At 45.6% G+C, this 56,712-nt stretch carries 63 protein-coding genes and 2 tRNA genes (1 of these 65 only partly in view); 9 read left to right on the forward strand and 56 right to left on the reverse strand.

Going from position 1 to position 56,712, the window contains the following annotated elements; translation table 11 throughout:
• A protein-coding gene (gene yqiS / locus KNP93_RS06450; protein WP_131973178.1) for a phosphate butyryltransferase crosses the window boundary here: on the reverse strand, nt 1-570 show its 5' portion. Its footprint begins 351 nt before the window's first position; 570 of the gene's 921 nt are visible here — the first part of the coding sequence; its start codon is at nt 568-570; the stop codon falls past the left edge of the window.
• A gap of 145 nt (nt 571-715) precedes the next feature.
• Entirely contained in the window at nt 716-2,371 is a 1,656-nt protein-coding gene (locus tag KNP93_RS06455; RefSeq protein WP_131503123.1) for a sigma 54-interacting transcriptional regulator, read from the reverse strand.
• Between the two features lie 121 nt (nt 2,372-2,492).
• Here KNP93_RS06455 and KNP93_RS06460 point away from each other — a divergent pair, with 121 nt between their 5' ends.
• Entirely contained in the window at nt 2,493-2,747 is a 255-nt protein-coding gene (locus KNP93_RS06460) for a DUF2627 family protein (RefSeq protein WP_131503124.1), read from the forward strand.
• Between the two features lie 726 nt (nt 2,748-3,473).
• Here KNP93_RS06460 and spo0A read toward each other — a convergent pair.
• The 15 genes from spo0A to aroQ all read right to left on the reverse strand — a co-directional run bounded on the left by spo0A (nt 3,474) and on the right by aroQ (nt 17,279).
• Nucleotides 3,474-4,187 (reverse strand): sporulation transcription factor Spo0A, encoded by a 714-nt coding sequence (gene spo0A / locus KNP93_RS06465; RefSeq protein ID WP_131503126.1) that lies wholly within the window; start codon nt 4,185-4,187, stop codon nt 3,474-3,476.
• A gap of 3 nt (nt 4,188-4,190) precedes the next feature.
• Nucleotides 4,191-5,897, reverse strand: a complete 1,707-nt coding sequence (recN, locus tag KNP93_RS06470; RefSeq protein ID WP_214853993.1) for a DNA repair protein RecN — start codon at nt 5,895-5,897, stop codon at nt 4,191-4,193.
• Nucleotides 5,898-5,909: 12 nt separating this feature from the next.
• Nucleotides 5,910-6,359: a transcriptional regulator AhrC/ArgR gene (ahrC, locus tag KNP93_RS06475; protein ID WP_131503128.1), complete on the reverse strand. Its 450-nt coding sequence runs from the start codon at nt 6,357-6,359 to the stop codon at nt 5,910-5,912.
• Between the two features lie 142 nt (nt 6,360-6,501).
• A complete protein-coding gene (locus KNP93_RS06480) occupies nt 6,502-7,308 on the reverse strand; it encodes a TlyA family RNA methyltransferase (protein WP_214853996.1) in 807 nt (268 codons plus the stop codon).
• A gap of 6 nt (nt 7,309-7,314) precedes the next feature.
• Nucleotides 7,315-9,201, reverse strand: a complete 1,887-nt coding sequence (gene dxs / locus KNP93_RS06485; RefSeq protein WP_131503130.1) for a 1-deoxy-D-xylulose-5-phosphate synthase — start codon at nt 9,199-9,201, stop codon at nt 7,315-7,317.
• A 120-nt stretch (nt 9,202-9,321) separates the two neighbouring features.
• Nucleotides 9,322-10,191, reverse strand: coding sequence for a polyprenyl synthetase family protein (locus KNP93_RS06490; protein WP_131973181.1), 870 nt, complete (start codon nt 10,189-10,191; stop codon nt 9,322-9,324).
• Nucleotides 10,188-10,409: an exodeoxyribonuclease VII small subunit gene (gene xseB / locus KNP93_RS06495; protein ID WP_214853999.1), complete on the reverse strand. Its 222-nt coding sequence runs from the start codon at nt 10,407-10,409 to the stop codon at nt 10,188-10,190. The genes KNP93_RS06490 and xseB overlap by 4 nt, the downstream gene beginning before the upstream one ends.
• Entirely contained in the window at nt 10,387-11,730 is a 1,344-nt protein-coding gene (xseA, locus tag KNP93_RS06500; protein ID WP_131503132.1) for an exodeoxyribonuclease VII large subunit, read from the reverse strand. The genes xseB and xseA overlap by 23 nt, the downstream gene beginning before the upstream one ends.
• Nucleotides 11,727-12,560 (reverse strand): bifunctional methylenetetrahydrofolate dehydrogenase/methenyltetrahydrofolate cyclohydrolase FolD, encoded by an 834-nt coding sequence (gene folD, locus KNP93_RS06505; RefSeq protein ID WP_131503133.1) that lies wholly within the window; start codon nt 12,558-12,560, stop codon nt 11,727-11,729. The genes xseA and folD overlap by 4 nt, the downstream gene beginning before the upstream one ends.
• A gap of 65 nt (nt 12,561-12,625) precedes the next feature.
• Complete coding sequence (nusB, locus tag KNP93_RS06510; protein WP_131503134.1) at nt 12,626-13,051, reverse strand: transcription antitermination factor NusB; 426 nt, start codon at nt 13,049-13,051, stop codon at nt 12,626-12,628.
• A gap of 119 nt (nt 13,052-13,170) precedes the next feature.
• Complete coding sequence (accC, locus tag KNP93_RS06515) at nt 13,171-14,523, reverse strand: acetyl-CoA carboxylase biotin carboxylase subunit (protein WP_131503135.1); 1,353 nt, start codon at nt 14,521-14,523, stop codon at nt 13,171-13,173.
• 14 nt (nt 14,524-14,537) lie between these two features.
• Entirely contained in the window at nt 14,538-14,993 is a 456-nt protein-coding gene (gene accB, locus KNP93_RS06520) for an acetyl-CoA carboxylase biotin carboxyl carrier protein (protein ID WP_131503136.1), read from the reverse strand.
• Between the two features lie 179 nt (nt 14,994-15,172).
• Complete coding sequence (efp, locus tag KNP93_RS06525) at nt 15,173-15,739, reverse strand: elongation factor P (RefSeq protein WP_012369804.1); 567 nt, start codon at nt 15,737-15,739, stop codon at nt 15,173-15,175.
• Between the two features lie 34 nt (nt 15,740-15,773).
• Nucleotides 15,774-16,838, reverse strand: coding sequence for a M24 family metallopeptidase (locus KNP93_RS06530; protein WP_214854002.1), 1,065 nt, complete (start codon nt 16,836-16,838; stop codon nt 15,774-15,776).
• An 18-nt stretch (nt 16,839-16,856) separates the two neighbouring features.
• Nucleotides 16,857-17,279 carry a type II 3-dehydroquinate dehydratase gene (gene aroQ, locus KNP93_RS06535; RefSeq protein ID WP_131503138.1) on the reverse strand — a complete coding sequence of 141 codons (423 nt, stop codon included), beginning with the start codon at nt 17,277-17,279 and terminating at the stop codon, nt 16,857-16,859.
• 157 nt (nt 17,280-17,436) lie between these two features.
• On the opposite strand from aroQ, the gene KNP93_RS06540 reads away from it, so the two are divergent.
• Both KNP93_RS06540 and KNP93_RS06545 read left to right on the forward strand, forming a co-directional pair.
• Nucleotides 17,437-18,369, forward strand: a complete 933-nt coding sequence (locus KNP93_RS06540) for a DUF1385 domain-containing protein (protein WP_214854005.1) — start codon at nt 17,437-17,439, stop codon at nt 18,367-18,369.
• Nucleotides 18,370-18,389: 20 nt separating this feature from the next.
• Nucleotides 18,390-18,791: an SA1362 family protein gene (locus KNP93_RS06545; RefSeq protein WP_114596354.1), complete on the forward strand. Its 402-nt coding sequence runs from the start codon at nt 18,390-18,392 to the stop codon at nt 18,789-18,791.
• Between the two features lie 52 nt (nt 18,792-18,843).
• Here the strand turns inward: KNP93_RS06545 and hpt are convergent, their stop codons facing one another.
• The 3 genes from hpt to KNP93_RS06560 all read right to left on the reverse strand — a co-directional run bounded on the left by hpt (nt 18,844) and on the right by KNP93_RS06560 (nt 20,794).
• Nucleotides 18,844-19,371, reverse strand: a complete 528-nt coding sequence (gene hpt, locus KNP93_RS06550; protein ID WP_131503186.1) for a hypoxanthine phosphoribosyltransferase — start codon at nt 19,369-19,371, stop codon at nt 18,844-18,846.
• Between the two features lie 145 nt (nt 19,372-19,516).
• Nucleotides 19,517-19,939, reverse strand: coding sequence for a transcriptional regulator MntR (gene mntR / locus KNP93_RS06555; RefSeq protein WP_034770295.1), 423 nt, complete (start codon nt 19,937-19,939; stop codon nt 19,517-19,519).
• A gap of 24 nt (nt 19,940-19,963) precedes the next feature.
• Nucleotides 19,964-20,794 (reverse strand): lipoate--protein ligase family protein, encoded by an 831-nt coding sequence (locus tag KNP93_RS06560; protein WP_131503140.1) that lies wholly within the window; start codon nt 20,792-20,794, stop codon nt 19,964-19,966.
• A gap of 139 nt (nt 20,795-20,933) precedes the next feature.
• Here KNP93_RS06560 and KNP93_RS06565 point away from each other — a divergent pair, with 139 nt between their 5' ends.
• Nucleotides 20,934-21,314: a rhodanese-like domain-containing protein gene (locus KNP93_RS06565; protein WP_114596356.1), complete on the forward strand. Its 381-nt coding sequence runs from the start codon at nt 20,934-20,936 to the stop codon at nt 21,312-21,314.
• Nucleotides 21,315-21,373: 59 nt separating this feature from the next.
• Here the strand turns inward: KNP93_RS06565 and gcvPB are convergent, their stop codons facing one another.
• From gcvPB to KNP93_RS06630, 13 genes are all read right to left on the reverse strand, one after another.
• Nucleotides 21,374-22,852, reverse strand: coding sequence for an aminomethyl-transferring glycine dehydrogenase subunit GcvPB (gene gcvPB / locus KNP93_RS06570; RefSeq protein WP_131503141.1), 1,479 nt, complete (start codon nt 22,850-22,852; stop codon nt 21,374-21,376).
• On the reverse strand, nt 22,845-24,191 hold the full coding sequence (gene gcvPA / locus KNP93_RS06575) for an aminomethyl-transferring glycine dehydrogenase subunit GcvPA (protein ID WP_131503142.1): 1,347 nt from the start codon (nt 24,189-24,191) through the stop codon (nt 22,845-22,847). Before gcvPA ends, gcvPB begins: the two co-directional genes overlap by 8 nt.
• A 14-nt stretch (nt 24,192-24,205) precedes the next feature.
• Nucleotides 24,206-25,288: a glycine cleavage system aminomethyltransferase GcvT gene (gene gcvT / locus KNP93_RS06580; RefSeq protein WP_214854020.1), complete on the reverse strand. Its 1,083-nt coding sequence runs from the start codon at nt 25,286-25,288 to the stop codon at nt 24,206-24,208.
• A 182-nt stretch (nt 25,289-25,470) separates the two neighbouring features.
• Nucleotides 25,471-25,785: a hypothetical protein gene (locus KNP93_RS06585; RefSeq protein WP_114596360.1), complete on the reverse strand. Its 315-nt coding sequence runs from the start codon at nt 25,783-25,785 to the stop codon at nt 25,471-25,473.
• Nucleotides 25,782-26,264: a shikimate kinase gene (locus KNP93_RS06590; protein WP_188005252.1), complete on the reverse strand. Its 483-nt coding sequence runs from the start codon at nt 26,262-26,264 to the stop codon at nt 25,782-25,784. Before KNP93_RS06590 ends, KNP93_RS06585 begins: the two co-directional genes overlap by 4 nt.
• Nucleotides 26,257-26,466 (reverse strand): hypothetical protein, encoded by a 210-nt coding sequence (locus tag KNP93_RS06595; protein WP_251138681.1) that lies wholly within the window; start codon nt 26,464-26,466, stop codon nt 26,257-26,259. Before KNP93_RS06595 ends, KNP93_RS06590 begins: the two co-directional genes overlap by 8 nt.
• 59 nt (nt 26,467-26,525) lie before the next feature.
• Nucleotides 26,526-26,876 (reverse strand): hypothetical protein, encoded by a 351-nt coding sequence (locus tag KNP93_RS06600; protein WP_251138682.1) that lies wholly within the window; start codon nt 26,874-26,876, stop codon nt 26,526-26,528.
• A complete protein-coding gene (locus tag KNP93_RS06605) occupies nt 26,869-27,180 on the reverse strand; it encodes a PulJ/GspJ family protein (RefSeq protein WP_131503146.1) in 312 nt (103 codons plus the stop codon). Before KNP93_RS06605 ends, KNP93_RS06600 begins: the two co-directional genes overlap by 8 nt.
• Nucleotides 27,181-27,185: 5 nt before the next feature.
• On the reverse strand, nt 27,186-27,653 hold the full coding sequence (locus tag KNP93_RS06610; protein ID WP_214854024.1) for a prepilin-type N-terminal cleavage/methylation domain-containing protein: 468 nt from the start codon (nt 27,651-27,653) through the stop codon (nt 27,186-27,188).
• Complete coding sequence (locus KNP93_RS06615) at nt 27,616-27,933, reverse strand: competence type IV pilus major pilin ComGC (RefSeq protein WP_131503148.1); 318 nt, start codon at nt 27,931-27,933, stop codon at nt 27,616-27,618. Before KNP93_RS06615 ends, KNP93_RS06610 begins: the two co-directional genes overlap by 38 nt.
• 20 nt (nt 27,934-27,953) lie before the next feature.
• Nucleotides 27,954-28,880, reverse strand: coding sequence for a type II secretion system F family protein (locus KNP93_RS06620; protein WP_214854269.1), 927 nt, complete (start codon nt 28,878-28,880; stop codon nt 27,954-27,956).
• 29 nt (nt 28,881-28,909) lie between these two features.
• Nucleotides 28,910-29,752 carry an ATPase, T2SS/T4P/T4SS family gene (locus KNP93_RS06625; protein WP_131503150.1) on the reverse strand — a complete coding sequence of 281 codons (843 nt, stop codon included), beginning with the start codon at nt 29,750-29,752 and terminating at the stop codon, nt 28,910-28,912.
• Between the two features lie 59 nt (nt 29,753-29,811).
• Nucleotides 29,812-30,198 carry a Spx/MgsR family RNA polymerase-binding regulatory protein gene (locus KNP93_RS06630; protein ID WP_012369783.1) on the reverse strand — a complete coding sequence of 129 codons (387 nt, stop codon included), beginning with the start codon at nt 30,196-30,198 and terminating at the stop codon, nt 29,812-29,814.
• A 225-nt stretch (nt 30,199-30,423) separates the two neighbouring features.
• On the opposite strand from KNP93_RS06630, the gene KNP93_RS06635 reads away from it, so the two are divergent.
• The gene (locus KNP93_RS06635; RefSeq protein WP_012369782.1) at nt 30,424-30,687 is read left to right on the forward strand and encodes a DUF2626 family protein; all 264 of its coding nucleotides are present in this window, start codon (nt 30,424-30,426) and stop codon (nt 30,685-30,687) included.
• A gap of 52 nt (nt 30,688-30,739) precedes the next feature.
• Here the strand turns inward: KNP93_RS06635 and KNP93_RS06640 are convergent, their stop codons facing one another.
• Nucleotides 30,740-31,357 carry an MBL fold metallo-hydrolase gene (locus tag KNP93_RS06640; RefSeq protein WP_188005250.1) on the reverse strand — a complete coding sequence of 206 codons (618 nt, stop codon included), beginning with the start codon at nt 31,355-31,357 and terminating at the stop codon, nt 30,740-30,742.
• A 166-nt stretch (nt 31,358-31,523) separates the two neighbouring features.
• On the opposite strand from KNP93_RS06640, the gene KNP93_RS06645 reads away from it, so the two are divergent.
• Nucleotides 31,524-31,703, forward strand: coding sequence for a DUF2759 domain-containing protein (locus KNP93_RS06645; protein WP_012369780.1), 180 nt, complete (start codon nt 31,524-31,526; stop codon nt 31,701-31,703).
• A gap of 108 nt (nt 31,704-31,811) precedes the next feature.
• On the opposite strand, the gene KNP93_RS06650 is transcribed toward KNP93_RS06645, so the two are convergent.
• The 22 genes from KNP93_RS06650 to KNP93_RS06755 all read right to left on the reverse strand — a co-directional run bounded on the left by KNP93_RS06650 (nt 31,812) and on the right by KNP93_RS06755 (nt 54,031).
• Nucleotides 31,812-33,737, reverse strand: coding sequence for an LTA synthase family protein (locus KNP93_RS06650; protein ID WP_214854038.1), 1,926 nt, complete (start codon nt 33,735-33,737; stop codon nt 31,812-31,814).
• Between the two features lie 222 nt (nt 33,738-33,959).
• On the reverse strand, nt 33,960-34,916 hold the full coding sequence (locus KNP93_RS06655) for an ROK family glucokinase (RefSeq protein WP_131503154.1): 957 nt from the start codon (nt 34,914-34,916) through the stop codon (nt 33,960-33,962).
• A 77-nt stretch (nt 34,917-34,993) separates the two neighbouring features.
• Nucleotides 34,994-35,191: a YqgQ family protein gene (locus tag KNP93_RS06660; protein ID WP_131503155.1), complete on the reverse strand. Its 198-nt coding sequence runs from the start codon at nt 35,189-35,191 to the stop codon at nt 34,994-34,996.
• Nucleotides 35,175-36,212, reverse strand: coding sequence for a M42 family metallopeptidase (locus tag KNP93_RS06665; RefSeq protein ID WP_214854041.1), 1,038 nt, complete (start codon nt 36,210-36,212; stop codon nt 35,175-35,177). The genes KNP93_RS06660 and KNP93_RS06665 overlap by 17 nt, the downstream gene beginning before the upstream one ends.
• Before the next feature lie 199 nt (nt 36,213-36,411).
• On the reverse strand, nt 36,412-36,921 hold the full coding sequence (locus tag KNP93_RS06670; RefSeq protein ID WP_114596370.1) for a GNAT family N-acetyltransferase: 510 nt from the start codon (nt 36,919-36,921) through the stop codon (nt 36,412-36,414).
• 192 nt (nt 36,922-37,113) lie between these two features.
• Complete coding sequence (locus tag KNP93_RS06675; protein ID WP_131503157.1) at nt 37,114-38,067, reverse strand: L-lactate dehydrogenase; 954 nt, start codon at nt 38,065-38,067, stop codon at nt 37,114-37,116.
• Between the two features lie 167 nt (nt 38,068-38,234).
• Nucleotides 38,235-39,014 carry a DUF92 domain-containing protein gene (locus KNP93_RS06680; RefSeq protein ID WP_131973190.1) on the reverse strand — a complete coding sequence of 260 codons (780 nt, stop codon included), beginning with the start codon at nt 39,012-39,014 and terminating at the stop codon, nt 38,235-38,237.
• On the reverse strand, nt 39,005-39,553 hold the full coding sequence (locus KNP93_RS06685; protein WP_214854044.1) for a 5-formyltetrahydrofolate cyclo-ligase: 549 nt from the start codon (nt 39,551-39,553) through the stop codon (nt 39,005-39,007). Before KNP93_RS06685 ends, KNP93_RS06680 begins: the two co-directional genes overlap by 10 nt.
• Before the next feature lie 61 nt (nt 39,554-39,614).
• Nucleotides 39,615-39,764, reverse strand: a complete 150-nt coding sequence (gene rpmG, locus KNP93_RS06690) for a 50S ribosomal protein L33 (protein ID WP_012369771.1) — start codon at nt 39,762-39,764, stop codon at nt 39,615-39,617.
• 104 nt (nt 39,765-39,868) lie between these two features.
• Nucleotides 39,869-42,052: a 1,4-alpha-glucan branching protein domain-containing protein gene (locus KNP93_RS06695; RefSeq protein WP_131973192.1), complete on the reverse strand. Its 2,184-nt coding sequence runs from the start codon at nt 42,050-42,052 to the stop codon at nt 39,869-39,871.
• Nucleotides 42,053-42,091: 39 nt separating this feature from the next.
• Complete coding sequence (locus KNP93_RS06700) at nt 42,092-42,829, reverse strand: DUF4912 domain-containing protein (RefSeq protein ID WP_131973193.1); 738 nt, start codon at nt 42,827-42,829, stop codon at nt 42,092-42,094.
• 107 nt (nt 42,830-42,936) lie between these two features.
• Nucleotides 42,937-43,599, reverse strand: coding sequence for a phosphate signaling complex protein PhoU (phoU, locus tag KNP93_RS06705; RefSeq protein ID WP_114596376.1), 663 nt, complete (start codon nt 43,597-43,599; stop codon nt 42,937-42,939).
• Between the two features lie 17 nt (nt 43,600-43,616).
• Nucleotides 43,617-44,393, reverse strand: coding sequence for a phosphate ABC transporter ATP-binding protein PstB (pstB, locus tag KNP93_RS06710; RefSeq protein ID WP_051524104.1), 777 nt, complete (start codon nt 44,391-44,393; stop codon nt 43,617-43,619).
• A 100-nt stretch (nt 44,394-44,493) separates the two neighbouring features.
• Nucleotides 44,494-45,402: a phosphate ABC transporter permease PstA gene (gene pstA, locus KNP93_RS06715; protein ID WP_131503162.1), complete on the reverse strand. Its 909-nt coding sequence runs from the start codon at nt 45,400-45,402 to the stop codon at nt 44,494-44,496.
• A 1-nt stretch (nt 45,403) separates the two neighbouring features.
• Nucleotides 45,404-46,345 carry a phosphate ABC transporter permease subunit PstC gene (gene pstC, locus KNP93_RS06720; protein WP_131503163.1) on the reverse strand — a complete coding sequence of 314 codons (942 nt, stop codon included), beginning with the start codon at nt 46,343-46,345 and terminating at the stop codon, nt 45,404-45,406.
• A 95-nt stretch (nt 46,346-46,440) separates the two neighbouring features.
• Complete coding sequence (locus KNP93_RS06725) at nt 46,441-47,385, reverse strand: PstS family phosphate ABC transporter substrate-binding protein (protein ID WP_131503164.1); 945 nt, start codon at nt 47,383-47,385, stop codon at nt 46,441-46,443.
• 225 nt (nt 47,386-47,610) lie between these two features.
• Nucleotides 47,611-49,683 (reverse strand): peptidoglycan D,D-transpeptidase FtsI family protein, encoded by a 2,073-nt coding sequence (locus KNP93_RS06730; RefSeq protein ID WP_131503165.1) that lies wholly within the window; start codon nt 49,681-49,683, stop codon nt 47,611-47,613.
• 137 nt (nt 49,684-49,820) lie between these two features.
• On the reverse strand, nt 49,821-50,429 hold the full coding sequence (locus KNP93_RS06735) for a superoxide dismutase (protein WP_131973194.1): 609 nt from the start codon (nt 50,427-50,429) through the stop codon (nt 49,821-49,823).
• A 93-nt stretch (nt 50,430-50,522) separates the two neighbouring features.
• A complete protein-coding gene (locus tag KNP93_RS06740; protein ID WP_131503167.1) occupies nt 50,523-51,983 on the reverse strand; it encodes an alpha-amylase in 1,461 nt (486 codons plus the stop codon).
• Between the two features lie 129 nt (nt 51,984-52,112).
• Nucleotides 52,113-52,186: transfer RNA gene (locus tag KNP93_RS06745), tRNA-Ile, on the reverse strand.
• 11 nt (nt 52,187-52,197) lie between these two features.
• Nucleotides 52,198-52,271 (reverse strand) — tRNA-Met (locus KNP93_RS06750).
• Between the two features lie 119 nt (nt 52,272-52,390).
• Complete coding sequence (locus KNP93_RS06755; RefSeq protein ID WP_131503168.1) at nt 52,391-54,031, reverse strand: Na/Pi cotransporter family protein; 1,641 nt, start codon at nt 54,029-54,031, stop codon at nt 52,391-52,393.
• 340 nt (nt 54,032-54,371) lie between these two features.
• Between KNP93_RS06755 and KNP93_RS06760 the strand changes: the two genes are divergently transcribed.
• The 3 genes from KNP93_RS06760 (at nt 54,372) to KNP93_RS06770 (ending at nt 56,695) form a co-directional block, all read left to right on the forward strand.
• A complete protein-coding gene (locus KNP93_RS06760; RefSeq protein ID WP_251138683.1) occupies nt 54,372-54,725 on the forward strand; it encodes an autophagy-related protein 27 in 354 nt (117 codons plus the stop codon).
• 191 nt (nt 54,726-54,916) lie between these two features.
• On the forward strand, nt 54,917-56,026 hold the full coding sequence (gene ispG, locus KNP93_RS06765) for a flavodoxin-dependent (E)-4-hydroxy-3-methylbut-2-enyl-diphosphate synthase (RefSeq protein ID WP_214854048.1): 1,110 nt from the start codon (nt 54,917-54,919) through the stop codon (nt 56,024-56,026).
• Nucleotides 56,027-56,125: 99 nt separating this feature from the next.
• Nucleotides 56,126-56,695: a 5' nucleotidase, NT5C type gene (locus tag KNP93_RS06770; protein ID WP_131503170.1), complete on the forward strand. Its 570-nt coding sequence runs from the start codon at nt 56,126-56,128 to the stop codon at nt 56,693-56,695.
• Nucleotides 56,696-56,712 lie beyond the last annotated feature (17 nt).

The following is a 56,712-nucleotide window of genomic DNA, read 5'->3' on the forward strand; positions in this document are numbered from 1 at the left end:
ATCAATCGTTGCCGGCATCGTCGGATTAACGACTTCGACAGCCGCTAACACCGCCACTTTCGGCAAGGAGTATCCGACTGCCCGAAGTGCGGTCACTCCGTTTTCAATGATGTGGACTTTATCTTCCAGTGTCGGTGCGATATGAATCGCAGCATCGGTCAATCCGATGGCTGTCTCCCGTCCCGGTACTTCAAACAACGCAACATGGGACAACACATTTCCTGACCGTAAACCCGTTTCCTTATTTAAGACGGCTTTCATGAACGTTGCCGTCGGAACGAGTCCTTTCATCAAGACATCCGCATCCCCTTTGCGGACGGCATAAGCGGCACGCTCGGCTGCTTCTTGTGCCGTGGCCGTATGCGTGATGACGAATTGCGCCTCACTCAGCTGCCGATCATGGATCATTTTTTGAATACGTGTCGCATCCCCAAACAAATGAAAACGGGCTAAATCGTTCTCAATTGCCAACGCCACGGCATCCATTACTTCTTCATCATCTGCTGATGCAATCGCAACGACTGCATCTTCAAGATCTGCTGCCTGCTGAACCATCTGTTCAAACCTCAAGTCATTTCCCCCCTTACCTGTCATTCTCTTTATTTAACAGCAATTTTCATGCCAATTTTAAAACGACGATATACCAACATTCACTCCTTTATTTTTGCATGGAATTGCATTTATTTGCAATATGTTGCATGCAATAAACTGCAAATCAACACCGGATATTAAACCGCTCCACTTTGTAATAAAGAGCTCGTAAAGAGATGCCTAATTGTTTAGCCGCTTCAGTCTTGTTTCCATTTACAACATCAAGCGCCTCCCGAATCAATTGTTCTTCCACGTGCGACATCTCATCCGACAGGTGTTTGATTTCTTTTTTCGGACGTTCCGATCGTTTAGGTGGCGTCGAAACTACCAGTTGCAAATGACCTTTTCGTAAGACCTGCTCCGTTTTATCCGTAAAAATCAGTGCACGTCCGATGACATTTTCGAGTTCACGGACGTTTCCTTTCCACGTCTGTTTTCGAATGGCATCCAAAGCGTCTTCGGAAACCCGTTCGACGGATCGTCCGTAACTTTGATTTAATTTACGCAACAGATGTGTCGTCAATGGCGCAAGATCGTCAGGTCGTTCACGGAGAGCCGGAATATGAATCGGTAACCGGTTGATGCGGTAATATAAATCTTCCCGGAATTCCCCGGTGATGATTTTTTGCTCGAGATTGGCATTCGTCGCTGCAATGATTCGGACATCGACCGGGACCGCTTTAGCTCCGCCGACTCGAACGACTTCATTTTCTTGCAACACCCGTAACAACTTCGCCTGGACATCAAGCGGCAGTTCACCAATCTCATCTAAAAACAGAGAGCCGCCATGCGCTTCTTCGAAATACCCTCGTTTCCCGCCACGACGGGCTCCCGAGAACGCTCCGTCTTCATAACCAAACAACTCGCTTTCAAGCAGGCTCGGTGCAATCGCTGCACAATTGACCCGGACGAATTGTTCATACCGACGATCACTTGCAGCATGAATCGCATGTGCAAACAATTCCTTTCCGGTACCGGATTCTCCCCGGATTAAGACATTGACCGGCATCGTCGCTGCAAGCTTCGCCTGATCGACGACAAAACGCATCGATTCACTTTCGGCGATGATGTCATCAAACGTGTATTTCGCTTCAAGCGTCCGGATTTTTTGTTTGGCAGCTTTCAGTTCTTTCGTTAATGCCTTCATTTCCGAGATATCCCGAATGACACCAACGGATCCCCGTACTTGACCATCAACGACGACAGGAGCTGCATTCACGATAATATCCCGTCTGTCTTGACCAATCTTCATCCGGGCATCGCGGACACTTTCCCCCGTTTCGAGTACCCGTAAATGGACAGATTCCTGCATCCCGATATCAGCACTTGCCGGTTTACCGATGACGTCATCCTCTGTATAACCGGTCATTCGCGTATATGCCGGATTGATCAGCATCGTCTCACCCGCCTGATCAGCGACTGAAATCGCTTCGCTCGTACAATGAATGATCGCTTCGAGCATCCGCTCCTTTTCTGCCAGCCGTTCCAGTAACACACGAACGAATTCTCCCGGTAAAACGGCGGCGTCCGGAAAATAATGAATCAATTGTTTAAGCACACCGTGTTCTCCGGTCGCGTCAATAATAAAATCAATGGCTGTTCCCTGAAAAGCCGCCCAAGTTTTTTCTACCCGAATTTGTCCCCGTTTTGCGAGTTGAACGCCTGTCGCGTGTTCGTCTGGATCGACGACCCCGATAACCGTCAACAAAGGCGAACGTTGAAAAGCATGTAATACTTCTGTTCCACCGCGCCCCGCACCAACAATCAAGAGATGATGCATTCTGATTCCCCCTTTGAAACTGCTTACATCTTTATCCTACCTGTATTAAAACAGGAGGGCAAATCGAATTCGCAGTCATCTGGATTTTCTGATACAATACGCTTGGAAAGGGGTCACAATCATGCGAATCATCGGTCTATTATCTTTATTCATCCCGGGCATCATCGGTGCCATTGGCATCAAGTTGATGCGGGACAGTGTTTTCTTAAAAGCTCAGTTCCCCTTCCGGTATCTAGGGGATTCTGCCTATGTATATGTTTTACAAGGGTTCACCGGTTTAGCGTTAGCTATTGGTGGCATCGGTTTCGTCGCAGGTTATGTTTTTTACCGCGATCGTAAACGTGGCAAAGTATCGGATCGTTATCAAAAAAAATAAGCACACAAAAAGGTCCCCATCTCTTGAACTCATTTCAAGCGCGGGACCTTTTATTCATATAAAGTTGGTTTCACTTACGGATGAACTCCTCTCATAGTAGAACTATTCGTGTACTTCAAAACCATAGGTTGTCCTCTTAATGAAGAGGTTGAAAGAAATCAGATTTGGCTATCGGGCGATCGATAGAAAGATATAGCTACTCCATCATCTGACTTTACTTGGACCTAGGTGAAGCATAATGTCATCCGCTTAACGCAGTCGATCATTCGGTTGCTAACATTCACTGCTAGACAACACTCCTTTTCACGAACTGTACTTGTTACGGGTCTTGCTTGGTCTTGCTTGGTCTTGCTTTGGACGTTTATTTTACGTTACCCTCCACTTTTTCCTTGCTTCGAAATCGTGAAGTTTCATACCTGTTTGAAATAAATCTTCCAAAAAAGATATGAAATGCCTTGGTAAAAACTCTACCAAGAGAATGTCGTCCATCATTCTTGAGCCGTTTACAGGTGGCGACCTGAGATGAAATGTGTTGAACGGTTTTCCGGGAACCAATTCGACTCGACGTTCATCTGACGTCTTTCCAAATCATTTGGTACCTTTATTATAACAAACATTTCAGTTTATGCAACGTTTATTTAATGAATATTCAGTTTTTATTTATCTAGTAAAAAAAATCAGGATTATACGGATACGTTCATCCGCACAAACCTGATTTTTCTCTGTTCAAGATCCATTCATATGGTTTGACACATAAGAAATGAACTCGGAATTTTTTGGACTTTTCTGTTGTTCAATCCGTCCGTTGAATAAGGTATGTTCACTCATACCTTCTTTCCAGGCCGACTTAATCGCATGACGCATCGCCCGTTCGACACGAGAAGAAGTTGTTTCATGTTTTTTAGCAATCATCGGGTATAACTCTTTTGTGATCAACCCCAATAAATCTTCTCGTTCGAGTACCATCAAGACGGCATCTTTTAAGTACGTGAACCCTTTGATATGCGGAGCGATCCCAATTTCAAGTAGCGTGGTTCCGACTTTCGTTTCAACCGGTTCTACTTGGTTCGTCTGAACACCGTGAACGACCAGGCGGATTTTATTGACGAGTTGATCCAGACTAAACGGTTTTAATAAAAAGTAGGCAGCGCCCAGTGAAACCGCTTGTTGCGATACTTCATCTTTTCCGAACGCACTTAACATGATGACAGCCGGACTGTTCTTTTGATTCATCAATGCTTCCAAGACACCTAACCCGTCGAGATGAGGCATGATGATATCTAATAACAGGACGTCCGTCTCGACATGTTCCAATTTCTCGAGGCAACTCTCGCCATTATAGGCGACACATACCACTTCCATGTCTTCTTGGGCAGATAGATGTTGCCGAATCAATTCGACCATCTCACGGTTATCATCTGCAATCCCCACTCTAATCAATTGTTACACCCCATTTTTAAGCGATTCCTTCATATGCATTGCCTGTTCCATCAGTTCTTCCGCATGACGCAACGTCAAATCCGTCATATGTGTACCGGAAATCATCCGTCCCAGTTCATTTCCGCGCTCCGAATCCGTCAGAACGTTGACCTGTGTCGTCGTCCGGTCCGTCTCTTCGATTTTCCGGATATACAGATGTTGATCCGCAATGGAAGCGACTTGAGGCAAATGAGTGATACACAACACTTGACTGTCGATCGACAGACGATAAATCTTTTCCGCCATCGCTTGGGCGACACGTCCTGATACGCCTGTATCCACCTCATCAAAGATGATGGATGCTACACCGACTGAACGTGAGAAAATCGATTTCAGACCAAGCATGATACGTGACAATTCGCCGCCTGAAGCAACTTTTCCAAGTGATTTAAACGGTTCTCCAGCATTCGTCATGATATAGAACTCAACGAAATCGATTCCGTTTCTACGTAAAGTCGGTACCTTTCCGTCCTGTAGGAAACGAATTTCAAACCGGGCTTTTTCCATATACAACTGACGCAGCTCGAGATGAATCGCCTCACCTAAAAGATTTGCTTCTTTTCTCCGGACTTGGGACAACTCGCCACCGATCTCGAACAGTTCCGTTTCCAACTGTTCCACTTCTGTTTTCAGTTTCTCAATCCGCTCATCCCGGTTTGTCATCGCATCCAGTTCCACACCGATTTTTTTCCCGTAGGCGATGACTTCTTCAATCGTCGCCCCGTATTTCCGTTTCAACTGTTGGAATACGGATAGACGGAGTTCGATTTCATCAAGCCGATTCGAATCAAACTCTAATGTCTCCAGTTGATCACGGACCGCATACCCGACTTCCTCCATCGCATAAAATGCATTCGCCAGGGTATCACTTTGACCTGAAAACTCGTCATCGATACTTGAAGCCTGCTGCAATTCACGCATCGCGTCTCCTACGGAATCGATACCACGTCGTTCATCATGCAACGCATCGTAAGCCGCACTGAGAGAAGCATGAAGCTTTTCGAAGTTCGCTAACCGGTTTCGTTCGCTCAACAACTCTTCTTCTTCTCCTTTTCGGAGTTTCGCACTATCGATTTCTTCCGTTTGAAAGGACAGCAGATCGATGCGTTGCGCTAATTCCTGCTCGCTTTGCGCCAACGCTTGTAAGGCATCACGTTTTTCTTCATACTGCTGAAAACGTTCTTGATACCGTTCGAGAATCGGAGCAATCGTCGCATGTCCGAAATCATCCAAAATCGTTTGATGATACGTACTTTCCATCAAATGTTGATGTTCGTGCTGACCATGCAGATCGACAAGCGCCCGTCCGAATTCCCGCAAAATCGTCAACGTGACTAATTTATGATTGACGCGACAGACACTTTTTCCGGAAGCAAACAAATCACGTCGTAAAATAATCATGCCGTCTTCCATGTCGATCCCGTACTCTTCGGCTAACGAATACGCCATATGACCGTCTTCAATCATGAAAAGACCCTCTAATTCAGCCTTGTCCTCACCGTACCGAACAAATTCAGCAGACCCGCGACCACCGATCAGTAATCCAATCGCATCCAGCACGATCGATTTGCCGGCTCCTGTCTCTCCGGTCAAGACCGTCATACCTTTTTTAAAATCAATCTGTAGCTGGTCAATGATTGCAAATTGTTTTATCGATAGTTCAGCTAACATCTTGTCAACTCCTTACAACATTCCTAAAATACGTTCAGTCACTTCCGTTGCTGCTTCTTCGTTTCGCGTAATCATCAGTATCGTATCGTCTCCACAGACCGTACCGAGCAACTCCGGCCAGTTTAAATGATCAAAGAGGACACCTAATGCGTTGGCATTCCCCGGTAAGACATGCATGACAATCAAATTTTGAGCAGAATCAATCGAGATGAAGCTATCTCCGAGTAACCGGCGTAACTTTCCAAGTGGATTGAACCGCTGATCGGCAGGTAAACTGTATTTATATCGTCCATCATTTAACGGTACTTTTACGAGATGGAGTTCTTTAATGTCCCGAGAGACGGTAGCCTGCGTTACTTTATACCCTGCATTTCGAAGTTCCTCGACCAACTCATCTTGTGTTTCGATTTCTGACTGCGTAATGATTTCCCGAATCTTGATTAACCGTTGCCCCTTTGTCATCCTTGCACCTCACAGTTTTTCTTCACTGATACTATTGTAATCCAATAATTCGATAAAAGTCCATGCTTGCCCTATTCATTCCTGACAAATCAAAAACAGACTCCATCATCTTTGACGGAGTCTGTTCAAAAATCGATTGGACTTATAACGCGGCATGTGCCAGGCGGACAGTTTCAAGTGAATCAACCGACTCTTCCATTCCCGGTGTCTTGAGCTCGGCGTGCAAGAGAAACTCAATGTTGCCTTCACCACCGGTAATCGGTGAGAAATCTAATTGTTTGACATAAAATCCTTCGCGAACGAAGAAATCCACCATCTCTTTGAGTACCCGTTCATGAATCCGTTCATCCCGAACGATTCCTTTTTTACCGACATCATCCCGTCCTGCTTCAAACTGCGGTTTGACGAGCGCGATGACATCCCCACCCTGAGCTAGAATGGCTTTTAAGGGCGGAAGAATTAATCGGAGCGAAATGAAGGAGACATCAATCGTCGCAAAGCTTGGCTGAATCGAAAACATGTCTGGCGTCGCATGACGGAAATTTGTTTTCTCCATCGCCGTCACACGATCGTCCGACCGTAACTTCCAATCCAGTTGATTTGACCCGACATCCAGCGCATACATATGTGCAGCTCCGTTTTGTAAGGCACAATCCGTGAAACCGCCTGTTGAAGAGCCGATATCAAGACCAATCCGTCCGGATACATCGATATCGAATACAGCAAGTGCTTTCTCCATCTTATATCCGCCACGACCGACATATGGCATGACTTGACCTTTAACCGTCAAATCGATGTCTGATTTCACTTTTTCACCGGCTTTTTCGAGTCGTTCCGTTCCACTGAATACAAGACCTGCCATGATGGTCCGTTTTGCTTTTTCACGTGTTTCACATAAACCGCGCTCGACGAGTAAGACGTCGAGGCGGATTTTTTTTACAGTTTCCATGAATCGTTACACACTCTGTTTCTTTCCTTGATTGACAAACGAACGAACTTCTTCCGCAATTTGTCCAGGCAATAATCCGATTTCTTCTAACAATTCGTTGACGCCGCCGTGTTCGATATACCAGTCCGGAATACCAAATCGTTTGACGCGCGGGAAAGCTTCCTGTTCATTGGCATGTTCGAGAACAGCTGAACCGAATCCGCCTTTAAGCACCGCTTCTTCAAGCGTCACGAGTGGAATGCCTTCTGCATATAAAGCCGTCAACATTTTTTCGTCCAGTGGTTTAATCGTCCGGGCATTGATGACCCGTACCGATAACTCTCCTTCAAGAAGTTCCGCGATTTTCAGGGCGTCTTGCACTTGTGGACCAAACGCCATGATGGCGACATCCGTTCCTTCACGCTCCACGTCCCATGTATCAAGCGAAATCTCATGAAGTGTCTCATCCATCGGCACACCGATTCCTTCTCCACGCGGGAAACGGACAGCAATCGGTCCTTCGTGTTTAACAGCCGAATAAAGAAGGTGTTGCAGTTCATTCTCATCCTTCGCCATGACAATCCGAATATTCGGCACGTGGCGCATAAAGGCGATATCAAAGACACCTTGGTGTGTCTCGCCATCAGCACCTACGAGACCAGAACGGTCAATCGTAAACGTAACATCGAGGTTCTGACGTGCAACGTCATGAACGAGCTGGTCGTATGCGCGCTGGAAGAATGTCGAGTAAATCGAGACGACCGGTTTCATTCCTTGTGTTGCCTGACCGGCAGCGAACGTGACGGCATGTTGTTCTGCGATACCGACATCAAACATCCGCTCCGGGAATTCTTTCTCAAAACAATCGAGTTTTGATCCGACGCTCATGGCCGGCGTGATCAGTGTCAATTTGTCGTCCTCACGGGCCATCTTCGTCAATGTATCTGCTACTGTAAACGAATAGCTTGGTGCTTTTGATTTCCCTTTAATGACTTCACCCGACTCAATCTTGTACGGTCCAAGGCCGTGCCATGTGCCGATGCCGTCGTATTCAGCAGGACGGTATCCTTTTCCTTTTTTCGTGATGACATGAAGCAGGACAGGTCCTTCTTCTTTCTTCACGTAGTTCAGCTGTTCAATTAAATCGTTCAGATCATGACCATCAACCGGTCCGTAATAATTGAAACCGAGTTCTTCAAAGAACATGCCGGGAACAAGTGCCCCTTTGACAGCTTCCTTGATTTTCTCTCCACCTTTTTCTAGCTTCCCGCCGATCAAAGGAATTTTTTTAATCAACGTTTCCAGTTCATCTTGCGCATAACGGACTTTGCGGGAAGAACGGATTCTTCCTAACATTTGGTGCATTGCTCCGACATTCGGTGCAATGGACATCTCGTTGTCGTTTAAGATGACGATGACGTTTTGTTGTTCGGCTCCGATATGGTTTAAGGCTTCAAGTGCCATTCCGCCTGTCAACGCACCATCTCCGATGATAGCAATTGCCCGGTCATCGTTTCCTTTTAACTCATTCGACACAGCAATCCCCATCGCTGCCGAAAGTGAAGTCGAGCTGTGTCCGGTTTCCCAGACATCATGGATACTCTCATTGCGTTTCGGGAACCCGCACAACCCTTTGTGTTGACGTAACGTATCAAACTGACCTGCCCGTCCTGTCAGAATTTTATGCACGTACGCTTGGTGTCCGACATCCCAGACGAATTTATCGTTTGGACTGTCAAATTCACGGTGAAGCGCTAACGTCAGTTCAACGACACCTAAATTCGGTGCTAGATGTCCACCTGTTGTTGCTAGTTCTTCAATCAAAAAGCGTCGGATGTCGCCTGCGAACAGTTCTAATTCCGAGACTGACATACGCTTTAAAAATGACGGATCCTGTATCTCTGTCAACTTCATACCTTACCGCCTCTTTCCCTTGCATTCTTATATGGTTTGTACCCTACATTGTACTAGAACAATCTTGCGAACGCCACATTCCCGGCGCATAAAAAAAGACGGCATACTACGCCGCCTCTCTTAATGGTCACGCTTGACGACGAAGTCAAGCAAATCTTTAAGCGGTGCCGCTTCGGCGGAAAGTGCTTCGATTGCTTCATTTGCTGCCGTCACCTGGGCTGCAAGTGCCCGTTCCGCTCCGTCAAGACCTAGTAGTTTCGGATACGTTGCTTTGTCATTTCCTTCATCACTGCCAACCGGTTTTCCAATTTTGTCAGCGTCTCCGGTTACGTCCAAAATGTCGTCTTGAATCTGAAACGCGATCCCGAGATGACGGCCGTATCGCTTCAAATGTTTGAGATCCGCTTCTGTAACGCCGGCTAAAATACCACCTGCTTCGACTGCAAAAATCAACAATGCTCCTGTTTTTCGACGGTGAATCGACTCGAGTTCTTCCGCGTCATTGATTCCGCCGCGCTCCCCCAGCATATCGTCTAATTGACCGCCGACCATTCCGGCTGCACCTGCCGCCATTGCAAGTCGCTCGAGCAATTTCACTTTGACTTCTGCCGTGGCCGTCGTCTCGAGTAAACAGGTAAAGGCATTCGTCAGTAACGCATCACCAGCGAGAATCGCCGTCGCTTCGTCAAATTGAATATGATTTGTCGGACGTCCGCGTCGCATATCATCATCGTCCATCGCCGGTAAGTCATCATGGATCAACGAATATGTATGAATCATCTCAAGCGCTGCCGCTGCTGCGTCACCCATCTTACGGTCGATCCCATACGAATCGAGGACAGCATAAATCAGCGCCGGTCGGACACGCTTGCCACCTGCATCAAGCGAATAACGCATTGCTTCCCGCAGACGATCCGGTGCTTCGAGACGATTCATGAATGTTTCCAGCGCTTGTTCCACTTGCGTTTTCCACTCTGTTAAGACAATCATTGTGATCCCCCTTTTTCACGTAACGTGCCATCTTGCTCCAAGATTTGATCCAACCGTTGTTCTGCCGTCGACAGTTTCCCTTGACAGAGTGCCGTCAATTTGACGCCTTCCTCGTACAAATTCATCGCCTGCTCAAGCGGTGCTTCACCCGCTTCCAGTAATTCGACGATCTCTTCCAATCGCTCTAAAGCCGATTCAAAGGATTGTTCTGTTTCCATCTTCTTCATCCTCTCGTTTCGCTAGGATACTCCCGTCATGAAACTGAACCCGGAAGGTCTGATCTGACAATTCTGTTACGGAGCGGACAAGTCGTCCATCCTGCTCGACGTATGTATATCCACGAAGCATGACTTGCGTCGGACTGACCGAGTCGAGTCGGGCAATCATTTGATATAGCCGATCCTGCTTCGAACGCATGATGGTGTGAATCCGTTCCAGCTGCTTTCGCGTCCGAATCAATTGGCTCCCTTGCTCCGCAAGACGTTCCTGCATCGCAATCCGGGCAAATCGATTCACCTGATCGGTCAACGCTTGTTGTTTCGTCTGAAGTACTTGCTTCCCGATTCGGTGAAGTCCCATCTCTGCCCGGTCCAATCTTTCCTGTTTTAAACCTAACAAGACCCGGGGAGATTTCAATCCGTAACTGGTTGCCAGTCGGTTGACTCGCTCTTTACGTTCGTTGATGTACTGAGCGTAGTGTCGTGTCAACCTTCGATTCAGCTCATTGAGACGCTTCTCGAGTTCTACTGCTTCAGGCGTCACAAGTTCTGCCGCGGCTGTCGGCGTCGCCGCGCGGACATCCGCCACAAAATCAGAAATCGTAAAATCTGTTTCGTGACCGACCGCTGACACAATCGGAATTCGTGATTGATGAATCGCCGTCACAACCGACATTTCGTTGAACGCCCACAGCTCCTCGATTGATCCGCCCCCCCGACCGATGATCATCACATCACATGCCTGATGTTCGTTCATCGCTTCAATGGCACGGACGATTTGGGGTGCTGCGTCTTTTCCTTGGACCAAAACAGGTGCAAAGACGATGGCAGCTTGTGGATAACGCCGCCGTAACGTCGTCGCAATATCATGCAAGGCTGCACCCTTCGGAGATGTTACGATTCCGATTCTTTGCGGGAATGCCGGCAACGGCAGTTTCTGTTCCGCTTCAAACCACCCTCGGGCTTCGACATCCTCTTTCAATCGGATATATGCTTCGTAAAGGACACCTACACCGTCCTCCATCATACGTTCGACGTAGAGCTGCATCTCACCCGACGCGACATATACCGAAATCCGTGCCGTTATGATAACACGGGCACCGTCCCGGATGTCCGTTTTGACACGACCGGCATCGCGGGCAAACATAACGGCTTTCATCCGCGACTGTTCGTCTTTCAACGTAAAATAAAGGTGACCGGAAGAGTGTCGTTTAAAGTTCGACACTTCTCCCACCACCTGAACTTGTTGGAGCAACGAGTCATTCTCGAGTTCCCGCTTCACGTAATGGACGAGTTCGGAAACCTGAAGAGGATTCGTCATTTCGCCGCCTCAATCGTGTTATGAAGCAACATCGTAATCGTCATCGGTCCGACCCCACCAGGAACAGGTGTAATCATCGAAGCGACATCTTTCACAGCTTCAAATTCGACATCTCCGACCAACTTCCCGTCTACCCGGTTGACACCGACATCGATGACAACGGCATCCGGCTTGACCATATCGGCTGTAATCAGTTTCGGTACACCGACAGCGACGATCAAAATGTCCGCCTGACGGGTCATCGCACCGAGATCTGCAGTTTTCGAGTGACAATAGGTCACTGTCGCTGATTCATTCAAGAACAGCATACCGACAGGCTTTCCGACGATTTGACTTCGGCCGACGACAACGACATGACGACCGGCAATCGGTACATTCATTTCCTTGATGAGGTGAAGAATGCCGTTTGGTGTACACGGTAAGAAGGTTGGTTCTCCGATCATCATTTTTCCGACTGAGACCGGATGGAATCCGTCGACATCTTTTTCCGGCGCGATGGCGAAGATGACCTTACTTTCATCAATATGTTTTGGCAAAGGTAATTGAACGAGAATACCGTGTACGCTTGCATCGGCATTCAAACGTTCAATCAAGTGAAGTAATTCCGATTCCCCCGTCTCTTCCGGTAGTCGAATTAAATCAGACTCCATACCAATCTCTTGTGCCGCTTTTTCTTTACCACGGACATACGATTGGCTGGCTGGATCTTCCCCAATTAAGATGACGGTCAGCTTCGGTTGAATACGTTGTTCTTTCAGACGTGCGACTTCTTCTTTCAGTTTCAAACGATACGATTGTGCGACTTGTTTCCCATCGATTACGACTGCCATGATTTTGTCCACTCCCCAAAAAATATTCACTTCACTCTTTGCCTGATCAAACTTCTCTGTTTAAGTTAGTTGCTTTGCGGATTTTCTTTCAAACCGTTTTGTTCCACTTCTTGTGCTACTTTTCCTAACACACCGTTGACGATTTTTGTTGCTTCTTCGTCGGCAAAAGCTTTTGTCAATTCAATCGCTTCGTTGATCGTTACCCGGACTGGAATTTTAGTTTCAAACAACAGTTCATACACCGCAAGACGAAGAATCGTCCGTTCAATGTTTCCGAGACGTTCAAATGACCAGTTCACGAGCGCGGCACGCAACTTTTGATCAATTTCCGGTTTATTGGCTTCGACACCCTCGACCAATCGTGTAACAAACGTATCATATTCTTTACCTTCTACTGCGAATTCAATGGCTTCTTGTGCAGACAGATCCGAGAGTTCCATTTGGAACAAAGACTGTACTGCCAGTTCGCGCGCCATATGTCTTTTCATCATGATTTTACGTGCTCCTTTTTTTATCGTTCTCAATCAATTAGTTTAGCACATTCTTTTTTCAAAAAACATAGAGAACGGCAAAAAGACGGGAGTTAAATACAATCGACTCCCGCCCACGATTACTTCACGATTTCTGCTTTTAGTTCACGTTCTGTAAATTTCGTCGTAAATGTTCCACGACGGAATACCGGATGTGCCAAGACTTTTTGATGGAAAGGAATCGTCGTTTTGACACCCTCGATCCAAAATTCAGATAAAGCCCGTTCCATTTTTGCACATGCTTCTTCACGTGTTTCGGCATGAACAATCAGTTTGGCGACCATTGAATCATAGTACGGAGGAATCATATACCCCGGATAGACTGCACTATCGATCCGGACGCCCATTCCGCCCGGTGCGACGTATTGTGTGACCCGTCCAGCGTGGGGACGGAAATCGTGATCTGGGTCTTCCGCATTAATCCGGCATTCAATCGAATGCCCCCGGAATTCAATATCCTGTTGCTGAACAGCCAGTGGATGATCGAGCGCCACCTGGAGCTGCGCCTGCACAAGATCAAATCCCGTGATCATTTCCGTCACCGGATGTTCGACCTGGATTCGCGTATTCATTTCCATGAAGAAGAATTCTTCCGTCTCTTCAACAAAGATGAACTCGATCGTCCCGGCTCCCGTATAGTCAATCGCTTTCGCTGCCTTGACTGCCGCTTCCCCCATCTTCAAACGTGTTTCAGGACTAACGGCCGGCGACGGGGCTTCCTCAATCAGTTTTTGCATCCGTCGTTGAACGGTACAATCCCGTTCCCCGAGATGAATCACGTTTCCGTGACGATCGGCGAGTACCTGGACTTCGACATGACGAAACTCTTCGATAAAACGTTCGAGATACACTTCGCTGTTGCCGAATGCTTGTTTCGCTTCACGGCGCGTTTCATCCAGACCGGTCACAAGTTCTTCCTGTGAACGGGCGACACGAATGCCTCGTCCACCTCCGCCGGCAGTTGCCTTGATGATAACAGGATAGCCGATTTCATCCGCTAGTTGTAACGCCTCGTCATCCGTGACCGTCCCGTCAGAACCCGGTACGACAGGTACACCGCAGGCAATCATCGTTTGTTTCGCGACATCCTTGATCCCCATCTGACGGATGGCAGCGGATGTCGGTCCGACGAACTTGATGCCACAGGCTTCACACATCTCGGCAAAATCAACGTTCTCCGCGAGGAACCCGTATCCCGGATGAATCATCGTGACGTTCCGATTGGTCGCAACAGCCAGGATATTCGTGACATTCAAGTAAGAAGCCGTCGAACTGACATCTCCAATACAATATGCTTCATCTGCTAAACGGACGTGCAGGGCATCCCGGTCCGCTGTCGAATAAACGGCAACCGTCTGAATGCCGAGTTCTTTTGCCGCACGAATGATTCGGACCGCAATCTCGCCCCGGTTCGCTATTAAAAGTTTTTCCATTGCCATCACCCCGCTCAAGGACGAATCCGGAAGAGAGGTTGTCCGAATTCAACAAGGTCTCCATCTGCGACGAGAATTTCGACGACTGTTCCGGCTACTTCCGAGTTCAGATTATTAAATAGTTTCATGGCTTCTAAGACGCAGACGACTTGACCGACTTCGATTTGATCGCCGACTTTGACGAAAGACGGTTTGTCCGGATTCGGACGCGAATAAAACGTTCCGACCATCAACGCATTGATCGTTACCGTATCTGCTTCAACATTTGATTCTTCCGTTGCTGATTCCGTGACGGCTACTGGAGCTTGCGCTGCCGGTGTTGCGGCCGGTGCCGGTGCTTGATGGGAAACAACGATGTTATCATTTTGTTTTTTTAATTTTAACTTATACGTATCGGTTTCAAGAGAAAGTTCATTGACACTCGATTGGTCCAACATTTCGAGTACTTGCTTCAACTGATCGATTTTCATTTTTCTTCATCCCCTATCTCAACATTCACCTTTATTATTATACTTTAATATTATACCAGGTGCTAATGCCTACTCAAATACTAATATTAACTGGTCATACCAAAGGACGCAAGTCAAGACAAGAGGAAAAAACGCCTGTCCATCCAAGACGAGGATGAATAGGCGCTTCGAAAGCTGGGTTATCCGTTGTAACGCCCTGTGAAATCACCAGTACGTGTATCAACTGTTACTTTTTCTCCTGCTTCGATGAAGAGTGGTACATGGATGATATGTCCCGTCTCGACCGTCGCATTTTTCTTGACGTTTGATGCTGTATCGCCTTTGACACCAGGCTCTGCCTCAACGATCGTCATGACGATTGTATTCGGAAGTTCGATTCCGAGGACTTCGCCGTTGTAGATCGCAATCTGAACTTCCATGTTTTCAAGAAGGAACGGGAGTGCCGCTTCGACTTGAGCCGTTGTGAGTTCCAATTGCTCATATGATTCTGTATCCATGAAGACATACGTTTCACCCATCGGATACAAGTATTGCATTTTGTTCCGTTCGATGTGGGCACGCTCGACACGTTCACCACCACGGAACGTCATCTCTTGAATGTTTCCGTTACGGATGTTACGCATTTTCGTCCGGACGAATGCTGCACCTTTACCCGGTTTAACGTGTTGGAATTCAAGGACCTGCCAAATCATTCCGTCTGATGTTTTAATTGTAAGTCCTGTTTTTAAATCGTTTACTGATACCATGAAAAGTTCCTCCTAAATGTTGATCTTGCCATTTTTACAGTGTAATAAGTTCTTTTGGTGAAGACGAAAGAATTTCACGCCCTGATTCGGTGATCAAGACGTCATCTTCAATCCGACATCCTCCGACTTGTGGTACGTAAATTCCCGGTTCAACCGTAACAATCGTACCAGGTTGCAGTTTCGTTTCAGAACGGAACGATAATCCTGGTCCTTCATGTACTTCTAACCCAATTCCATGACCCGTCGAATGACCAAAATATTCCCCATATCCTGCATCCTTGATGATGTCACGTGTCAAAGCGTCTGCTTCAATTCCAGTGATTCCCGGACGTAATCCGTCAACGCCTGCGAGTTGCGCTTGAAGGACGGTATCGTAAATCTTCTGTAACTCCGGACTGATTGGTCCGATGGCAACAGTACGCGTGATGTCCGAGACGTATCCGTTCAGAAGCGCACCAAAATCAAGCGTCACGAGTTCACCTGACTGAATGACTTTCGAACTGGCAACACCATGCGGTAACGCAGAACGATAACCAGACGCAACAATCGTATCGAACGACGAAGACGTCGCACCTTGTTTACGCATAAAGAATTCAAGTTCGTTCGAGACTTCAAGTTCTGTTCGACCAGCTTGAATATACGTCAAGATGTGGTGGAACGTCGCATCTGCTAAATCCACCGCTTCCTTAATCATCTTAATCTCTGATGAATCCTTAATCAAGCGTAGGTTTTCAACGATTCCAGTCGTCGGAACCAATTCCACAGCTGATGCCTGATCGAATGCTTCGAATGAGCCAAGTGTCATCGCATCTTTTTCGACACCGACTGCACGCACGCGGGCTCCCGCCATCAATTCACCCATCGTTTCCGGAATCGACCGTTCAATCTGAACGATTTCCATTCCTTTTACTTGATCAGCCGCTTGTTCCGTGTAACGGAAATCCGTCACGAAGTAAGCTTGTTCTGACGTCACGAGACACGCACCGCTCGAGCCGGTAAATCCGGAAATATACCGGATATTTTCCGCCTTCGTGACGAGAAGACCTGGTAAATCACGTTCTTTAAGAGCCGTTTGGAGTGCTTCGATACGATGTTTCATGTCTGTTTCCCCCTTTTATTATGTAGACGGTTGGATCAACGCTTCTACTGCGAGCAGATACCCCGTCATCCCTAAACCGCTGATGACACCTCGGCAAACCGGTGCAAGCATCGACTGATGCCGAAATGCTTCGCGCGCATGAACGTTTGATAAATGAACTTCAATCGTCGGTACGCCGATTGCCGCAATCGCATCCCGCAACGCAATACTCGTATGCGTGTAAGCTGCCGCATTCAAAACGATTCCGTCATATCCGCGCGCTCCATGTAAATAATCGACCAATTCCCCCTCGTGGTTCGATTGGGCGAACTGAAAATCAATATCCTTAAAACGGTGTTTTATCAGATCTTCCAAATCCGATAAAGTTTGCGTCCCATATGTATCCGGTTCCCGTGTCCCAAGCAAATTCAAGTTCGGTCCATTCAAGACGAATATCCGCATTTCATCACCTCCAGATTGTCCCTGTCATTGTATCATAAGTCGTTTTCCGTCTCCTAAATTTTCGACTAGCATCGACAGCTGAACATAGTGTTTTTTCTATAAATCGAGTAAAATGACGGTACACGATATTTTATTTGAAGATGGGATGCGTTTCTCTATGAAAACTGCTCAAGCGCCCGTTGGTGGACAAGCCATCGTCGAGGGTGTCATGTTCCAAAATGCTACACATGCCGTCTCAGCCATTCGCCGAAATGACGATACGATTGAAACATTCGAACAAAAAAAACCAAGTCGACCACGGATTGCCGTCGGTAAAAAAATCCCTTTGATCCGCGGATTGTTCGCTTTAGTCGAGTCTTCAGCAAACGGAGCAAGCCATATGAACTTCGCCAGTGACCGTTACGGTGTCAATCCGGGTGAAGAAGAGCCGGAAGACGCTTCCCAAGGCCAGTTTACGAAATGGCTCGGCGTCGCTGTACTCGGTGTTTTGTCGTTCTTTTTCGGAAAATTGATGTTTACGTTATTACCTGCGTTTCTAGCCTCACTTTTCAGCTACTTCCCGGCGTTATCCGGACATTTGATTCAAAACGTACTGGAAGCCTTGATCAAGTTGACCTTGCTGTTCAGTTACCTCTATCTGATTTCCTTGACCCCGCTCGTCAAACGACTGTTTCAATATCATGGTGCGGAACATAAAGTCATCAACTGTGTCGAGAGTGGCCAGACATTGACGGTCGAAAATGTCCGGACAAGCAGCCGTTTGCATTACCGGTGTGGTTCGAGTTTCTTGATTTTCACTGTCATCGTCGGATTTTTCGTGTATTTAATCGTACCGACCGATCCATTATGGTTACGTCTTGTTTGTCGGATTGCCTTGTTGCCTGTCGTCATCGGTCTTTCGTTTGAAGTTTTACAATTAACAAATAAAGCGCAAAACATTAGAGGGTTACGCGTCATCGCCTTACCCGGCCTGTGGTTACAGTACTTGACGACGAAAGAACCGGATGATTCTCAAATCGAGGTTGCGATTTACGCGTTTGAAGCACTCGAAAAACAGGAACATAACCTACATGAGAATGCACTTGGTTAATTGATAACAGGGGTGATAATATGATTAGACAACGGATTGGCTCTACATTCGCACTTGTCGTGTTACTGTTTGCGTTCGTCGGCTTTGGATATAAGCTTGCTAATGATCCCGGTAGTCTGTTTTCACAATTACTGTTTTTTGCGATTACAGCTGGAATCATCTTCTTGCTGTTTAAATTTTTAACACGAAATAGCGTCAGCAGCGGAACGAACTCTCAATATCGAAAATCTGTTGCGCAGTCTAAAAAAATGCATGCCAAGAACAACCCCTCTCCCCGCCGGACAGATTTTAAGAAGAAACCGGTCAAAACGACGAAAACGGCCACATCTAATAAAGTGCGTCCCCTTCGTGACCGGTCAAAAGCACCACACTTGACTGTCATTGAAGGAAAAAAGGGTAAAAAGAAAAAACGTGCTTTTTAAACAAAATCAACAGTAGCTGTGTGCCGATAAGGCTACACAGCTACTGTTTTTTTTAATCCGTCTCGACCCAACCGACGTACGGCAGGTTCCGGTATTCCTCGGCACAATCAATACCATAACCGACTACAAAATAATCGGGAATCTCAAATCCGACATAATCGGCATCGAGCGGTACTTCCCGTCGTGCCGGCTTGTCGAGTAACGTACAAATTTTCAAGACACCCGGTTTATGCAGCTTCATGTGTTCACACAAGAAACTTAAGGTATGCCCGGTATCGATGATATCCTCGACGACGACGACGTATTTCCCTTCGACATCAAGATCCAAGTCCTTTTTCAACTGGACGCGTCCGGACGAAACCGTTTTGGCGCCATAAGAAGAACAGGCGACTGTATCGATTTGGACACTACCTTTGATTTCGCGCATCAAATCGGCAGCAAAGACCATTGAACCTTTTAATACGACGACTAAAACAATTTGTCGACCTGCCGCGTCACGTTCAATTGCAGCAGCAAGATCTTTTACTTTTGACGCAAGTTCTGATTCCGATACTAACTTCTCTTTAATCACGATTTCCATAACCGGATGGAGATCCATCCGTCACCCCCTTCGATGATTTCACGGTCAGTATAGCATATCCGCCTCCCCATTAACCGTACTATAATGACATTTAATTAAAAATCGTTCGTCTTTTAAGAAGAATGAGACAAAAAAACAAGTACACTCATTCTTCTGGGTGTACTTGCTGATGTTTTTGAAATTCCGCTTGTAATTCCGGACGTTCGGCAAAAAACTGAATCATTCCGTTGATTTTATCGAGTGCTTCAATACTGATATGATGCTCGATTCCTTCCACATCTTTGTAAATCAAAGATTCATCCACTCCGACGAGGCGCAGAAAATCTTCTAACAACGCATGACGTTCGACAAGGCGCTTCCCGATTTTCCGTCCTTTTGCCGTTAACATCAATCCACGGTATTTCTCATACACGAGATATTCTTCCCGGTCCAACTTCTGGACCATCTTTGTCACAGAGGACGGATGAACACCTAACAGTTCTGCAATATCGGATACACGGGCATATCCTTTTTCTTCAATCAAAATATAGATTTGTTCTAAATAATCTTCCATGCTCGGAGTCGGCACGACATCACCTTCCAATCCATCTCTTTAGCGCTTCCAGTTCCATTCTTCACTACGGTACTTCTCTGCCAACCGCTCAATTTCCTGCCATTGATGCGTTGTGAACTCTAGCGGGGTGAAGGTCAATTGAAGTGCATCTTCAAATCCCTTTACAAAAGCAAGACGAACTTCTTCGAATGAGACAGAACGTCCAGCAAGCTCATTCAAGGCAACCGCTTTTCCGGCAAAACGTGCTTTCATCCGTTCACGCATCGTTTCATCTTCGTACATAAAACAGTCAAACAATTCCCCTTCATCGACAGACAGCGGCACAGAACCGTGTTGCAACACGACGCCTTGATGACGGACTTGCGCACTTCCGGCCACTTTCCGTTTTCCGACTGCCAGTTCATAATACGATGCGGCATCAAAACAGACAGCAGACTTCGGTTTTCGCAATTCGTCTTTTTCTTCTTCTGTCATCGGAACCGAAAATTCAACAGGAATCCCTAAATGATGATACCCTTTACGGATTCCTTCTGTCAGCATCCGGTAACTTTCAATGACGGTTTTCGGGACGCCTTCCATCTGTTCAGGAAGAATCACACTGTATGTCAATTCGTCGGCGTGTAAGACAGCTCGTCCCCCGGTCATCCGGCGAACGATTGGAATACCCAGTGCTTCGATCCGTTTGCGATCAATATCTTTTGTCGCCCGTTGAAAATGACCGACACTTAATCCCCTTGGTTCCCACGAATAAAAACGAAGCGTCGGTGCGACTTCGCCTCGGCCGACAAAACCGATTAAGGCTTCGTCAATCGCCATGTTCAATGCCGGTTCCATTCTTTCCGTCGTCAATACTTGCCACTCTCTGATCAAGTGAACACCCCCAGAAACGTTTCCGTATTAGTGTATCAGACCCTTTCTATCCTGCGCAACGACGAGTCGATTGCCGAAATCGATTTCGTTTACTATAATGGTAAAGATGTTATATGAACGAAGGGGTTGGAACTTAGATATGGAAATCAGTACAATCATCACGATCGTCTTATGGGTAGCCTTGATTGCTTATATCGTCTGGCGCTTCATGCCGGTCAAAGGAATCACGAAGCTCTCACAAGAGGAATTCCGGGCAAACTACCGGAAAGCACAAATCGTAGACGTCCGCGAGACACAGGAATTTAAAGGCGGTCACATCATCGGAGCGCGTAACATACCGGTCAGTCAGATGAAAATGCGTTCGAAAGAATTACGTAAGGATATGCCGATTTATTTGTATTGCCAAGGCAACATGCGTTCATCGCAAGCGGCCAAAGTCTTGAAAAAAGCCGGTTATACGAACTTGTATCAACTTAAAGGCGGATTCAAGCAATGGACCGGAAAAGTCAAACGCAGCTGATTCCTTTTACTTCATAACAAAACCATCCCTGTCAATTAAGACGCGGGATGGTTTTTTATTTAGACGTGAACTTCCTGTTTCGGCTGGTAACGTAAAATCGGCTTACGTGCTGCTAATGTCTCGTCCATACGTTTGACGACCGTCGTATGCGGTGCGTTCAAGACGACGTCCGGCGTCTCTTCGACTTCTTTCGCAATTTGGAGCATCGCATCGCAAAATGCATCAAGCGTCTCCTTCGATTCTGTTTCCGTCGGTTCGATCATGATACATTCTTCGACATTCAACGGGAAGTAAATCGTTGGCGGGTGATATCCGAAGTCAAGCAGGCGTTTGGCGATATCGAGCGTCCGGACACCCAGTGCTTTTTGACGACGTCCCGACAGAACAAATTCGTGTTTGCAATAGACATCATAAGGAGCATCATATGCACCCTTCAGACGTGCCAACATGTAATTGGCATTCAAGACGGCTTCTTTCGAAACGCGGGCAAGCCCTGCGCCTCCCATCGTCCGGATATAACTGTAGGCCCGGACGTTGATTCCGAAGTTTCCATAAAACGGTTTGACGCGGCCGATTGATTCCGGACGGTCGTAATCGAGTACAAAACCATCTGCCGTTTTCGCCACGATCGGTTTTGGCAGATATGGAATCAAGTCATGTTTGACACCGACCGGACCTGAACCAGGACCACCGCCGCCGTGAGGACCTGTAAACGTCTTGTGGAGATTCAAGTGGACAACATCAAAGCCCATGTCCCCGGGACGCGCAATTCCCATGATCGCGTTAGAGTTCGCACCATCGTAATACAGTTTTCCGCCGGCTTCGTGGACAGCTTTCGCAATCTCGACGATATCCGATTCGAACAGGCCGAGTGTATTCGGATTCGTCAGCATCAACGCTGCCGTATCTTCTCCGACTTTACTCTTTAAATCAGCTAAATCGACTAATCCGCGCTCGTCAGATAAGACCGTCACCGTATCAAAACCAGCAACAGAAGCCGATGCCGGATTCGTTCCGTGAGCTGAGTCCGGAACGAGAACTTTCGTCCGTTTAAAATCTCCCCGCGCATGATGGTATGCTTTGATCAACATCAGTCCTGTCCACTCACCGTGGGCTCCTGCTGCCGGTTGCAACGTCACTTCATCCATACCGGTAATGACTGCCAGTTTCTCTTGTAAGTCGTACATCAGTTCAAGAGCACCTTGTACGCTCTCAACCGGTTGCAATGGGTGGATATGAGCGAATCCCGGGAGACGTGCCATATCTTCATTGATTTTCGGATTGTATTTCATCGTACATGAACCAAGCGGATAGAAACCGGAATCGACCCCGTGATTTCGGTTCGAAAGGGCGGTATAATGACGGACAAGATCCAGTTCAGATACTTCCGGCAACTCCACGTCCTCTTGGCGTAGCAAATGCGCAGGCAATAAATCTTCCGCCGCTACTTCGTCGACCGTCGGAAGCGGTAAACTGTAGGCGACACGACCAGCTTTTGAGATTTCAAAAATCAATGTCTGTTCACTAGTTTTATGCATGAGTCAGTCCTCCTAACGCAGTCACGAATTGATCCAATTCTTCTTTCGTCCGTAATTCCGTCGCACAAACAAGCATTTGTTTGTTCCGACTGTCGTCAAACGTACCAAGTGGCAGACCACCGATGATTCCGGCTTGCAACAACTGTTTGCCGGCTTCTGTCGCATCGATTGGCAATTCAACCACAAATTCATTGAAGCTCGGACCGTCGTCCACGATGTGGAAACCTGCTTGAATCAATGATTTTTTCAAGGCGTAGGCCGTCTGAAGGTTGCGGGTTGCCAGTTCACGAATCCCGCGCTTTCCTAGTGCGCTCATCGCGATGGAGGCCGCTAAAGCATTCAGTGCCTGGTTCGAACAGATATTCGAAGTCGCTTTATCGCGGCGAATGTGTTGTTCACGCGCTTGTAATGTCAGGACGAAACCACGTTTTCCGTCTTCGTCGACCGTCTGACCGACAAGACGTCCAGGGATTTTTCGCATTAACGCTTTTGTCGTCGTGAAATACCCGCATGTCGGTCCACCAAAGCTCTGTGGAATTCCGAACGGTTGGCAATCCCCAATTGTAATATCCGCCCCAAGCTTACCCGGTGCTTCTAATAAGCCGAGTGCAAGTGGGTTGGCCGAGACGATGAATAACCCGCCTTTTGCATGCGTCGCGTCTGCTAATGCTTGTAAATCTTCGACACGTCCATAGAAGTTCGGATATTGCACGATGACACACGCGACATCATCGAGTGCATCCAGGTTCGCGATCGCCGTTTCACCATTCACGAGCGGTAATGTCTGTACTTCAAGTCCGGGACCGTTTGCGTAGGTCCGCACGACATCGTGTGCTTCCGGATGCACACCATCTGAAAGAACGATTGTCTTCTTTTTCTTATGGGCACAGGCAAGCATTGCCGCTTCAGCCAGTGCTGTAATCCCGTCGTACATCGAAGAGTTGGCGACATCCATTCCCGTCAATTCACAAATCATCGTTTGGTATTCAAAAATCGCCTGCAGCTCCCCTTGTGAAATTTCAGGTTGATACGGCGTATAGGCCGTGTAGAACTCAGAGCGGAGTAACATATGGTTCACGACAGCAGGTGCATAGTGGTCATAGATACCAGCACCAAGGAAAGACGGATACTGCTTCGTGTTCATGTTTTGATCGGCAAGTTTTGAGAGCGTTCGAATCAAATCGGTTTCCGGTAAGGGAATGCCCACTTCTTCCAAAGTTCCTTGATCGCGTACACTCGCCGGGATATCGGCAAGCAAGTCTTCAATCGAGTCCGCACCAATCGTCTGTAACATTTCTTTTTCATCTTCTTGTGTCATCGGTAAATAACGAAAATCCATCTTTTATGTCCCCCTTATTTGCTCCGGCGATAGAATGGTGTGTCGATTCGTTTTGCCGCCAGTTTTTTTCCGCGTACTTCGACTTCGAACGTTTCCTCAGTCGCATATTCCGTAGGTACAAGTGCTAACGCAATGGCTTTACCGATTGTCGGTGGTAATGTACCGGTCGTAACGAATCCGACGGGTTCTCCGTTCACTAGAACCGAAGCGTCTTGACGAGCAATCCCCTTATCAAGAAGTTCAAGACCGATTAATCGGCGGCGCGGACTGTCTTCTTTCTGTTTCAACAAAGCTTCCGATCCGACAAACGACTTCACTTGTGGTTTGACGGCAAACCCCATTCCTGCTTCAATCGGTGAAATCGTCGCCGATAACTCGTGGCCGTATAAAGGCAAACATGCTTCAAATCGTAACGTATCCCGGGCACCCAGCCCACACGGTACGACACCCGCTTCTAATAACACTTTCCAGACTGTCGAGGCGTCTGCAGACGGCATGTACAGTTCGAACCCATCTTCTCCTGTATACCCGCTGCGTGATACCAGCATATCGACTCCGGCCAACTCTCCTTGCGCAAAACGGAAAAATTTGATGTCTTCGAGATTGAGCGTCGTCAGTCCCTGCAACACTTCAACCGCTTTTGGACCTTGAACGGCAATTTGCCCATAGGCATCCGATTGATTTTCAAGCAACACGTCCCCTTTTAAATACTGACGTAAGTGCGCTTCATCTTTTTCAATGTTGGATGCATTGACGACAAGCAGATAGTCCTGTTCTGTTAAACGATAAACCAATAGATCGTCTACTGTCCCACCATTTTCCTGGCACAAAACATTGTATTGCGCCTGCCCGATCGCAATCTTCGAGATGTCATTGGACAACGTCTGTTGAAGAAATGCTAACGCATCTGATCCGGAAACAAACAACTCGCCCATATGGGATACATCAAACATTCCGACACGTTCCCGCACCGCTGTATGCTCTTCCTTGATGGATGAAAACAGAACTGGCATTTCAAACCCTGCAAAATCGACCATTTTCCCCGTTGGTGCAATGATGTCGAACAATGGCGTTCTCTTCAATGTCGTCTGACTCATACTTTTCCCCCTAATTACGAACATTTTTAGTTCCTTTTCTCTTTATTGTTCAACTTTCAATTACATTCTACCAATTTAAAATCTTTTATTCTAGGTTTATTCGGAAATTGAACAAAAGGAAAGAGAGAAAGGACAAAGTCCCTTCTCTCCTATTGTTTCATATTCAGCCGATGAAAGCCATTTCAAAATGGTTTAAGCCCTGCAGTATGTTCAACCTCTGTTTTAAGACGTTGTCCTTCAGCAATGAGTTGACGTCCTCCTTGCTCCACTCGTTTCCCCTCCGCGACCAAATGATCGACGTTTCCTTTGATTTGATTGATCCGGCTTGTCGTATGATCAATATTCGTCTGCAACGTTTGTTGACGAATGGAAAAACGTTCCAGTAGTTGCTTGATCACTGTCACATCTTTTGAAATCTTCTTTTTGTATAGGCTTAGCCCATAAATCACCAAACCGATGATTGCTAAGACGATAATTCCGAGATTGATCCAAATCATACGTTCTCCTCCAATATCGTTTCGATTTCTTTTGCCAGTTCCCGGACAGACTTCTTACCATCTAAGCGGATATCTGCCAACCGCGCATAGATAGGTCGGCGTCTCCGAAATAATTTTTCGACTGTCATCCGAGATTTGACAAGCGGACGGGATGGGTCTGTCCTGATTCGATTCCAGACCAAATGGAATGGCGTATCAATCCAGATGACGATTCCGGTTTCTTTCATGAACGTCCGGTTTTCCAAACGCTCGATGATTCCGCCTCCCGTGACGACAATTTCCGCTTCACTACTTCGTAACAATTCGACTTCCCGATCCCGGAATCCTGTTTCACGGTGTTTTGCGAAGAACTCCGTAATCGAACCATACTCCTGGACAAAGCGCTCATCCAGTTCTTCGACATGATAATGCACTTGAAGATTACGTCCAATCGCTGTTTTACCAGTTCCCATAAAACCAATCAAATAAACCTTATCCATTCGAAACAACCGCCTCGATTCTCTGTCCATTATCTAGTATCGCTTCCATTTTAAAGCCTTTATCTGTCCGTGTACAGATAACTTGACCAATTGGATACTGGACGGTTTCATCTTGACGACAGTCCTTTGTTGCGGCTCGCACGAGCGACTCGAGTTGTAGCGCTTCTTTCTCCAACTGAACCTGTTTCACCGCTTCATCCATCTGATGACACCCTAGCAGGATGGCCACGCCTATTCCAAGCAGCAACAACAGGGTTTGGATCAGGATGAAGCCGCCTTCTTGCACTGAACGGTTCGTTGATGCTGATTGAGTTCGAAAATGAGCGTCTGTCCTTCCTGGCGGACTTGGTAATGCGTTACATCGTGGGCATACGTCAGTTCGCCTCCAAATTCTTTTTTTAATCGGATTTGATTTTGTACACGGACGAGCCGCCATTTGACCGGATCCTCTTCCGGATCAACGTCTACGCCGCGAACTACATCACCATTTTTTTCACACGAAATACTCCGCCACATCAGTCGCTCAATCGTATGAAAAAATAATTCTTCTTCCATCGGTTGCTCGTGATGCACGGTACTGACGATTTGTGTCATCGCAATCAGACTAATCAACAGCAGCGGGCTCAGCCAAAGGACCAATGAAATTTCGAGGAGTGTCGTTCCGGATTGAGCTCGCCAAACAGACCTCTTCACTACACCACATCCCTTCTGTAATGTCGTAGCCTGTTCTTCTTTCTGCGATTTGATCAGACGCCATTTGATCGAGACGGCGTGTTTCGACCATCAATTGATTTTTTTGCTTTTGAAAAGACAACAGAGGATCGATTGCGAGCATCAGGAAACAAGCGATGGCAACCATCGATAAAACGACTTCCAGAAGCGTGAATCCCTGTTGCTGAATGTTTTTATTCCCCACGGTATTTACCTCGTTTTTTGAATCACCATTTGATAATTGCCGAGTAAAAATTTGATTTCAAACGCTTGTGTCATCGATTGACACACCCAGGTCGACGCATACGTCGAATGATAACTTTTAAAGTAAATGATCCGTCCGTTCGAAGGAACGATACAGGCGTGACCCGGTTGAAATGTCCGTTGCCATAACAGGCGATCGTTCGCCATGATGAAATATCCTTTGCCGTCATTTTTCCAGCGGAGCTGCATCTGATTTTGGTCACCCGTTTTAGAATATTGAATCAATCGTAGGGTCTGAACATCCTGTTTGAGGATTCCAATGTCTTGTTCCAGCGTATACAGGGCCGGTCTTCGATCGATGACGGTTGGTAATAAAAATATCAAAAGACATCCGATCATCACCAGTACAACGGTCATTTCAATTAACGTAAATCCGTCATTTAACTTTCGTAAGTTCTCCAGTCTTCGCATCATACGTATAGGTCTCCTGATCGCAAGCAAGTTCGTTTGGTTTTTCCGCTGTCCCCCGATTGATGGTTTGCAGTGATTCCGGATACGTTTTTTCTTTCGCATAATAAAGATTTACCTCGGAGCGGATGACACGGATGTTTGCTTCGCAACTGACTCCTTTCGCCTGGTCTTTCCCGCTCGTCATGGTCGGAATCAAAACGAGTAAAAGTAAGGAAATGATCAGCAGGACGGCTGCCATTTCAAGTAAAGTGAATCCTCGTTGATTTTGAATAAAACGTTTCATTTGATTGACTCCTCATCTCTTTAAAATGGAAGTTGCTGAATAGCGAGTTGAATCGGATAGTAGAGGATTAAAAACAGTGTTCCTGTCATAACGGTTAATCCTCCGTACAATGCCGGTTCAATCAATAACAGTTTCTTTTCGACTTCTTCCTCAATTGATTCATGCAATAATGCCGCTTGCTCCAGTAATAAAGGACCTAAATCACCACTTTCCCGCGCAATATGAACTAATCCGACAGTTTCGACATCAATGATATTTTCATCCTGCATTGCCTCCGATAACGGTTGACCACTTTTTTGGCGGTGGTGCAGCACCTGATACATCTGTTTCTTTTTTCCGGTTTGCCCTTGTTCCAAAGCATGAAAAGCTTCTTCTAATGAAAATCCGGCATCGATAAAAGAACCGATCTCGATTGTAAACAAGTAGCTGTAATACAAACGCAGCATTTTTTGAATCATCTTCATACGAAGCAAACGCTTCATCGGAATATGCCGAATCAGGAGAACAAGTCCGATCACCGTCGTGACAGGAGCAAACGCCATGACATATTTTGCTGAAGAATGAAGGAGGGGACGAACGAATGGAGGTAAGGTAGCCGGATTCGACATCTCCAATAAGGAAGGAAACACATAAAGAGCATAAAACATGAACAGTAGCAACAGACTGGCTGCCAAGACAATCGGATAACGGGCCATCTTCCAAAATTTCTTTTTCATCTGACTTTCAAGCTCCAGTAACCGAATGACTTGTCGTAAAATCATCAGCGGACGTTCCGTCTGATCTCCTACTGTAAGTAATTGTTGTAAAGCTGTCGGCAGTTTTAACGGTTCAAGGGAAAAGGAGAGTCGATTGCCTTGTTGCAGTCGGACTTGAATCTCATGAATCACCGGAATGAGCAACGGATCTTCAAAACGGACCAATATATCCAGTGCCTCTTTTGTCGAGATTCCTTTAGATAAGAGACGATGAAATCGATTTAAGAACCGACATTTACTAGCGCTTGTAAGTTTTCGACGGTACAGCGAACGTCTCCCTCCTCCCGGTACAAGTGGATGATTTTTTTACAGACGGACAATTCTTCATTTGTTACTCCTAACGTTCTTAATCGCAACAAGGCCTCTTCAATCGATCCTGCATGCAAGGTAAACAAAACGACATGACCACTCAGTGCCGCATTGATCGTCAACCGTGCTGCCTCAGCTGTTCTCACTTCGCCGAAAGCAATCCAGTCTGGATCGGCCCGGAGAATTTCTTCAAAACACCGGGTTGCGTCAAAACCAGCCTTTGCATTTAACTCCAGTTGTAAAATCCCCGGTACGCTACATTCGATTGGATCCTCGACCGAGATGATCCTTTTCCCGTCCATTGAGGCCATTAATGAGTACAACATCGTTGTCTTTCCTGCGCCTGTCGTTCCGGAAATGATGATGCATCCATGTGTTTGCTGTTTTAACCAAATCAAATCCTGTTCGGGATCAAGCAAACTTGCCGCAACCTCATCCGAAACAACCGCACGGTAAAAACGCCAGGACATGGCATCACCATATCGACTCGGTAAGATGGAGACACGCATTCCGCTCTCTTCAAGAGGATAGAGGCCACTTTGAGGAATTCGTTCATTTTGCTCCTTTAAGTTGGCTTCATAACGAATGTGACTGACAATCGTCCGATACTGTTCAATTGATACCGAGGATTGTTCTTCCAACCCTCCATTCGCCCGACAAATGACTTGGGCCGACCGGTCACCCGGAATAAAGTGGACATCGGTCGCACCGACTGCTTCAAATTGATGAATCAATCGACTGATCTCTTTTCTCAATCCAACACCTCCTTATTCAAAAAATACAAAAAAAAAGAAGCCGAAACAAATCGGCTTCTTTAAGATACTTGAGCAATAATTCGGTTCTTACGTTTCGCAAGTGTTTCGAGTCCTGGTTTATCATACCCGATTACAAGTTGTTTCCCGTCAGTAATGATTGGGCGACGCAATAATTTAGGATTGTCACTCATCAAACGAAGTAGTTCGCTTAGTTTCATGTCATCAACATCAATCCCTAAATCTTTAAAAGCCTGACTGCGTGTTGCCAGTAAACTTTCGATTCCATCCGTTGAAAGTTTTAGTAATTCCATCAATTCATCTACGGTTGGAGCATTTCTGAACAGATGACGTTCCTCTACATCAACATGTTCCTCTTTTAACCATGATTTCGTTTTACGACAAGATGTACAGCTTGGATATGTGAAAAATATCAACTCATTCGCCATTATTGCTCCTCCTCTCAAAATCTACGCTTCTCATTACAGAAACTATACCATGCCTTTTTCATTTTGTACACCTTTTGTACAACTATTGTACAAGTTTTTTTCAAACTTCATCTTTTGTTCACAGTTATTCCTTAACAAACACTAGAACATGATGGACGGATGATTGTTTGCTTGGTAAAATAAGTACGTATATTGACTATCTGTCGGATTTAGGGGGTTATATGAATGGGGAGAATGTACCGCGTACTCGGATTTTGGACTGGAATCATTGCAGTCATGGCATTTATCGGCGCTCTAGGTGGAGATGCTAGCTCAAGTGAACATACGGATTCATTTTTAGTTATGGGCTTCGTCTTCTTGGCACAAACAGTATTCTTTGCAGCATTAGGCTATCTTCGCCTTACTGAAAAAACGTATGTCTACATTTTTGCAGCGTACTTAACAGTATTCTTTATCGTCTTCACGTATTGGTCCAATTTCCAAATGTGAACAAAAAAGCCCCTCGCCTTCGAATGAAGACGAGGGGCTTTTTTATATTTCCTTAAAAAAATGGATTGTGTTTGATTTCCTGCCGTAACGTCGTTTCCGGTCCGTGCCCCGGATAAAACATCGTATCGTGTGGAATCTCTGCAATGACACGGTCGATGGACCGCGTCAGTACTTCTTGATCGCCGCCTTCGAGATCGGTTCGACCGACACTGCGCTTGAAAATCAAATCACCTGCAAAGGCGACCTGCTCTTTTTTAAAATAAAACGTGACACTGCCCGGTGAATGCCCCGGTGTTTCCATGACATGAAACTGGAATGGTCCAATTTCCAGCAGACCGCTTGCCAGTAACTGTTCGGCCGGTTTCACCTTTAAAGGCGGCATATTGAACTTGATGGACCCGTTGAGGTTCGGATTCGATAACCATTTCATTTCCTTTGGATGAATATAGGCAGGTGCAGACGTAAAACGTCGCAACATATCCACACCACCAATATGATCAAAATGAGCATGCGTCAAAAGGATTGCTTCGACCTTTGCTCCGCGCTTTTCAATTTCGTCAAAAAAACGTATATCTTCGGTTCCCGGATCAATGACGAGACATTTCCCGTCTTTAAAAAGAAGATAGCCGTTTTCCGAAGCCATACCTGAAGTAATACTTACGATTTCCATCTCATCAAACTCCTTTGTTGATATTCTTCTCTACTATACACGAAATTGTCGAAAGTTCGTCGCCCGCCCTCTCGACTTTATTCGCTCAGTCGGCTAAACTAAAAAGTGAGATTTAAGTGAAATCTTCGTGAACTTCATAACGTGATTTTTTAAGGGGGAGTACGTCATGCATTTGGATCAACCAATCGGTTGGCTTTTCTTTATCGTTGCACTCGTCGGTGTTTGGGCCGTCTTGCGTTCACTTAAGAAACGTCAAATGTTTCCACTCGTATTTGCTGGACTGACTGTAATCTTATTCGGTTGGTTTGGTATTGCGACATTGATTTTCGGCGGAATTCCGTCATAATCATGTTTTACAAAAAAAGGTCAGCTTTCCACAACGGAAAGCTGATCTTTTTTTGTCTACTCTCTCAAAAAAGACGGGAACGATTTAACATCGCTCCCGTCTTTTTGATTATTTAGACGTTTGTAAGAAACGCAACAAATCGCCATAAATGACCTTATCCGATAAACCTAGTTCTTTCTCAGATTGTTTGACAGACTCTTTACAGATTGCGCTGTCTTTCTCATCCGTGACTTCTTCACCGGTTTTACGGTCATAACATGTCTCTTGTGTGTAGACTGTCTTATCAGTTACGACAGAACCGTCTCGGAACAACGCATAATCTTTATGTTCTTTTGAGAACAGATCCGTTCCGAACAATACTTCATCCTTGAAATTGTAACCAAGCAGATTTAACAACGTCGGCTTGATGTCAATTTGACTTGCAACATCATCATGTTTGACGCCTTTGTTTTGCCCAGGCAAGTGGATGACAAATGGTACACGTTGCAATTGAGCAACATCATACGGTGTTAACTCATCTTTTTTCAACAATTCTGCCATCGCAGCATTGTGATTCGTCGAGATTCCGTAATGATCGCCGTACAGCATGAAAATCGTATCATCCCATGTGCCGTCTTTCTTTAATCCTTCGATGAACTTACCGAGCGCCATATCTTGGTATGCGAGTGCTTGAACATAATGATTTAATGTCGTCGAACTCGTTTCAAGTGGTGGCACGAGCTCATCTTCCGGTTTCGGCATTTCGAACGGATAATGGTTCGTCAACGTAATGAATTTCGAGTAGAACGGGCGCGGAAGATCTTTTAGCATCGGTAACGATTGCTCAAAAAACTTGTCGTCCAGTAGTCCCCATTCTGTTAAATCTTCTGGATTACCTAAATCGTAATCGGTTTCCGAGAAGAAACGATCGACTCCGAAACTGTTGTACACGATATCGCGGTTCCAGAATGATTTGTTGTTTGCATGGAATACAGCTGAATAATAGCCGTCTTCTTTTAACATTTCAGGTGTGGCACGGAATTCATTTTCGCCGTTTGTAAAGAATGCTGATCCGCGACCAAGTGGATAAATCGAGTTTTCCAAGATAAACTCGGCATCCGATGTTTTCCCTTGTCCTGTATTGTGATAGAAATTATCCCAATAGTGCGAGTCTTTGATCAGTTTATTAAGGTTCGGTGTGACTTCCTGCCCATTCGGTGCTTTTAAACCGACAGCAAACGATTGAGCCGACTCAAATGAAACGACGATGACGTTTTTCCCTTTGTACTTCCCAAACATCGCCGGATTTGGTGTAGCATACTTTGAATCTGCAAAGTTTTGAACTTCAGAAAGCTCAGAACTGTCGGCCATTGCCTTTTGCGCTGATGTTTTCGATTGAATCAACGCATCGTACATATGGAAGTTAAACGTTCCGATATTTTTGACGAGCAGTTCGCGGTCAAACGCACGTGTTAGTAATTCTGGGCGTTCTGTTTCCGCAAGTGCCAGGTTGCCTAGGAAAACGGCTGTCGCTGCAACGAAAGCGAGAATCGCACGTCCACGCGACGCGATGTTTTTCGACATATCCATTTTCCGTAAGAAAAACGGAAGAATCAATAAGTCCCCGACAATCAGAAGATCCGCCCATGATAACAATGAACCGAGCGACGCTGAAACCGTCTCTGCATTCGATGTTTGGAACAGAACCGGTAATGTCAGGTAATCATTAAAGAAACGGAAGAAAATGATATCCGCATACAGGACGAATGTCGCCACGACAAGGGTCCCGTAGATGAACCATTTTTGAACGTTCCCACGGAAGAAGAAACTGAATCCAAACATAAACAGTGCCGAACTGATTGGGTTAATCAGTAAGATGAATGCCTGTGCCGAATTGGTGACCGGCACATTGAAAAAGAGCGTATACGCTAAATATGTTTTTAACCAAATCAGAAGTGTCGCAATCCAAAAGAGCTTGTGCTCCTTATACGTGCTGCGCACACCTTGACCCACCTTTAGCCGCATACGCGACCAGATGCTTGAGTCTTGCTGCATAAAAACCTGCCTCCTAATATACGTGTGTCCTTTTTAATCGAACTTTTACACGTCTTACATATCATATTCTATTTATACCCGTATCACGTGAAAATTTTACGCTTACTTTTACAAAAATGCAACCGGAATCCGGTCGATACTTTACAATCACATACTTTTATTACGTATGTAAACAAAAAAAAGATTCGATTTCTCGAATCTTCTTAAAAATAAATCATATGATTACTTTTTTAAAAACATTTGTTTGGCTAGCCAAGCGCAGCCAATGACCCCGGCATCGTTACCGAGTTCCGCGATTTTGAAGGTCGTTGATCCAAAGACACGAGGTAAAGCAAATCGTTCGAACGATTCCTTTAAAGGAGTCATCAACGCATCGCCGGCTTTTGAAACACCACCGCCGATGACAATGATCTCAGGATTAAAACTGTTTGCCAAATTCGAAATAGCAAGTCCAAGATGGAATGTCACTTCTTCGACAACTTCCGTCGCTACCGCATCCCCTTGCGAATAGGCTTCAAATACATCTTTTGCCGTAACCGCTTTGATATTATTCAAAGAAGTAATTTGTCCTTTTCGTTTTTCAAGACCCAGTCGGGCGACACCCGTTGCAGAAGCAATTGTTTCCAAACAACCTTTACGGCCGCAACCACACATGACGCCACCTTCCGGCAACATCGTGATATGACCGATTTCACCGGCCATACCGACTGTTCCGTGAACGATTTGTCCGTTGGTGATTAAACCACCACCAACACCTGTCCCCAGTGTGACGGCAAGCAGCTCTGTCGCTCCGCTCCCTGCCCCTTTCCACATCTCACCGATCGCCGCTGCATTCGCATCGTTCTCAATCACAGCGGGCAATCCTGTTAAACGTTCAAACTCTCCGACGAGTTCAAAATTGTTCCAACCGATATTGACCGCTTTTTCGACGACACCCGTATTAAAGTCGATGAATCCCGGCGCACCGATTCCAGCGCCGACAAAGTCTTCGACCCGCTTGTTGCTTTGCTGACATTTTTCAAAGAAAGAACGGGCGATGTCTCCCGGAATTTGTCCGCCATCATTTAAGATGACCGTTTCAATTTCCCATTTTTCTACGATGATTCCTTGTAAATCCAGAATCGCCATCTTGACCGTCGTTCCACCGATATCCACACCCAGTAACCACTTCATCGTCATAACTCCCTCATGATAAAAAATTCTTCCCTTTTATTTTAGCCGATTCATCTGCTTGTGCAAAGGGTTGCACAAGCTTTTCATGCTTTTCTCGATTGTTGTAGTTCGTATGCTAAAATCACTTTTGCGGAATCATATTGTTTTTTTTCCAGCACACCGGCCTGCTCAAGTTCGTCCAGTTCAAGCATCATCATCGCAATATCCGATTCCCGGTCACCGAGGTACACAATCGTTCCATATGATTTGAGCAATTGCTGAACATCATAAAGTGTTTTCATCGTTCATCGGCTCCTTTACAAATACATCGAGTAAATCGTATGTGGCTTGAAGGGATGTCTCGTGTGTCCGTTCGTAAGAATGACTCGATTCAATCCCGGGACCGAGTAATCCGTGCCGGACATCATGTCCGGCATGGACGGCCGCTGAAGCATCCGAACTGTAATAGGGATAGATATCCACTTTGTATGGAATCGTATGCTGTTGCGCTAAACGTGTGAACTGATGACGTAACGCAAGATCATACGGACCGGAACCGTCTTTTGCACAAATCGAAACCGTATACTCATCCGAATGTTGTCCTTCTCCAAGCGCTCCCATGTCGACTGCGATGTATTCCGCGACATCTTCTGAAAAACCGGCATTTCCTCCAAAGCCCACTTCTTCATAATTGGAGATGAGAATTTGGACAGGATGCGGTAACGTCAGCGTTTTCCATTTCTTGACGAGCTCCAACAATAAAGCAACAGACGCCTTGTCATCAAGGTGTCGTGATTTTACGAATCCCGTTTCCGTATGAACGAACCGTGGATCAAACGTTACGACGTCACCTACTTCGATTCCGGCAACCCTTGTTTCTTCTGCCGTTGTCGAACGGATGTCGAGTCGGACCTCGATATTCTTCGCACTCCGTTCTTCCGTATTCGTCACACGTGACGTGTGGACACTTGAATGATGGAAGACAATCGTTCCGGAAACGGTTTGTCCATCCATTTTATGAACTAAACAGTTTTCTCCCTCAATAGCTGTCCACGCATAGCCGCCAAGCTGCGATAGACTGAGACGACCGGTTGGTAAGATTTCCTTCACCATCGCCCCTAACGTATCGACATGTGCTGTCAGTAACCGAATCCGCGACGACTGCCCCGGCAACATGGCAAGCAAAGCCCCTTTTTCTAATTTTTTATATGTAATCCCTTCTTCTTTGAACCGGTTTTCTACATATGTAAGTGCATGAACGGTGAATCCCGTCGGACTAGGAATCTCCACTAAGTCACGAATCGTCTGAACAACTGCCTGCATGTGTTTCACTCCTTTTTTCGAATGTTTTTCCTTTTATATGATACCAAAAGATGGAACAGGCGGGTACTCATTCACTGCTTCGATTGCCTTCCTGCTGAATAAAAAAAGTCGTAGATTCAATTTACATTGACTCTACGACTTTTCATACGTCTAATCTTCCCTTCGAACCAATTTTAAAAAGGAATTGATTCATCCTCCATTAGACGTATTTTTTCATCCAGATATCATCGCGGTATGTTCCATCTTCCAGTTTAACGGAGTCCGGATCTTCCGCGTATACTTCAAAGCCCAGTGATTCATACAGGTTCTGAGCAGCCTCATTGCCGGAAAGCACTGCCAGGATGACTTGTTCGACATCAGGAAGTTGCTTTGCCTCTTCAATCAACGCTTCCATTAGAGCACGTCCTGTTCCGCCACGATAATCCGGTGACACATACACACCAGAAATCATCGCTTTATGCGACTCGCGTGATAATTCGTACGGCTTGACCTGACCAAATCCAAATAACTTTTCACCGTCAAATATTCCGAGCCATACTTCATCCGAATCCGGATCGCCTTCCAGCCCTTCTTGAACATCTTTAATTGGTGTTTGTTGTTCATCATCAAACGAATGACCAAACGCATCTGGATGATTTTTTAATCCTTCCAGTCGAAGACTCCAATACTGTTCTGCATCTTCTTTCGTTAACTTCCGAAATGTATACATGACTGTCTTTCTCCCCTTTATGCGTTTTTACTATTAGACAATATGACATGAGAAACTCTTCTATCCTTTACATAACCTTTTTCTAGTAAAATAAAACCTAGTTTAATCCGGAATTTTCAGCACAAAAAAAATCACTCTTTTTCGATTTGTCGAAAAAGAATGATTTTTTCGCTTTAGGCGGTCGGCTCAATATTAACGGAGAACAGGTTCCATCGTTTGACGCAACACTTCTGCTGAGTGATGGAATTTTTTAAGTTCTTCTTCCGTTAAAGAAACTTCGATGATTTCCCGAACACCTTGCCGGTTGATGATTGCGGGTACACCGATATGGATACCGGAAATCCCATACTGTCCGTCGACATGTGCTCCGACCGTTAAGAGACAGTTCTCATTTCCGAGAATCGCCCGGACGATTCGAACAAGTCCAAGACCAATCGCATAATAGGTCGCCCCTTTTCGTTCGATGATGTGATACGCTGCATCCCGGACATTGATATAAATTTGATCAAGATCCGCTTGAGAGTAACGATCATCTTCCGCTAACAATTCATCAATCGTTTTACCATAGATCCGTGAGTTGCTCCAGGCTGCAAATTCCGTGTCCCCGTGCTCTCCAAGAATGTAGGCATGCGCATTACGGGAATCGATATGGAAGTATTCACCGAGCATTTGACGCAAACGGGCCGTATCAAGAACCGTACCTGATCCAAAGACACGGGATTTTGGAAGACCGGAATATTTCCATGCCAGATGAGCCATGATGTCAACCGGGTTAGATGCAACGACGATGATGCCATCAAAACCAGATTCCATGATTTGGCGTATCATTTCTTTCATGATCAACGCATTTTTAGCAACAAGATCGAGTCGGGTTTCGCCCGGTTTTTGTGGCGCCCCTGCCGTGATAACAATCACTTCCGCATCCTTACAGTCTGAGTAATCCCCTGCCCAGATGCGCATCGGGGAAGAACTGAAAGGTGTCCCGTGATTTAAATCCATCGCTTCGCCCTCTGCTTTGGCTTTATTCACATCGATGATCACCAATTCTTCACACAATCCCGCCGTCGACATCTGATAGGCAAAGCTTGAACCAACAGCCCCCGCACCAATTAACGCTACACGTGTCACTTTCGCATGTAATTCCATCCTTTATATCCACCCTTCTGAAGGTAATTTAAAAGTTTGTTAACTATCTCACAAATAGATTGTAACATCTTTCACAAAGTTTAGGTATTTATGAAACCGTTCACATCTTGTCTAATTTGTGTCAATAATATCCTAACATAAGGAAAAGTGACATCTTCCATTTCCACTTACCACATTCGATACACAATAAAACCAAACATTCCGGCTAACGTACTCGACAAAAAGTTGACTCCGTCATTCCCAAGCCATTTCCATCCCTTTACATAAAGAGTCGGTTGATTGTGGTGAAGACGTTTTTCTGTTTCTTTGAGGCAAACCACACATCGAAATTTCCGCTGGACCGTCCCGCCGAACAATGTATCAAACAAACTTCCTATGATGCCGCCTAACGTCACCAACAACCAGATGTCCGTCGATAAGTCGAACAGTAGATCGCCTGCTGTCGCTATGAACAAGGCGCCGACAATCGTTGCGGTCGTCCCAAGGATTGAAATTGCGCCGCTCGTTCCAGCCGGTACACGCCGTCCCGTTAAGAGAAAAGGATTTTTTTTTGACAAAGGACCAATTTCAGAAGCCCATGTGTCGGCATTTGACGCAGCCAGCACGATCAAAAATAAGACAAGAAACGATGTGTGTTCTGTCCAGAGAAATCCCATCGAAGCCAACGCTGCGATCCCTCCGTTCGCAAGAACCTGCCAGCCGTCACGCGGTCCGTCTTTTTCGACGATTTGATTCACCGACTGTTTTCTTCGTTTCCCAAGTTTCGACAACAGACTGGAACTGCCAAAAAAGAGCAATAACATCAGAAGCCCGGGGTAACCGAATCCGGACAGGACAAGCGCCCCGACGACAAGCGTCCAAATACTGCCGCTGATGGTCAGCAAACGCAGCCGGTATCCGATATAGCCTAGGAAAAAACAAAATAAAATACCGTAGATTACTGGCATACAACGACCTCAGACTCGGTTACAATCTGCTGAACCGGTTGATCGAAGGGTTCCACTTCGAACGCAGAAACCAGTTGACGCTCAAACGCAACCGCTAACGTATGGCCATGGTAATCGGCTAATACCCGATCATAAAAACCGCCTCCCCACCCTACACGGTAGCCTTGACGTGTGAACGCCCGTCCCGGAACGATGCAAAGGTCCACTGCACTCAAAGACCTCTCTACCGCCTGGTCATCCGGTTCCCGAATGCCCATCTTTGTTTCTATCAATGGGCTGTTCGGTAAGTATTCAAAAAATCGCATCTCCTGGTGCATGACTTTCGGAATGACAACCTGTTTCCCCAGTTCCCAGGCCTTCAAAATAATCGGCTCTGTCGCACATTCGTTGCGAAAGGAAAGTGTGATGGCAATGGATTGAGCAATTTTCCACTCCGGTAAAGCAAACAAATGATCATAAATCTGCTGTTCTTTTTGTTCACGATGCTCTAACTGATTTAACTGATCTGTAATAAATCGCCGAATTTCCCGTTTTTCCATCTTGCGAATCCCCCTTATTCAACAAAAAAGCCATCACACAAGGTGACGGCTTCCATCTCAATTATTTTACTTCACGGTGAAGTGTGTGCTTACGGAGACGTGGGTTGTATTTCTTCAACTCAAGACGCTCTGGGTTGTTACGCTTGTTCTTCTTAGTGATATAAGTACGGTCACCAGTTTCAGTGCAAGCCAAAGTAATTTTAACGCGCATGGGATTCCCTCCTATCTAGCTCTCGATGTATCAAGTATTTTTGCTTTACATAAGGTTAAGCATACTCAAGTATCGTACCAAGAAAGGAAGTGAATTGCAACTGTTCATCCGTTCTTTTTTGGATTCATTACATGCTGGTATGGATTTTCAAGGTCCACCTGGAATGTACGCAGTTCTTTTGCGACATGATAATCATGTTCGATCCCGTTTCTTGCTTCTTCTCGCTCGAGATAAATGACGTCTGAATGACGTAACGCTTCTCCTTCGAGTCGCTTGATTGCTACGACAAGCCCACCTGTTCCTGACGGAGAACGTTCGCTTTCCAAGTCATACACGTTGCTGACAAGTGGTAAGCCGTTCATTTCAGCAAAGGATTGAGCCGCTGAAGCCGTCTCCATATTAAAGTTATGAACAAGTCGGAACTCGACGATTTTATTCAATGCCTGTGCTTGACGCAAGACTGCCAGATTTAAGCCGGCCAATTGATTATACGTCTGAACGAGCGGTAGACCATTGACCTCGACCTGATAGACATGCACGCCGTCTTGATGCTGATAACCGGCTGTCCCTGATGTAATGACATAAACATTTTCACCTGATGCGGCTAATCGTTTCGCATATTCTGCAACGGGACGGTTTGAATCATCGTATTGGGTCGTCACAAGTAAAATAGCTTCGCTGTTCCACGATGCCTCACGTTGAACGGCCACATAATAATCATGCGGAGTCAGGAAGACATCCGGTTCAATGTCGGTATCAGCGAGGAACGGATATTCTGCATACCGCTCTTCTAGCCAATCAAGCGTCAGCTCCTGCGCATCGAGACGACGTTCCGTTTCTTCAAATCGTTTAATATGTTCACGGAACCGGTTCGCTGCATATTGTGCCGTTGTCTGTCCATCGAGAATAAACGGCCAGTCACTCGAGACGGCAAGCAGATATTCGCGAATCAACTGACGTTTGGCTTTCACCGTCAATTCATCCTGATGACGATTCCGGGCAACGACGCCTGCCAAACGTTTTTCAAGTTGGTGCAAGTGACGGATCATCCAATCGTTGCGTTCATTGATCCAGACATCCGCATAACCTTTGCGTCCCCACGTTCCCATCGCAATGTGAACCGTTTCGATATCCTGGAAGTGACGTTCCAAAAACATCGCCGGAGAAATCGACTCAATCCCGTAATCTTCGAATCGTTCCATCGTTTTTCCGAGGAAGTCCGGCCCTTCGAACCACCAATGTCCAAATAACTCAGCATCGAACGGTGCCGTCACGAGGAATGGTGGAAAATCTTGTGCGCTCTGCTCATCTAAATGGTTGGCAAGTGCTTCCGCAAAATCAGTCGCATGGACATCTGTCCGTTTCCAAGCCCAATCCCGGACATAATATTCTTTTTGATCCGACTCGCCCGTCACCCGGTGAAGTTTTAATCCTGTATCGTAACGAAGTCCTTCTGGATGCATGAATTCGGCGATTTGATCCCATTCGCGGTCATATGCAAGGTCGCGGTAAAACTCACGGTAATCCGGATGCCCAGGATAACCGATGACCGAACTCCAAATCCGGCCCGAGATGATTTGATCACGCGGGAACAATGCAACACCATGCGGCGAATAGACAGGTGCACCAATCCCGTGTTTCGGGGCAGGATCCGCATTCAGGATAGAATGTTCGTCAACGAACGTATACCGGATTCCTTCTTCGTACATGATCTTATCAAGACCTGGCGTATACGCACATTCCGGCATCCACAGACCCGTCGGACGATAGCCGTAATGGCGTTCGAAACAGTTTAATCCGGTTTGGATTTCAGACCGTGCTGCTTGTTCCGACAACATGTGCGGACTGAATCCGTGTGTCGCGGTACACGTCATCAACTCAAGATACCCTTGTTCTTTATAATGACGGAAGGCGCTGTTTAAGTTCCGGCCCCAATGCTCAAACGTTACTTTTAAGTCGTGGTACCGTTCTTTATAGAAAAGCAAGGCATCACGTTCCTCGTTCCCTAAATCGCGTTGTAACTCCTGTTCAATCAATCGTAACGTATCGTCCAGGTGCTCCACGTAACGATCTTGGATGAGTGAATCTGCTAACATCTCAATGACGGGTGGCGAGATACTGATCGTCCAACCAAGCGGACGCTCCAAGCGATCGATTTCCCACAATAATGGAATATACGTTTCGGAGATGGCTTCGTACATCCATCTTTCTTCTAGACGATTGGCTTCCCGATGTCGGATATATGGTAAATGGGCATGTAACACTAATGAAAAATAACCTTTGCGCATGTCTGTTCTTCCTCTCCTTCTGCTTTCTATCTGTTATCTTCAGCGAACGCGATCAAAATAGGAATACGGACGCAAGACTTCGACCCATTCCGGTTGTTCCAGTTCTCCATATTGCCAATGAGCAACAACCTCTGCAAAACGTCCATCTACGACAGGCTCGTCTCGTGGTGTCTCGATTGGTTTTGAGCGGAGGACAGGAAGAAAATCTCCGTCGATGGTTTGAATACCCCATTCGATGATGTATGTAGTGTTCGGCATCAACGGACGGACAAACCATGTATTCGTCATTTCCGGCAATTCAAATTGATACGTACGATTCGCTTCACCTTTTTCGTAATCACGTAACGTCACATCAATGATCCGCATTTCTTTTCGGAATGAATCGAATGATGCGTGGTAATGTGTCTCAAGCATCTTTCGAGACAATTCAGACAATTCCCAGTAAACATAGACAGATGTCGGAGATTGGACGATCGCATGGATGATGTCGTCTTCGTAATGAGTCGCCATTCCAAATGCATCTCGCTCCAATGAAGGGATTGCTGTCAATGCCGGTACGATTTCGTTTTGTTTCGGAGCACTCACGGTTACGCCTGCCTTCTTCTTATTAGGTTTGGTGACCGCAGCTGATTCCGTTAAAACTGTTTTATTTTCCGTTAGCGACTTTCGGTATTTACTCCAGGCATATTTAACCTTACCTTCTGTCGATTCCACTTTTTCTGCAATTTGTTTAATGGTTAGTCCTTGTTCTTTTAATTTTATGATTTTTTCAAGCATTACCTATCACCTCTTTCTCTTTATTCACTTCTTTCTTATTCTACAAACTTGTTTCAAAATCCTTTACAAAAAAAGTAGGCTGAGGATTTCCCTCTAGCCTACTGTACTTAGCTATTTAAATCATAGTGTTTTCCTTTTGCCATGTAAATCAAATGCTCACCTACGTTCGTTAAATGGTCGCCCATTCGTTCGATATACCGGCAAATATTTGTGAATTGCATGATTTCATCCACTACAACCGGTTGCAGGGACATATGCCGCATATACTGGCGCAACGCTTTATAGGTCGTGTCATCAATGATGTTATCGAGATCGGACAGCGCCTTCGCTTTTTCAATATCGCCATCACGATACGCGACGATTGCCGTCTCCGTCATATCCAGTAATGTTTCGAATGCTTCTTTTAATAACGAGATGTCAATCACGTAAGGGAACGTCTCGACACGTAAAACGGCTTTCGAGATATTTCCCGCGTAGTCAGCAATCCGCTCTAAATCCGTCGCAATCTTCATTGCCGTCACCAACCGTCGTAAATCAGTCGCGACCGGTTGTTGTTTCGCGATCAGTAAAATCGCATCGTCGTTGATTTCAAGTTCGAGTGCATCGAGCTCATTATCATTTTCGATGACTTTAAGAGCAATCTCACGGTCATACTTTTCGAGTGCTTCCGCTGTTGTTGCAATCTGTTGCATTGTCTTCCGGGCTAACAAAAATACTTTTTGATCGAGTACTGCCAGGTTTTCTCCAAAAATCGTCCGATTTGCTGCCATTGAAAAGTTCCTCCTCGTTATCCGAATCGTCCTGAGATATAGTCTTCTGTCCGTTTGTCACTCGGATTTGAGAAAATTCGATCCGTCTGATCGAATTCAACGACTTCACCGTTCAAGAAGAAAGCTGTTTTATCAGAGACACGTGCTGCTTGTTGCATGTTATGCGTCACGATGATGATCGAGTAATCTTTTTTTAATTCCTGTACCAATTCTTCAACTTTTAGCGTCGAGATTGGGTCGAGAGCGGATGTCGGTTCATCCATCAGGATGACGTCCGGCTCGATTGCCAGGCAACGGGCGATGCAGAGACGTTGTTGTTGTCCGCCTGACAGTCCGTAAGCGTTCTCGTTCAAACGGTCCTTGACTTCGTCCCAAATCGCTGCTCCGCGTAAGCTTCGTTCAACGATTTCATCCAAGATTTTTTTGTTCTTCACCCCATGAACACGTGGTCCATAAGCGATATTGTCATAAATCGATTTCGGGAATGGGTTTGGTTGCTGAAAGACCATTCCAACCGATGTCCGTAATTCTTCGACTTCATAATCCTTATCGAAGATATTACGACCATGGTATTCAATGACACCATTCGTCCGTACGATCGGAACGAGTTCGACCATTCGGTTCAAGGTCTTGATGAATGTCGACTTTCCGCATCCTGACGGTCCGATGATTGCCGTTACTTCATTTTGTTTAATATCAAGATTGACATCTTTTAAAGCATGATCATCACCGTACCATAGGTTCAAATCATTTACACGGTATACACTTTGTCGCGCAGCTACTGGTTGATTCATTGTTTTTACCCCTTCTTTGGCTGGTTTCGTCGTCAGCTTCGTATCCATCATCTGTGTTCCTCCTTAGTGATTCAGAACGTAATTCGTTATATCCAGTTGATTAGTATCGTTTTGAAAAACGGTTTCGAATCCAAATCGCAAGTGAGTTCATCGTTAAGAGGATGACCATCAGGACGATGATTCCGGCAGCAGCAAGACCTTGGAAGTCAGCTTGCGGACGGCTTGTCCAGTTGTAGATTTGAATCGGTAAGGCCGTAAACTCTGAGAAAATACCTTCCGGCGCCCGTGCGATGAAGATAGCTGCTCCGACCATGATGAGCGGTGCTGTTTCTCCAATTGCCCGTGAAACGGCAAGGATGATTCCTGTGATGACCCCTGGAAGGGATGCGGGTAAGACAACTTTGAATGTCGTCTGCCATTTCGAAGCACCCAGTGCTAGAGAGGCATGACGCATTGCCTGTGGTACGGCGCGAATCGCTTCTTGCGATGACACGATGACGACCGGTAAACTCATCAGCGCAAGCGTGAGTGCTCCGGCAATCAAGGTCGATCCGAAGCCCATGTTACGAACAAAAAACGTAAGTCCGAGTAATCCGAAAACGATTGACGGAACACCGGCTAAGTTTGAGATGTTGACTTCGATGAAAGAAGTCATCCGTCCTTTTTTCGCATACTCTTCTAAATAGATCGCAGCTCCGACACCCAGGATGAAAATCATCGGAATAATCAAGAGCATTAAGAAGATTGAGCCCATCAACGCAGGATAAATCCCGGCACGATCCGGTCGGCGTGAAGGTGAATTTTGAAGAAAGTCGAGTGATAACCAGGCTGCCCCGTCGCGAACGACGCCAAACAGAAGAATACCAAGCACGACTAAACCGAATAACAGTCCGATCAGGAAAATGATTTTCGTGACATTATTGACGACAAGACGTTGGCTGATTGATTTTTTCACAGCAACAGGATCAATAAATTTTTTTTGTACAGGTTGTTTTTCTGGTAAGGCCATCTTAATACTCCTCTCTGAAACGACGCGTGATCCAGTTCGCGAGTAAGTTCATCAAAAGAGTAAAGACGAACAACAACGTACCGACAGCGTAGATACTGTAATATTCAATCGTTCCATATCCTGCGTCACCAAGGGCAACCTGAACGATATAAGCCGTCATCGTCTGAACCGGCTCCAACGGATTAACTGCAGCCGTAGGGTTTGATCCCCCGGCAATCGTCACGATCATTGTTTCACCGATTGCGCGTGACATACCAAGAACGATGGAAGCGATGATTCCGGAAAGTGCAGCCGGAACAACCACTTTTAAAGCGACTTCAAGACGTGTTGAACCCAGTGCCAATGCGCCGTCCCGAATTTTTTTCGGAACTGAGCTCATTGCATCCTCTGAAATCGAGGCAATCATCGGAATGATCATGATTCCGACAACAATCCCCGGACTTAACGCATTATAAATCGCAAGACCCGGAATTAATTTAACAAGTAACGGTGTAACAAACGTTAAGGCGAAAAATCCGAAAACGATTGTCGGAACGCCGGCTAATACTTCAAGAATCGGTTTGAGAACACGACGGGCGCGTTCTGATGCATACTCACTTAAATAAATCGCAGAAGTGAGTCCGATCGGCACGGCAACCAGCATCGCAATCACGGTAATTTCAAGGGTTCCGACGACCAGCGGCCAAATTCCATACTCCGGTTGAGAGTTCAGCGGGTACCAGCTTGTACTGCCGAAGAATTCTTTGAACGAGACGACTTCAAAGAAGTGTTCTGTTTCAATAACTAACGTGAGAATGATGCCGATGGTCGTAACGACTGAAACGAACGCACAGAGAAATAGTACGATCGGCATAAAACGTTCCATGATGTTTTTCATACTGAATTTTTGTTGTCGGTTCTTTTGGATCAGCTCGCGAACCGATTTGTTTGATGATGGATTCACCCTTCTTCGCTCCCTACTTCATCATACCTACATAAGAACGGGACCCCAAAAAAGGGAAATCTCCCTTTTTTCGGGCCGTCCTTGTGTAATGATGGTTATTTCATTGCATCTTCAATGGCTTTTGTATTTTCATCGTAACGATCTTGCGGCATTTTGATATAACCGACTTCTTCTGATAAGTCACCTGCATTTTCATTTGTGAATTTAACGAAGTCCGCCACTTGTTTTTTGTCTTTTAATGATTTGTTGTTGACGTACGTGTAGATCTCACGTGAAAGCGGATAAGAAAGATCTTTGATTGTTTCCGGTGTCGGATCAACTGCGTCTTTTCCTTCAGCTACAAGCGGCACTTCTTTTAACTTATCTTTGTTTTCCGCGTAGTAGGCATAACCGAAGTAACCAATCGCACCTTTTGTTCCTTCGACCCCTTTAACGAGGACGTTATCATCTTCTGAAAGTTGAACATCTTTACGCATATCTTTTTTCTCAAGAACTTTTTCTGAGAAGAAATCAAATGTTCCTGAATCTTTACCCGGGCTGAAGAATTTGATTGGTTCTGCTGGATAAGAAGCATCCACGTCTTTCCATGTCTTCACATTCGGGTCTAACCAAATTTTTTCTAACTGGTCGAGTGTCATTTCTTTGACCCATGTGTTCTCTTTGCTGATTGCGACTGTTAATCCGTCGTAAGCAAGCGCTAATTTCGTATATTCCACACTATTTTTTTCAGCTTCCGCTGCTTCTTCTTCTTTAATTTCACGTGATGCATTTGAAAGGTCTGTTTCACCAACAACAAAACGTTTGAATCCGCCGCCTGTACCTGATACTCCGACCGTGACATCGACGTCTGGTTGTTCGATTGAATACTCTTCACCGACTGCTTCCATGATTGGGAAGACTGTTGAAGATCCATCAATTGCGATCTTTCCTGAAAGATCTGAAGAACTTGAAGAGCCGCCTTTGTCATTTCCGCATGCCGCACCGACTACTGCGATTGACGCTACCGTTGTGATAAGAGCTGTTTTTTTCATCCAAGACATGATTAATTTTCCTCCTCGAAGTATGTCGCTGGTAACGCTACGACTTTATATCCGTTTTCCTTACAAGACTTATACTACCGATGAACTATTAAACCAAAATGAATCCAACGTAAAAGAATTGTAAAGGCGTGTGTTTCTGCGTTTACAAACTCAACTTCATTAGAAAAACAGGTCAATCCATACAAAAAAAAGCGAAGATGAGTTTCCTCATCTTCGCTTTACTAGTTAATTTGGCTTAGTTTGCCATGGAACATCTTTCACATTAAAGTATGCCTTCACTAAATCATGACCAATTTTCGAGTTGACGGTTTCCTGCTCCATATATGGAAGGAACACGGCCCATGCCATCTCTGGATTGTCGTATGGCGCCCAGCCGACTAAGTTCGAGTTCAACGAGCGAACCGGTTGTCCACTTCCATCCCGAAGTGCAATTCCGTCTTCGCCGTAAACACTGACCTGCGCCGTTCCTGTTTTCGCTGCCGCATCGATGCCGGTTTGGGCAATGATTTTCGCAGTCCCGCGTTCTCCTTTGACAACACGATGGAATCCTTCACGGACATGATCAATATTCGCTTGACTGACTTCAATCCGGTTTAAATAGTTTGTTTTAAAACTGTAATCAACTTTCTTCGTTTCGTCTTCAATCGAGTTTGAAGCCAACACTTCTTTTAAGAAGTGCGGTTGTACACGGTACCCGCCATTCGCGAGTGTCGAAACATACTGCGCAACTTGAAGTGGTGTAAAGGCATCATATTGACCAATCACGCGGTCCATCAAGAGCGTGACGCGGTCCGGTGTACCTTGTACCCCTTTTGCTTCATACGGAAGATCAATTCCTGTTGTTACACCGAGACCAAATTGACTGTAATAATTCTGCATGATCGCTGCAGCCGCATCGACGCTCGCGCCAGCGACACCGTTACTCGGGTATTTCGCCATTCGCATCGCGATGTTAAACATGTAGACGTTTGACGAACGTTCGAGTGCCGTCAGGTCCGTAATCGGTCCCATGTTGACGTACGATCCTTTTTTCGTCCCACCAATTGTGATCGGCGCATCATTGATGACCTCGTTTTGACGAATGACTCCTTCTTCGAGCCCCATCGCAACTGTTGCCCCTTTAATCGTTGAACCGATTTGCAGAGAAGTCAACACGTTATTGATGGCAACATCACTGAATTTATTCGTCGCAGTGTCAAGCTTCTGACCGGACATTGCCAAAATTTCTCCGGTTTTCGGATTCATGACAACAGCGTATCCTTCTTTAAGATAACCGCTTCCCATGCCGCGCCCCATCTTGATGGCTTGCTGCAAGATCTGGTCAACTTGTTTGTTGTATTCTGCATCAACCGTCAAGACGAGATCTTTCCCGGATTCGCCTTCTTCACGATTCGGTTCACCGACCGGTTCACCGTTAAACGTTTCATAGACATCGTAAGCCGGTTTTCCGCGCAACAGATCTTCATACTGTTGCTCGAGGAATGATGTTCCGACCCGGTCGTTCAGGCTGTATCCTTTTGCCTTGAATTCCGCTTGTTGTTCTGCAGGAATTTTCGAGTACTTCCCGAAGATATTTCGTAACGTTCCTTCATATGGATATGAGCGTTCATAAAACGGCTCAACCGATACTCCTTTTAGATCTTCAAGGTTTTCATCGATAATCGCCATTTCTTTAGCATTCGCTCCTAATTTAACGAGCTGCGGGTCCAGGGCATAACCGACTTCCATGTTGTGTTTGATGGCGATGATTTCCATCGTCTTATCATCAAAATCGATATCTTTTTTCGTAATCGTATCGAGGCGAATTTGATCCTGCTCCGAAATTGACAATTTGTTCTGTTCTTCAGCGTTTGGATAACGCTTTTCCACTGCCTTCTTATACCGTCGATCTGATTCTTCACTGTTGACAGCTACCCAGTAATCTTTCATGTCACGTTCCGTGACTTTCCAATCGTCTTTCGGAAGATTGATGATTGCCGCAAGACGCGAAGCGATTTCAATCCGTTCGTCGACTTTCGTATTCTGGGAACGACGATAGACAATCGAGTATTTCGAGATCGTATCGACTAACAACCGGCCATCGCGGTCATAAATCTTCCCACGCGGAACTTCGTATTTCGAAGCAATCATTTCCGTTTTTTGAACTTCACGTGAAATCTTTTCACCATTCACAATCTGGACGACACCTAAGCGGAAAATTAAAATCGCAAACAATAAAAATACTACAAAAAACATTAAGTTAAGGCGAAGTGGCAGATGATTCCGCCGTTTTCCCTTCACCGTGATTCGTTTCGCCATGGCGTACTCCCCTATCGTTCAAAAAGTCATCTTGTTTCATTATATAGAAGGAAACTTTCCATAACAACCTATCCCATCATTTTCCGCATTAAAAAACATCGATTCCCGAAATGGAAATCGATGTTTTGATATACTAATTATTTTGCGTCAGCGTAAAGTTTTGCCACATGATCCCAGTCAACGACATTAAAGAAGGCGTTGATGTAATCAGGACGACGGTTTTGATAGTTGAGGTAATACGCATGTTCCCAAACATCAAGTCCGAGAATCGGCGTTTTCCCTTCCATGACTGGTGTGTCTTGGTTTGGTGTTGAAACGACTGATAATTTCCCGCCGTCAACGATGAGCCAAGCCCAACCTGAACCAAAACGTGTTGTAGCTGCTTTTGCGAACTCATCTTTGAACGCATCAAACGAACCGAATGACTCGTCGATTGCTGAAGCAAGTTCACCAGTTGGTGCTGCACCATCGTTCTTTTTCAAGAGTTTCCAGAAGAACGAATGGTTCCAATGACCGCCACCGTTGTTACGGACAGCTGTTTGAATGTTTGCAGGAAGTGAATCCAGGTTTTGAAGTAATTCTTCAAGTGATTTTCCTTCGTGCTCTGACCCTTCAAGTGCTGCATTGACGTTCGTGACATACGTGTTGTGGTGTTTAGAGTGGTGAATCTCCATCGTACGAGCATCGATATGTGGCTCTAGCGCATCATAAGCGTAGCCGAGTTCTGGTAATTCAAATTTTGACATTTTCATGTCCCCCTTTATCCTATTTTCGGAATTTCAGTACTCTTTAAGACTAGCAAAAATAGTTGGTCAGGCGCAAGCAATGACCCTCGAAAATTACTGTTCGTCACGCGGAGCAAATACAGAGACACCGCCGCCTGGAACCGGGAAAACGCCGAAGCCCTCTTCATCGATCACAACCGGTTCTTCTTGGTGGTTCGTATAATCAAACCACTCTTCTCCGGCACGCGTCTCACCGACAAACATTCGTTTTTCGCACATGTCCGCATTCGAAAGTAAAACAGCGCATCCCGAGTTCGGGAATTCTTCGACACCACGACGGACCCAACCGATACAATGTGGATCGTCAAGGTAATCTTCTTGTTCGCCATATGCTTTATGGTAACGGGCATACAGTAAAGCATTGATCATTTCTTTTTTGCCTTCGACCGGGTGAGGTCCTTGGATACCATAATAATCACCGTAGAAGACACATGGATAACCATCTTTACGAAGGAGTACCGATGCATAGGCATGTTGTTTGAACCAGTCATCAATCCACGACTCGAGCGATTCACCTGGTTGCGAGTCATGGTTATCAACGAATGTCACCGCGTTCGTCGGGTGGGATTCAACCAGTGTATCCGCAAATAATGTCGTTAAATCAAATTCTTGTCCCTGTTGCGACGCTTCATGGAATTTATAATGGAGCGGCACATCAAATAAATCGATTGTATAATCAACACTGTCTAAAAATTGACGGCAATCATCTAAATCCGATTTCCAAAACTCACCGACCATATAGAAACCGTCCGGATTATCTCCGATCATCGATTTTGCGAACTCGTTGACGAATTCGTAGTTGATATGTTTGATGGCGTCCAAACGGAAACCTTGGCAATTGATTGTCTCTTTAAACCAGTTTCCCCAGTTAATCATCTCTTCACGCACTTCAGGATGGTTGTAATCAATGTTAGCGAACATCAAATAGTCATAGTTTCCGAATTCATTGTCTACTTGATCGTTCCAGTCTTTATTTTTACCGGAAATCTTAAAGACACCCGTTTTCTCTTCCCGGGCATCAAAATCCGTACCGTTGAAAAATTCATGTGTCCAGATGAAATCCGAATATTTACCGTTTCGACCGGGGAACGTAAACTTCGTCCAGGCATCAATTTCAAATTCTTCTGAAATTTCTTGCGAACGGTCTTCCGGATGGACCTCAACGACTTTAATCGTCTCGAGTTCATCTGCTGCTGCTTTATGGTTCATGACGACATCGGCATAAATCGCGATATCATTTTCGTGTGCGACTTGAATGGCTTCGATTAGCTCGTCTTTTGTCCCGTACTTCGTGCGGACCGTCCCTTTTTGATCAAACTCTCCTAAATCATAGACATCGTAAATGCCATACCCTGTGTCTTCATCTGATTGTCCCTTTGACGCTGGCGGAATCCAAACAGATGTGATGCCTGCAGCACGCAGTTCCGGCGCTCTCTCTTTTAAGCGCTGCCAATGCTTCCCATCATTTTCTACATGCCACTCAAAAAACTGCATCATTGTATGGTTACGTTCCATCTCTCTTCGCTCTCCCTTAAATTGCCATAGTATGAATAGTATTGTATGAACATTATTACAATATCTTTAATATTCCCCAAGCAACCAAAAATAAACGCACACTCTTAAAAAAGAGTGTGCGTTCTAAAATGGACCCTGCAGGACTCGAACCTGCGACCGGACGGTTATGAGCCGTCAGCTCTAACCAGCTGAGCTAAGGGTCCTTAAGTAATAGTAGCGGCGGAGGGAGTCGAACCCACGACCTCACGGGTATGAACCGTACGCTCTAGCCAGCTGAGCTACACCGCCATGATGGTTTGAAACAACTAATATAAGGTTACTAAAATCAAACTCGAATGTCAATAAACTATCTCACAAAAACAAAGAGGAATTTCTTTTCAGAAATTCCTCTTGCTTCATTCACCTATTCAGGCTGTTCCTGAACGTTGCTCGAGTACCAGGTCCGTAATATTGACGGCGTGGTCACCGATCCGTTCCAGGTTCGACAGCAGATCCACGAAGATCATTCCGGCCTGACCGGTACACTCCCCTGCATTAACACGCAAGACATGGTGTTTGCGGAATGAACGTTCAAGGGAATCCAGTTTCCCTTCTAACTCAAGCACTTGACGTGCCAGTGAAACATCATCGAGTTCAACGGCTTTAATGGCTGTTTCGACGATTTTTTGCGTCAAGATGTACATTTCATCCAATTCTTTTTTAGCCTTATCGGTAAACGTAATCCGATTGACGATTTGGAAGTCAACCAGTTCGATGACATTTTCGACGTGATCACCAATCCGTTCAAAATCGTTGACGGCGTGCATGAGAAGTGAGTGATCGTTTGATTCCCGTTCGGATAAATCATGTGCCGCGACCTTAACAAGATAACTTGTGACTTCAGTGTTCAAATGGTTAATTGCATATTCGATCTGTCCGGCGTCCGAGACGTCTTTTTTATCATGTGATTGCGTATAACGGTGCGCTTTCCCAAGCCCTTCTTTTGAGAATTCACCCATTCGTAACACTTCAAGTTTTGCTTGATTCAATGCGAGTGACGACGACTGGTTTAAGATGTTTTGATCCAAGTGGCGTGGTTTCGAATCGACGGTCGTATCCGTTCCCGGCACGACTTTTTGAACAAGCCATGCGATTTGCGCGATGAACCAGCATTGAATCAACGTGTTGACAACATTAAATGTACCATGAGCAAAAGCAATTTGCATTTTCGGTTCAAGATCAAGCGCTCCTGTAATCCAGGTGATGAAACTCGAGAATACAGGTAAGGCAATCAAGAACAAAATCGTTCCGACGATATTAAAGATGACGTGCGCCGCAGCTGTCCGTTTTGCCGCAATCGAAGCGCCGAGAGCCGCGAGAACAGCCGTAATCGTTGTTCCGATATTATCACCGAACAAGACGGGTAGCGCAGCCTTAATATCGATCATTCCGCCATCATATAATTCTTGCAAAATCCCGATTGTCGCAGATGAGGATTGAACTAACATTGTGAAAATGGTTCCAACAAATACACCCAGCAAAGGACTATCTGACATCGATACTGTCAGTTCTCGGAACCATTCGCTTGATTCAAGCGGTGCCATTCCGTCTCCCATGAGCGTCAACCCATAGAAGAGCGCTCCAAACCCGAAGAAAATTTGACCGATGTATTGAATCCGTTCTTTATTGAAGAAGAAAATCAGGAACGCTCCCAGCGCAATCGCCGGAAGTGCAGCTTCCTTAACGTTAAAGCCGATGATGAAGGCCGTAATCGTCGTTCCGATGTTTGCCCCCATGACAACACCGATTGCTTGACGTAAGTTCATCAAACCGGCACTGACCAGACCAACGACGATGACGGTCGTTCCCGATGACGACTGAATCAAGACCGTAACGACGATACCGGCCAAAATTCCGAGAAACGGATTGGAGGTATATTTATCTAAAATGTACCGTAGACGGTCTCCCGCTGTTTTTTGCAGACCATCTCCCATATACTTAATACCGAATAGGAAAATACCCAGTCCACCGATAAAGGTGAAGATCATTTCCTGTAAATCATAGTTCATCTTGTCATCTCCTCATATAAAAAGTGGAATTGATTTGTTGTTAAGAATTCATTGTTTCAACCTCCCCTATTATGTAAAGGTCTGGTGAACTTGTAAATAGATTTTCACATATTCAATTGTTAAGGTTTTATTAATCTGTACCAATACAGAATACCCCTTTAAACAAAAGGTTTTTCAACAATTTAAATCTTGTTATAAAACAGAAGAAAGAGTGATTTCATTGCATTTTTTAAGTCAACTGCTTAATTACTTACAAACTACCTTAATTCCAAACCGTGGATTTTTAAAGACTCGACTTGCCGATGTCTCCCTTTATTTTTGTGGATTAGCATGGATTTCCTTGTGGTCGACAATTATTGATAGCATTTTTCTGAAACAGTCGATTCCGTTTATCATTTGGTTCACCCTGCATTTCATCTTCATTGCGATTGCCATCTTGTTATATCTCTTATTCGTCTCTTATCTGAATCGATGGTTCATTCAGTGGATTTTGCCAAGACCCTGGGCGTTTCGCCAAGTGTTTCCTTATACCGTCGCCGCAAACGTCTGGACCTTCCCGATTGGTGTTTTCCTGTACCAATTCGGATATCAGACTTCAGGAGTGACATTCATTATAATCGGTCATGTCATTTATTCGCTGACACCACTCCTGCTTGTTCGCCTGAAGAAAAAAACGTCCCGCCCGTCTTCTTGAAATTAGATGTATCCTTGCATTTAAGGAAAAAACGTCCGTCCGACGACGGATTGACTTTCCCTTATTCGTGTTAAACAATTGTAAATGTTCAATTTTCGTTCTTGTTTCTCGATTTTTAGGGAATAGTTCGATATGATAGTACAAGTAGTCATAAACAATCTGGCGTTATGCCGCAAAAGGAGATTTTCGATATGCCGAAAATGGTCCATCGCTCTAAGACTCGTCCCGTTCGTGTTGGGGACCTTGTCATTGGTGGAAGTAATGAAGTCATCATTCAAAGTATGACGACAACAAAAACACACGACGTCGAAGCGACTGTCGCTGAAATTTTACGTCTTGAAGAAGCGGGATGCCAAATCGTCCGTGTCGCTTGTCCGGAAGAACGTGATGCGCTTGCTCTTGCAGAAATCAAGAGCCGGATTAACATTCCACTTGTCGTAGACATTCACTTTAATTATAAACTCGCTCTCATGGCCATCGAGGCGGGTGTTGATAAAATCCGGATCAATCCGGGTAATATCGGACGTCGCGAAAAAGTTGAAGCGGTCGTGACGGCTGCAAAAGCCAAAAATATCCCGATTCGCATTGGTGTTAATGCCGGTTCACTCGAGAAACATATTCTCGAAAAATACGGTTATCCAACTGCTCGTGGGATGGTTGAAAGCGCATTACATCACATCAAGATTCTCGAGGATCTCGATTTCCACGATATCATCGTTTCTTTAAAAGCTTCTGATGTTCAATTGGCACTTGAAGCATATCAGCTCGCTTCTGAGTCGTTTGATTATCCATTGCACGTCGGTATCACGGAATCTGGTCCTTTACGTACAGGTTCACTAAAATCAGCCGCCGGTCTCGGTGCGATTCTATCACGTGGTATCGGTAACACGGTCCGGGTTTCCCTTTCTGCCGATCCGGTAGAAGAAGTAAAAGTCGCAAAAGAAGTCTTGAAATCATTTGGTCTTGCGGCAAACGCTGCAACGTTGATTTCTTGCCCGACATGCGGACGGATTGAAATCGATTTAATGGCCATTGCTGCAGAAATCGAAGATTACATTGATAAAATTCAAGTCAACATCAAAGTTGCTGTTCTTGGTTGTGCCGTTAACGGTCCTGGTGAAGCCCGCGAAGCCGATATCGGAATTGCCGGTGCACGTAACGAAGGATTGTTATTCCGTCACGGAGAAATCATCCGTAAAGTACCGGAAGCAACGATGGTCGAAGAATTGAAAAAAGAAATCGATGCGATCGTTCTTGAAAAAGAAGCGGAAAAAAAAGCCGCTAAAGCCAGTCAAGCCTAATAAAAAAGAGTCCTCCTCGGGAGCGACTCTTTTTTTCGTTTCCGCTTTTCGACTGTGTTATACTAGTGGCAGAAAATTTATAGAATGTTGGTGATGTAAGTGAAAATCGGAATTGATATTGATGGAACAATCACTCATCCTTCTTCGTGCTTTAATTATATGAACAAATATCTCGGGACATCGATTGATTTTGAGATGGCCTCTGAATACGAGCTTCACACCTATACGGACATGGAGCAAATCGAGTTTTGGGAATTCATGGTCAAATCAGGTCATGAACTCGGCATCTATCGTGAATCCATCCCCCAAGAACTTGTCAAACAACACCTTTGGGACTTAAGAAAACAATACGATCTCCATTACGTGACGGCACGGTCAGAAATCGTCCGTCCCGTAACCGAAGAATGGATTAAACAACATGAATTACCGCTTGATTCTCTGATCATGACCGGCTCACACGATAAAGTACAAGTCGTCCGTGATTTGTCCCTTGACCTCTTCATGGAGGATCGTCTCGAAAATGCGATTCAAATTGCGGAAGACACGTCGATTCCCGTTATTTTATTTGATGCACCTTACAATCGTCGTCCTGTCCCTGACAATATCGTCCGTGTCTCATCTTGGAACGAGGCCGTGCAACAAATCCATAAGTTTGCTCCCATTCGTTAAACAACAAAAACGGAAAC

This window comes from Exiguobacterium sp. s166 (assembly GCF_018618855.1).
Taxonomy (GTDB): Bacteria; Bacillota; Bacilli; order Exiguobacteriales; family Exiguobacteriaceae; genus Exiguobacterium_A.

What these genes read in the sequence shown, in the direction of transcription:
- KNP93_RS06670 (WP_114596370.1), bottom strand. Translation starts at nt 36,921, where the DNA reads ATGTATACATTTCGGAAGTTAACGAAAGAAGATGCAGAACAGTATTGG.
- KNP93_RS06675 (WP_131503157.1), bottom strand. Translation starts at nt 38,067, where the DNA reads ATGGAATTACATGCGAAAGTGACACGTGTAGCGTTAATTGGTGCGGGG.
- KNP93_RS06695 (WP_131973192.1), bottom strand. Translation starts at nt 42,052, where the DNA reads ATGCGCAAAGGTTATTTTTCATTAGTGTTACATGCCCATTTACCATAT.
- KNP93_RS06610 (WP_214854024.1), bottom strand. Translation starts at nt 27,653, where the DNA reads ATGATGCGAAGACTGGAGAACTTACGAAAGTTAAATGACGGATTTACG.
- KNP93_RS06480 (WP_214853996.1), bottom strand. Translation starts at nt 7,308, where the DNA reads ATGGAAACTGTAAAAAAAATCCGCCTCGACGTCTTACTCGTCGAGCGC.
- KNP93_RS06680 (WP_131973190.1), bottom strand. Translation starts at nt 39,014, where the DNA reads ATGCCAGTAATCTACGGTATTTTATTTTGTTTTTTCCTAGGCTATATC.
- KNP93_RS06725 (WP_131503164.1), bottom strand. Translation starts at nt 47,385, where the DNA reads ATGTCTTGGATGAAAAAAACAGCTCTTATCACAACGGTAGCGTCAATC.
- KNP93_RS06730 (WP_131503165.1), bottom strand. Translation starts at nt 49,683, where the DNA reads ATGGCGAAACGAATCACGGTGAAGGGAAAACGGCGGAATCATCTGCCA.
- KNP93_RS06460 (WP_131503124.1), top strand. Translation starts at nt 2,493, where the DNA reads ATGCGAATCATCGGTCTATTATCTTTATTCATCCCGGGCATCATCGGT.
- aroQ (WP_131503138.1), bottom strand. Translation starts at nt 17,279, where the DNA reads ATGCGGATATTCGTCTTGAATGGACCGAACTTGAATTTGCTTGGGACA.
- KNP93_RS06655 (WP_131503154.1), bottom strand. Translation starts at nt 34,916, where the DNA reads ATGACGATGAAGTGGTTACTGGGTGTGGATATCGGTGGAACGACGGTC.
- KNP93_RS06735 (WP_131973194.1), bottom strand. Translation starts at nt 50,429, where the DNA reads ATGTCAAAATTTGAATTACCAGAACTCGGCTACGCTTATGATGCGCTA.
- recN (WP_214853993.1), bottom strand. Translation starts at nt 5,897, where the DNA reads ATGTTAGCTGAACTATCGATAAAACAATTTGCAATCATTGACCAGCTA.
- KNP93_RS06590 (WP_188005252.1), bottom strand. Translation starts at nt 26,264, where the DNA reads ATGGATAAGGTTTATTTGATTGGTTTTATGGGAACTGGTAAAACAGCG.
- KNP93_RS06660 (WP_131503155.1), bottom strand. Translation starts at nt 35,191, where the DNA reads ATGAAAACACTTTATGATGTTCAGCAATTGCTCAAATCATATGGAACG.
- KNP93_RS06635 (WP_012369782.1), top strand. Translation starts at nt 30,424, where the DNA reads ATGGGGAGAATGTACCGCGTACTCGGATTTTGGACTGGAATCATTGCA.
- KNP93_RS06640 (WP_188005250.1), bottom strand. Translation starts at nt 31,357, where the DNA reads ATGGAAATCGTAAGTATTACTTCAGGTATGGCTTCGGAAAACGGCTAT.
- accC (WP_131503135.1), bottom strand. Translation starts at nt 14,523, where the DNA reads ATGGAAAAACTTTTAATAGCGAACCGGGGCGAGATTGCGGTCCGAATC.
- KNP93_RS06740 (WP_131503167.1), bottom strand. Translation starts at nt 51,983, where the DNA reads ATGGAACGTAACCATACAATGATGCAGTTTTTTGAGTGGCATGTAGAA.
- gcvT (WP_214854020.1), bottom strand. Translation starts at nt 25,288, where the DNA reads ATGAGTCAGACGACATTGAAGAGAACGCCATTGTTCGACATCATTGCA.
- pstA (WP_131503162.1), bottom strand. Translation starts at nt 45,402, where the DNA reads ATGGCCTTACCAGAAAAACAACCTGTACAAAAAAAATTTATTGATCCT.
- KNP93_RS06455 (WP_131503123.1), bottom strand. Translation starts at nt 2,371, where the DNA reads ATGCATCATCTCTTGATTGTTGGTGCGGGGCGCGGTGGAACAGAAGTA.
- gcvPA (WP_131503142.1), bottom strand. Translation starts at nt 24,191, where the DNA reads ATGGATTTTCGTTATTTACCGATGACACAAGAAGATGAAAAAGAAATG.
- KNP93_RS06665 (WP_214854041.1), bottom strand. Translation starts at nt 36,212, where the DNA reads ATGCAGGCAGTTGTTCAGACGATTCGTGACTTAGTGGAGATTCCTAGT.
- KNP93_RS06685 (WP_214854044.1), bottom strand. Translation starts at nt 39,553, where the DNA reads ATGGAAAAACGGGAAATTCGGCGATTTATTACAGATCAGTTAAATCAG.
- KNP93_RS06490 (WP_131973181.1), bottom strand. Translation starts at nt 10,191, where the DNA reads ATGATTGTCTTAACAGAGTGGAAAACGCAAGTGGAACAAGCGCTGGAA.
- rpmG (WP_012369771.1), bottom strand. Translation starts at nt 39,764, where the DNA reads ATGCGCGTTAAAATTACTTTGGCTTGCACTGAAACTGGTGACCGTACT.
- efp (WP_012369804.1), bottom strand. Translation starts at nt 15,739, where the DNA reads ATGGTATCAGTAAACGATTTAAAAACAGGACTTACAATTAAAACATCA.
- pstB (WP_051524104.1), bottom strand. Translation starts at nt 44,393, where the DNA reads ATGAATCAACCAGTAGCTGCGCGACAAAGTGTATACCGTGTAAATGAT.
- dxs (WP_131503130.1), bottom strand. Translation starts at nt 9,201, where the DNA reads ATGAAGTTGACAGAGATACAGGATCCGTCATTTTTAAAGCGTATGTCA.
- KNP93_RS06595 (WP_251138681.1), bottom strand. Translation starts at nt 26,466, where the DNA reads ATGGATGAAGCGGTGAAACAGGTTCAGTTGGAGAAAGAAGCGCTACAA.
- xseB (WP_214853999.1), bottom strand. Translation starts at nt 10,409, where the DNA reads ATGGAAACAGAACAATCCTTTGAATCGGCTTTAGAGCGATTGGAAGAG.
- hpt (WP_131503186.1), bottom strand. Translation starts at nt 19,371, where the DNA reads ATGGAAATCGTGATTAAAGAGAAGTTAGTATCGGAATCAGAACTTGCG.
- phoU (WP_114596376.1), bottom strand. Translation starts at nt 43,599, where the DNA reads ATGGCAGCAAATCGGACGATTTTTGGAGAAAACCTGGCAGTACTCGAT.
- ahrC (WP_131503128.1), bottom strand. Translation starts at nt 6,359, where the DNA reads ATGACAAAGGGGCAACGGTTAATCAAGATTCGGGAAATCATTACGCAG.
- nusB (WP_131503134.1), bottom strand. Translation starts at nt 13,051, where the DNA reads ATGATGAAAAGACATATGGCGCGCGAACTGGCAGTACAGTCTTTGTTC.
- KNP93_RS06630 (WP_012369783.1), bottom strand. Translation starts at nt 30,198, where the DNA reads ATGGCGAATGAGTTGATATTTTTCACATATCCAAGCTGTACATCTTGT.
- KNP93_RS06565 (WP_114596356.1), top strand. Translation starts at nt 20,934, where the DNA reads ATGGAAATCAGTACAATCATCACGATCGTCTTATGGGTAGCCTTGATT.
- xseA (WP_131503132.1), bottom strand. Translation starts at nt 11,730, where the DNA reads ATGACGAATCCTCTTCAGGTTTCCGAACTCGTCCATTACGTGAAGCGG.
- KNP93_RS06700 (WP_131973193.1), bottom strand. Translation starts at nt 42,829, where the DNA reads ATGCTTGAAAAAATCATAAAATTAAAAGAACAAGGACTAACCATTAAA.
- KNP93_RS06755 (WP_131503168.1), bottom strand. Translation starts at nt 54,031, where the DNA reads ATGAACTATGATTTACAGGAAATGATCTTCACCTTTATCGGTGGACTG.
- KNP93_RS06530 (WP_214854002.1), bottom strand. Translation starts at nt 16,838, where the DNA reads ATGAAACATCGTATCGAAGCACTCCAAACGGCTCTTAAAGAACGTGAT.
- KNP93_RS06585 (WP_114596360.1), bottom strand. Translation starts at nt 25,785, where the DNA reads ATGATTTGGATCAATCTCGGAATTATCGTCTTAGCAATCATCGGTTTG.
- KNP93_RS06540 (WP_214854005.1), top strand. Translation starts at nt 17,437, where the DNA reads ATGAAAACTGCTCAAGCGCCCGTTGGTGGACAAGCCATCGTCGAGGGT.
- KNP93_RS06645 (WP_012369780.1), top strand. Translation starts at nt 31,524, where the DNA reads ATGCATTTGGATCAACCAATCGGTTGGCTTTTCTTTATCGTTGCACTC.
- accB (WP_131503136.1), bottom strand. Translation starts at nt 14,993, where the DNA reads ATGAAAATCGATCAGTTGAAGCAAGTACTCGAAATGTTGGACCAATCG.
- KNP93_RS06615 (WP_131503148.1), bottom strand. Translation starts at nt 27,933, where the DNA reads ATGAAACGTTTTATTCAAAATCAACGAGGATTCACTTTACTTGAAATG.
- ispG (WP_214854048.1), top strand. Translation starts at nt 54,917, where the DNA reads ATGCCGAAAATGGTCCATCGCTCTAAGACTCGTCCCGTTCGTGTTGGG.
- folD (WP_131503133.1), bottom strand. Translation starts at nt 12,560, where the DNA reads ATGGCAGTCGTAATCGATGGGAAACAAGTCGCACAATCGTATCGTTTG.
- gcvPB (WP_131503141.1), bottom strand. Translation starts at nt 22,852, where the DNA reads ATGCATAAAACTAGTGAACAGACATTGATTTTTGAAATCTCAAAAGCT.
- KNP93_RS06545 (WP_114596354.1), top strand. Translation starts at nt 18,390, where the DNA reads ATGATTAGACAACGGATTGGCTCTACATTCGCACTTGTCGTGTTACTG.
- KNP93_RS06650 (WP_214854038.1), bottom strand. Translation starts at nt 33,737, where the DNA reads ATGCAGCAAGACTCAAGCATCTGGTCGCGTATGCGGCTAAAGGTGGGT.